The organism is Paenibacillus sp. YSY-4.3 (genome assembly GCF_054767475.1).
Genome location: NZ_BAABMC010000001.1, coordinates 862,430 through 920,100, shown reverse-complemented (window position 1 = coordinate 920,100; position 57,671 = coordinate 862,430). Strand labels below are relative to the sequence as shown.

Below are 57,671 nucleotides of genomic sequence, written 5' to 3'. Positions count from 1 at the left end.
CTCCCTTGTAATTTAAAGAGGCATGCCCCCTTAAAATTTTGTCTCCCGCAATCATGATCTTATAATCGTTAACATCCCACATTTCGCCCGTTCCGTGAAGCAAATACAGGCTCGCATTCGAGTTAGCCGTAACGGCAGGCTTATCTTCATTCATAAACAAGTACAACCATAAGCAGTTCGAAACGACAATAATACCAACTAAAAGCCATACGGTTCTTTTCATCTTCTCTCTCCACATTTCATTGTAAAGCGGGAAACGCCTTCTACCTTCACTGTAAATCAAAACCCAAATCATTTCCAGAAGTTGCTGAAAAAAACCTCCAGATATCACTTTTCGTGATACTGGAGGCTTTAATACGGCGTGTTTTGTTGTTATGCAATCTAACCGAGGCGCGCAGGAATCCTCTTGCGATATTTCATCACCGTCCTGTCTCGTTATAATGCATCTGCGGAGCTGCGTTTTGCAGTGAAAGGGGGCGCATATCCTTCCACACCGCTTCGATATAGTCGAGGCAAGTCTCGCGCGTGCTTTCGCCAAGGGCCACCTTCCAGCCCCCGGGTACCTGAATGAACGCCGGCCAAAGCGAATGCTGCCCCTCATCGTTCACGAGCACTTGATATACGCCATCCGTTTGTTCAAATGGATTTGCCATCTTCTTACCCCTCTCTGTTCCTATTTGCTTTCCGGCCTTACCCGTTCTGCAGCTTCGTTAGCAACACCTGGCCGATCTCCGCCAGCGGCCCCGGCTGGCATAAGTCCTTATGCCGGCAAGCGATGTCATGCCTTTCAATTAACCCCCCGATATATGGAGCCCACATTTCCGGTTCAATCGGGTCAAACCACTCCGGAATGATCGTCGAGTGGAAGAACAACAGGTCCCCCTCGTATTTTTCGGGAACGAAGGCACTTAACAGGCGCACCGAGTTTTCGTACGTATTTTTCAAATTCAAAATAATTTCCTCGTCCAAGCTGGCCAGGGCGCTGCCGTCGCTGCGCAAAATCTCGATCGCCCGGGCAATATCCAGCGGGCCATCACCGATGGAGTCGGGATCATAGCCCCCTAATGCAAGCAGTGCAATCAACGCCTCGTCTTCGCTGGCTTCGCCGCGGAGCGGCAAATAATGGCTCGGGAAAGCATCGAGCATCGCCAGGAACGCCACTTCCTCTCCCTCGTGCTGCAGCTGTACCGCCATTGCCTGTGCAACGTTTCCTCCGAATGACCAGCCTAACAGACGATACGGGCCGTGCGGCTGAACCTTACGGATCTGGGCGATATAATCGGCCGTCATTTCCTCCAGCGTTCCAGGGTACTGATCGGCTTCAGCAATACCACGTGCCTGTAAGCCATATATCGGATAATTCATGCCGAGATGCTTCATAAGACCCGCATAACACCAGCTCAACCCGCCAGCGGGATGCACGCAGAACAGCGGGATTTCCTTGCCCTCGGTGCGGAGCGGGAGCAGCACCTGAAGCGCGCTTTGTCCCTCATCCGAGTATAGTTTCTCCCCAAGGCCCGCTACGGTTGGAGCCTCGAACAGCAGACCGATGCCAAGCTCCCGGCCCATCGTTTCGCGAATTCGGCTCATGAGGCGCACGGCCAGCAGCGAATGTCCGCCAAGCTCGAAGAACCCGTCGTCGATGCTGACGCGAGGCAGGCCAAGCACCTCGGCGAATAGATCGCAGAGTACTTCTTCCTGCGGGGTTCTCGGCCCTCTGCCTTCCGGCGTCAATGTATACTCCGGCGCGGGCAGCGCCTTGCGATCCAGCTTGCCATTCGGCGTAAGCGGCAGCGAATCCAAATGAATGATCGCCGACGGGACCATATACTCCGGCAGGATAGAAGCTGCGTAACGGCGCAGCTCAGCCAGCATGAGATCCGCTTCAGGACCGGGAACGATATAGGCTGCAAGCCGCTTATCCCCCGGCTGATCCTCCCGGGCGATGACCGCTGCTTGCTCCACGCCGGGATAACTTACGAGCACCGCTTCGATTTCCCCCAATTCGATGCGAAAGCCGCGAATTTTCACCTGCTGGTCGCCGCGGCCCAAATAATCGAGCGAGCCGTCTGTCAACTGCTTGGCCAGGTCCCCGGTTCGATACATACGTGTCCCCGGCGCGCCATACGGATCGGCGACGAAACGCTCCGCCGTCAGAGCCGGCCGTCCCCAATAGCCCTGAGCCAGTCCCGCGCCAGCTACGTACATCTCTCCGATGACGCCCGGAGGTACAGGCTGAAGGGACGAATCCAGCACATATACCCGCAAATCCGGGATCGGACGGCCGATCAGGCTGCTTCCCCCCTGGAACGCACTCTCTTTGTCCAGTTCAAGATAGCTGACATGGACGGTCGTCTCCGTGATGCCGTACATGTTGATCAGCTTGGGCGCATCGTTCGGATGGCGCTCGTACCAATCCTTCAGGCGGCCAAGCTCCAGCGCCTCTCCTCCGAAGATCACGTAACGCAGTGCGAGCTGCTGCCCCAGTTCCGCATTCTCCCGATCCGCCTGCATAAAAGCATAGAAGGCCGACGGCGTCTGATTGAGTACCGTCACCTGCTCCTCCACCAGCAATTGCAGAAATTCCGCGGGAGAACGGCTGATTTCGTGAGGCACGACGACCAGACGGCCGCCGAAGAGCAGCGCTCCCCACAATTCCCATACGGAGAAATCAAAGGCATAGGAATGGAATAATGTCCAGACATCTTCCGGACCAAAATGATACCAGGAGTCAGTAGCCGCGAATAACCGGATGACATTACGATGTGGAATCACTACGCCTTTTGGCTTGCCCGTCGAACCCGAGGTATAAATCATGTAAGCCGGGTTTAACGGGGTTACGATGCCGCTTCGTTCATTCTCGTTCGGGTTATGCTCGGAACTGTCCCGAAGCCGCTGCTCCGTGGCCGGATCGCCAAGTACGATCTTCGGTGTACGCAGCGTATGCGGCATTTGGCCGGCTGCCTGTGCGTTCGTGATCATGTATACCGGCTTCGCATCCTCAACCATCCATTCCAGCCGGTCAGCCGGGTAGTCGGGATCGAGGGGAAGATAAGCCGCGCCGGCTTTCAGGACGGCCAGCAAGCCGACGACCAGCTCCAAGGAGCGCGGCAGAGCGAGCGCCACCGTTTGGCCGGCCTCTACCCCGCCCGCCATCAGCACGTGGGCCAGGCGGTTAGCCTCGGCGTTCAGCCTGGCATAGCTTAACTTATCGCCCTCGCATACCGCCGCAACGGCGTCCGGGAACTTGGCCGCCTGCGCTTCGAACAGCGCGGACAGACTGGCACTGGCTTCAGGCGGAGCCTGCATGGTGCTGCAGGGATGCGCAGGTGCTGCTCCCTGGTTGGCTGCAAGACTAGTTTCGCTGACCGTTTCGCTAGGCCATGCCGTTTCCATCAGAAAAGCTTGGCGCTCTACCGGGGTCAGAATATCCGCCCTTGCAATAGGCTGCATAGGATTCTTTGCCAGCGCTTCGAGCACCCGTACATATCTGTAGGCAAAAGCCTCTATCGTATGGGGCTCGTATAAATCCTTGCTATATTCCAGCAAACAGCTTAGTCCGCCCGGGCTGCCATCTGCGCCACGCCGTTCATTCAGCTCCACGGTCAGATCGAACTTCGCCGTGCCGGAGCTAATCATCTTCAGGGACGTGACCGCATCCGGGAACTGAAGCGGGGCTTCCAGTTCATTTTGCAGCACGAGCATAATTTGGAACAACGGATGCCGGGCTCGCGAGCGTGCCGGATTCAGCACCTCCACCAGCCGTTCGAATGGCAAATCCTGATGCTCATAAGCGGCGAGATCCGCTTCCCGCACCCGGGCAATCAGCTCGGCGAAGCTCGGATTCCCCGACGTATCGGCCCGCAGCACAAGCGTGTTGATGAACATCCCCACCAGACCGCCGAGTGCATCATCATTTCGCCCGGCTATCGGGCTGCCAATCGGGATATCGTCCCCCGCGCCCAGCCGGGTAAGCAGCGCAGCCAGCGCGGCGTGCAGCACCATGAATAAGCTGGCCTTATTTTCTTTTGCCACCTGCAGCAGCCGGGCATGCAGCTCCTCGTCAAGCGCGAAGGGAATGACTCCTCCCTCATAGCTGGAAACGGCCGGTCGTGGACGATCGGTCGGCAGCTCCAACTGATCCGGCAGCTGATCAAGCGTATCCTTCCAGAACTCCAGCTGGCGAGCATAGAGGCTGTCGGAGTCGCCTTCAACGCCGAGTAACTGCTCCTGCCATATTACGTAATCGGCGTACTGCACGGGCAGCGGCGACCATGACGGCTGCTCACCCCGACACCGGGCCGAATAAGCTGCAGATAAGTCGCGGCCTAACGGCAGCAGCGACCAGCCGTCTCCGGCAATATGATGCAGCAGCAGAAGCAGCGCATGCTCCTCTCGCCCAATAACGAACAGCTGCGCACGGAAAGGCGTCTCCGCACATAGATCAAAGCTGTATGCAACGCCGTCTGTAATATTCGCCTCCAGCTCTTTGTCGCTCGCTTTTGTGACGATAAGTCTCGGTCGTGCTTGATCTGCATCCAGAATCCGCTGCTGCGGCACGCCCATCACGTCGGGAAAGACCGTCCGCAGCGACTCATGCCGTTCTGCCACATCGCCAAGCGCAAGCTCCAAGGCCTCTACGTCCAGCGGTCCGGAAATTCGGGCTACCCACGGCATGTTATACGTCGGATTCGGCCCCTCCATTCGGTACAAAAACCACAAGCGCCGCTGGGCAAAAGATAGGGGAACCTGCTCCGGACGCTCCGCTGGGCGAACGGGCGGCCTCGTCTGCACCGCCTGATCCAGATGCTGGATCAGGCCGGCCACGGTCGGCGTTTCAAATAAATGGCGGATGCCTATTTCTGCGCCGAACACGTCGCGAATTCGGGCGGTTAGCCGGCCGGCAAGCAGCGAATGCCCTCCCATTTCAAAGAAATCATCATCAATACCGACGCGTGCCTGCCCTAGTACCTCTGCGAACAATTGGCACAGCAGTTCCTCCTGCGGCGACCGCGGCGCACGTCCATTCGCCTGAACCAGGCCAGCCGGCGCCGGCAGAGCCTTATGATCAATTTTCCGGTTCGGCGTCAGCGGCATTTCGCTAAGCTCCACGAATGCCGAAGGAATCATGTACTCCGGCAAATGCTCTGCGGCATAACGGCGCAGCTCGGTGGGATCAATGGTAAAGGAGGCTGCTGGCACCATGTAAGCGACCAACCGCTTCTCCCCAGGCCAATCCTCCCGGGCCATCACCGTCACTTGCTCAATGGCGGGATGCCGGGAGAATACGGAAGTGATTTCGCCAAGCTCAATGCGAAATCCCCGGATTTTGATCTGATGGTCGGCCCGGCCGATATAATCCAGCGAACCTTCCGTTTGCCAGCGCACAAGGTCTCCAGTCCGGTACATCCGTGATCCAGGGGTCCCGTACGGATTCGCCACGAAGCGCTCCGCTGTCATCCCCGGACGGCCCAAATAACCGCGGGCCAGTCCGGCACCGGCGATATACAGCTCGCCTGCAACGCCCGGGGGAACAGGCTGCAGCGCATCGTCCAGCACATAAAGCTGCGTATTCCGCACCGATCTGCCGATCGCAGGCTTAGCCTCTTCCTCCCCCAGCCTTATGGCGGTGGAATAAATCGTCGTTTCCGTTGGGCCATACTGGTTGTTAACTTGGCAGCCCAACGCTTGGAGGCCAAGTTTGAGCCCTGCCGGAAGTGCCTCGCCCCCTGAAATAACCGATAAACCTGCAAACGGTTCGGGCTTGCTGGACACCAGCTCCTGGAATAAAGTCGGCGTGGCCTGCAGCAGCGTAATATTCTGATCCCGAATCCGCTTGGCTAGCGCGGAAGCATCCAGAATCGTCTCCTTCAAGGCAATATCCATGCAAGCCCCTGTAGTCAATGGCAAGTAGACTTCCAAAACGGATATGTCGAACGAGATCGTCGTTACGGACAGCATGCGGTCCCGTTCGCTCAACGGGAAGCGCTCCCGCATATCCGTGATCAGGTTGACCAAGCTTCCAAAGGTCACCATAACCCCTTTCGGCAGGCCGGTAGAACCTGATGTATAAAGAATATACGCTGGATGAAGCGGCGATAACGAATCTGTACGCTCGGCATCCTCCGGATTCTGAGCGGAATATTTCCGCAATTCGGCCTTGGTATCTGATGTATCAAGTACTAAACGGGGCGCATCACTGTAACCGGACAGGCACGCTTCGCTCGCCTGGTCGGTCAGGAGACAGCTTGGCCGGGCATTGCCGAGCATATAGGCGATACGATCCTCTGGATAATCCGGATCAAGCGGTAAGTAAGCGGCCCCGGTTTTATGCACTGCCAGAATTGCTACCGTAATCAAGGGGGAACGGGATAAAGCTAGGGCCACGACCTGTTCGGGCCCTACCCCCTGTTCAATCAGGAAATGAGCGAGCTGATTCGCCTGCGCGTTCAATGCGGCATAGCTGAACATAGACTCCTCGCAAGCGACCGCGATCGCATCGGGCCTGGCGGCAGCTTGCTGCTCGAACAGTTCAGCCGGACTCGAGCTTGCGCAGGAAGTTCCTTGTGCTGCTTGGTTCCAGCCTTCAAGTACCTGCCAGCGTTCACCGACGGGCAACCATTCGATATCCATCACCAGGCGTTCCGGGTCTGCCGCCGCAAATTGTTCCAACAGGCGGATAAAACGCCGATGGTGCTTCTCCAGCTCCTCCGGAGCATAAATATCCGGATTCCCGTCAAAATCGATCTGCAGCCTGCCGTCCCCGGATCTTGGGCGCACATGAACGAGTAAGTCATCGACGGGTCCTGCCGACAAATTACGAACGATTCCACGTGCGCCGTCGAAACTCAGAGCTTCGCCAAACGGCATAATGTTCAGGATCGGGCCGAACAGCCGCTGCTGCTCGCCCAGCAGCTTGAGCTCGCGCCGTAAATCCTGCTGCCGGAATTTCTGGTGCCGTCTGGCGGCCCGCAGTTCTTGCGATACCTGTGCCACCACCTCCTGCGGGCTCATATCTTTGCGAATCGTCAGGCGCAGCGGGACCAGATTCATGACCATTCCCGGCACCCGCAATGATGCTGAGCCCAGACGGCACATCATCGGCATGCCGAGAATGACGTCCTCCGCTCCCGTAGCCCGGTGCATGTACACGGCCATCACTGCAACTATCATTTCCGGCCAGCTGGCCCCTGTCGATTCAGCAACTGCCCGGAGCGCATTCATACTGCCCGGGGTAAGCTCGCCGGATTGGCGCAGGAAACGGCTCGCCGTTCGCTGCACCCTGTCGCCAAGGCCCACGATATCGGGTTGATCGGCAAAGCGCGATACCCAGAACTTGCGGTCCTGCTCCTCCTGTCTGGAGGCGCGATACTCGGCTTCTTCCTGCAGCACCTCCTGCCAGGAACCGAAGCTGCGCCCAATCGTCTCGTCGCGGGACAGGGCCGTATAGACTTGGGCCACCCTCCGGGTGAGCAGCGAGAAGCCAAAGCCATCGACAGCGATATGATGGATCTTCTGATACCAGAGGAAGCAGTCCGGAGCGATTTGCAGAATGACCTGACGGAATAACGGACCTTGGCTCAAATTCGTCGGCACGTCCAGGTCCCGCTTCATCCATTCTTCTGCGGCTTCCAGCGAATGATCTTCCTCACTGAGATCGATATAGAGTAAGCTCCAGTTTTCTTCCTCGGCGTCCGCGAGCCGCTGCCAAGGTCCGTCCTCATCCTCCCCGAAGCGTAGATGCAGCGTCTCCGCCTCCGCGACCGCTCGCCGCAAAGCCTGTTCAAAAAGCTCCAGCCGCAGCGAGCCGCGAATTTCGATATATTCGCCCGTATTATAAATAGGATTATCGGGGTCAAGCTGCTGGGCGAACCATATTCCAGATTGCGCCCCTGTCAAAGGATAATGAACCTCCGTTTGCGCCGGCATGCTTACACCCCTTTCCTCACCGAAAAATAGTCCACATTAGGAATAGAAGGAGTCACTCGAACAGACAGGAGCTGCCACCAATCCTCCAGCGTTGGCCGCTCGGCCAGCTCTGTGAAGGCAATCTCTCCTCCTTCGCGGCTAAAGCGTTCGGCCAGACTCATGATGCGAATGGAATCCAATCCCCACAGCTCGATCAAATCGTCCTGCCCGCCGATTTCTTCGGCTGCTTCATGCAGTAAATCAGCAACCTGCTGCCGCAGCTGCTCATATGACGATGGATTTGCAGATTGGGACAGGGAAGATGCGATTGCTTCACTTGCAGGAGCCGCTTGCTCATTCGTGGGCGGGAGGTTCCGCTCGGTCCCTACGTGCCCGACCGTCGTACCGACCGGCTGACCTGCAGACGTTGCCGCGTTCAACTCGTCCAGCAGCCGCTGCGTCGTCAATGTGACCGCGCACCGCTCCGCAGCGTAGGTCAGGGCGAGCTTGTGCTTCTCGAGCGAGAAGTCCGCAACCGCATCGGCGACAAAGAACGGCTGGATATCCTGCATGAACGCTTCGCAGGAGGTGAGCAGACAGCCGATATGAGCATAAATGCCGCAGACGATCAACTGATCACGTTGCTGTTCCCTCATTGATTGCAGCAGATCCGTTTTTTGAAACGCGCTGTACCGCCATTTGGTCATAAGGATATCTTGTTTGCCCGGGGCGACTTCGGCAGCGATTTGCGCCTCAAGCGGATCAGGAGCGATCCCTGGCCCCCAGAAATCCTGAAGCAGGCCGCGTTCGTCCGGACGCTGTCCCCCAAGCTGCGCCGAATAGACGACGGGAATGCCCAGTTTCGCGCATTCGGTGCGCAGCCGGGCAATATTGGAAAAGAGCTCGACAACGGGAGATTCGGCGGTATTAAAAGCCTTCAGGAAATAATTTTGCATATCATGAATAAGCAGTACCGCCCGCTGCGAATCAGGCTGCCATGCGACCTTGTTTGCGGGAAGCTCCGCCTCTGCAGGCATGGAATAAGGTAAAATGGCTGGAATACCCATGTAGATCATCCTTTCGACTTGATTTATGAAATGACCGAAACGACGCTAAATTCAATTGAACGTTCACCTTGAAGGTGAGCCGTTCAACGGTGCTGCTTCTCTGCTATTAGCTCGCGCAGCGCTTTTTTGCTGACTTTGCCGACCTTGGTCTTCGGAAAAGAATCGATGAACTCGATGCGGTCGGGAATTTTGAAGGCAGCGAGACCGCGCTCGCGCAAAAAGGCCTTGAGCTGCACGCCCGACAAAGGCGTGTCTGCAGCAGGATCCGGAATGACGAAAGCGCAGGTGCGTTCGCCCAAATACTCGTCCGGCATGGCCACCACGGCGGCGTCATGAACCTCCGGATGGGCGAGGAGTTGGTTCTCGACCTCTTCGGCCGCCACCTTCTCGCCTCCCCGGTTGATTTGATCCTTGTCTCGTCCCTCTACAGTGAGGTAACCGGCTGAATCGATCCGGACGAGATCGCCCGTACGATAGAAGCCGTCGCTCGTGAAGGCTTTCGCATTATGCTCCTCTGCTTTGTAATAGCCGCGAATCGTATACGGGCCGCGGGTAAGGAGATGGCCGGCTTCGCCAAGCAGCACCTCGTTATCCTCATCATCGACGATGCGGATTTCGTCCAAAGGCGACATTGGCCGGCCTTGGGTATGCACGATGACCTCGTCCGGGTCGTCCAGCCTCGTATAATTGACGAGCCCTTCGGCCATGCCGAATACCTGCTGCAGCTGGCAGCCGAGGATCGGCTTCACGCGAGCAGCCGCCTCGGCGCTGAACTTCGCGCCGCCAACCTGGAGCACCTGCAAATGAGGGAATTCGGGACGCAGCCTCACCGCCGCATCAAGCCATACCAGAGCAAGCGGCGGCACCAGCGCGGTAATCGTAACCCGCTCACGGATCAGCAATGGGAAGGCCTCATCCGGGCTGGCCCCGTCCGCGAGTACGACGCGGCCCCCAGCGTATAACGTGCCCAGCACGCCTGGCGAGCTGAGCGGATAGTTGTGCGCTGCCGGAAGCACGGCCAGATAGACGCTATGTTCATTCAGCCCGCAAATTTCCGCACTTAAGCGCAACGAACAGATATAATCGTCATGCGTGCGAGGAATCAGCTTCGGCAGTCCCGTCGTTCCGCCGGATAATTGAAGGAAAGCGACATCTTCCGGGCTTGGCTTGGGCAGGCTGCCTACCGGTTTCCCGTTTTCCCCGAGCTTCTGCGTAGTAGATTCCGCTTCACTCCCTGCTTCCGGCTCCCGGTATAGCTCCTGCAGCGCCACGAACTCCTGCGGTTCACCGACGACCAGAATATGTTGCAGCGAAGGAACCTCCCGGATGACCTCTCTCGCCAGTTCGCGGAAGTCAAATCCTGCATCCTTATCGGCAATAACATAAGCTTTCGCTTCGGAAAACTCGGATATATATGAAATCTCGTGCCTTCGATGCAGCGGCAAGGCGAATACAGGCAGTGCCCCAATTCTAAATAATGCGAAAATCACTTCAAAAAATTCCGCTATGTTCGGCAGCTGAACAACGACCCGATCCTGCGGTTCAATTCCGATGCTTAACATCCCTTCCGCGAGACGGTCCGTCCGGGCGTCCAACTCAGCATAGCTGATGCGGCGTTCGCCACTGACGATGGCAATCCGTTCGCCGTAAGCCTGTGCGCGATCCCGCAGCATCTCGCCAAACGTTTCTCCGCTCCAACAGCCCTCCTTGCGGTAACGTTCAGCAAATTCATGAGGCCACGTCGGACACCCTGCAAGCATCAGTATCCCTCCTTTGTCCTGGCCCCGGCGGCAAACTGTGGATCATGCAGCCCCATGGCCAGAAGCAAGGTGCGGAACTTCGCCGCCGTTTCGGCCAGTTCGGCTTCGGCGCTTGAGTCCGCCACGATTCCTGCGCCGGCATAGAGGCGCAGACTTCTGTCCTCCGCCTCGGCGCAGCGGATCGTGACGACCCATTCGCCATCCCCCTTCGCATCGCACCAGCCGACCATGCCGGTGAAGAAGCCTCGCTCAAATGGCTCTATTTCGCGAATCGTTTCCCGAGCCAGCTCAGTAGGTGTTCCGCATATGGCTGGGGTCGGATGCAGAGACAACGCAAGATCAAGCACGGTAGCCTCAGGGCCGGCAAGCTCGCCGTAAATGTCCGTCGACAGATGCCACATCGTCTCGGTTTGCACGAGCGACGGTCCTTCGGGGACGTCCAAGCTCTTGCAATAAGGGCGGAGCGCAGCTGCAACCGCTTCGACGACGAGCCGATGCTCGAACCGGTCCTTCGCCGATGTAAGCAGCGCGGCTGCTCTACGCTCATCCTCGGCCGGATCATCGCTTCGCGGTGCGGAGCCTGCCAGCGGGTTCGCCCGGATGCTCAGCCCCGTCTTGGTGATGAGCAGCTCTGGGCTGGCCCCGATCAGCGTCCGCACCCCGGCTCGCCCAGAGTCCGGCTTAGCGCTGCCAGCCGCCTTCCCTGACCAATCGCTATCCTCGCTGCCCAGATTGACCGCAAATGTATAGCCTTGCGGATTGTGGCGGGCCAGGTTGCGGAGCAGCTGGGATATGTCGACCGGTTCAGCGTAAGTCAACTGCAGCGTCCTCGAAAGCACGACCTTTTGCAGCGTGTCCCGGTTCAGGCGATCCAGTACCTCATTGACGGTCTTCTTGTAATGCTCAGGATCTGGGTGCATGCTGACTTCGTATTCAGGATCGGATGCGGTTTTCCCGCCCGTTCTGCTCCTCCCGCTTGCGGCATTGTCCCTATGGTCCCCGTATCGATCCTCGCCGTTAAAACTTATAGGTCCCGCCCATTGCATGGACAAAGGCACGACGAGCTCGGCCGGCTGCGCCAAATCGAACGGAATAGCGCCAACGACGATCGGCTCGCCACCAGAGCGGCCGGCTGCGACAAGCAATTCTTGGACTCGCTCCGACAGCGCCTTCGGAGAATCGCCCCCCGCCTCCGCCCAATATCTCGCCCATTCCCCTTTGGCAAGCAGGGTACGTCTTGGTGAGGATAAAAAGAAACACACTCCCGACTCGTATTCGTCGAGCAGTTGTGCCGCCGTGTTTGCATATACAGCTCCATGGTTTGCCATTTCCTTCAACATCCCCTTTCAGTGGTTAGACCCCCAATGTCGCCCCTCCGTCAATACACAAATCAAACATCGTAATATGCCGCGCCCGATCGGACGACAGGAACAGAACTGCAGCGGCTATATCCGCCGGATCGGCGATCCTCCCCAGCGGTATGCCGAGGCGGAACGATTCCGGCGAACCGGCGATGATCGCTTGCGCCCCATCCTGCCCGTTCCACAGCATCCTCTGCATCGCCGTGTCGGTGGATCCCGGCGATACGATATTACATCGAATATGATTAGCAGCCTGCTCCAGGCCCAGGCATTTCGTAAACATGGCCGCGGCTGCCTTCGAGGCGCAATAGGCCGCCATTTGCGTGCGAGGCACCGAGGCGGCATTCGAGCCAACAGTTACAACTGAACCGGATTTTCGGGGAGCCATGCGCTTCACGACAGAACGGGATACATGGAGCACCCCGTTTGCATTCACCGCAAATATCGCAGCCCAATCCTCGTCACGAAGCGCTTCGATGCTGCCCATTCTCAGCAAGCCAGCTACGTTTATAAGAATTTCAATGGGGCCAATCTCCTGTTCGATCCGCTCCACGGCCGTCTCCACAGCCCGGTTGTCTGTAACGTCGGCCCCGAAAGCCGCGGCCTGCAAGCCTTGGGTATGCAGCTCGGCCGCAAGACCCTCAACGGCTGCCCGGTTCAAATCCAGGGCGGCCACAATCGCCCCCGCCTCCGCCAGTGCTCTGACGACGGCTTCGCCGATCCCTTGGGCGGCTCCGGTCACCAAAGCGACCTTTCCTTTGATCCCCATATATTCCACCTTATCAGCCCACCTTTGCGTTTTGGCTTCTTGATCTCATACCCTGTCTATCCTTAGCCAGCTCTAATTTGTGGTCCCGCTCCTTCATGTTTATATCTGCTTGCTTCTCTCCTGCTCTCAAGGATGAAACGCAAATTGCAATGCCCGGCTGATTAAGGCCGGAAGCACCGTCACATGCCCCTCCCCTTCAAACTCCTTAAAGCTGGCCGTTATCCCTGAGCTTGCGAACATCGACAGACGTTCAGCCAGCCTCCGGGCGTTTTTGCTGTTCTGGGAAATATGGTTTTGCTCCAGCTCCCCTGCGCCGAGCAGGACTTTCGCATTCAAAGCTTCCTGCTGCAGGCGATTGACGAACATTTCCTCAGCTTCGCCTATGAGCAATTTGTTCCAATGGAACGAGGGGCTGCCGGCGATGTAGCAAGCAAAGGCCTCCGGTCTCGTAAACAGCGTATACAATGTAAACAGCCCCCCGAGCGAATGGCCAAATAACGACTGTTTGCCTTGGTCGATATCGTACTTTGCTCCAATTTCCGGTTTCAGCTCTTCCTCGATAAATTGCAAAAAAGCTGCAGCTCCTCCCTGCTTCGGCAGGGGAGATCCGTCGGGCCGATACCGATAATCTTGGCTTGTTGCCGGCGTGTAGTCGTAGTAACGCTCCGATGGGAACAAATCCTCCGTGTCATATCCGATCCCCACGATCACCGTGGGAAATACCCCCGTATTATGGGGACAGCTGCCTTGCAGGCGCGCGGTTTCGGCCATCGTCCCGAATACAGAATTCGCATCCAGCACGTAAAATACCGGATATCCTGAAGGCGGAGGCGGCTCGGAAGGCGTGCTCACCATAATTCGATACTTGCGGCCTTCCACGCGCGAATGTATAAGCCATTCTGCTGCACGGTGAATGACCATTTGTGTGCCGTCAGCCATTTCCTATATCCACCTTTGTTCTGTTATTCAGCCATCAGCTTGACTGTATCGCCGATGATCTTCTCATAGGCGATCAGGCCGCTTCCCAGCCAATACTCATCGCTTACTTCATGTACGTGTCCTTGTTTCACGGCAGGGATGCTCTTCCAAATGCTGCTGTCCGTCATCTCCTTCATCCGCTCCGTGCCTTGTCCGTAAGCATTGATGACGAAAATATAGTCTGCATCCAGTTCCGGCAATATCTCCAACGATAAATTCAGGCTGTTCTCGTTCTCCGTCAGCTTGGTCATTTCGATGCCCAATTGCTGATTCACGACGTATCCGCACAAGTAATTACCGCCCATTAAGCTCACGCCCTTGGCAGCGAAACGGATAATCGCTAGTTTTTTGCCGGCCGCATTCTTCTCAATGGCGGCTTTGGCCTCGTCGACCTTCTGGTGATAAGACTCCAGCGCCTGCTTGACCTCCTCAGTCCTTCCTAGGAGCTCTCCCATTGTCTCAAGGGACTTTTCGACATCGCCCGCTGCGTTGCTGAACACATAGGTTGGCGCGATTTTGGAGTAATTCTCATACACTCCGTCGCCGGCATAGTTGGCCGTATGCAGGATGATCAGGTCCGGATTATAAGAGAGCAGCACCTCTGAAGACGGTGCCCCGCCTGAAAAATCAAGCTTCGGCACATCCTGCAGCTCCTCCTGCAAATAGCCATGGCCCAGATTTCCATTCGACCACTGCGCTACCGGCTTTATCCCTAGCTTAAGCAGCGAATCTTCCAAATAAGGCGCAAATACACGCTGCGGTTGTCCGGATATTTGGATTTCGTGGCCGAGATCGTCCTTGAACGTTTGCTCGCTCTGCGGTGCTTCCTGAGCATTCCCTTCGGTTGCGGAAACTTCGACCGCTCCCTGATTCGCCGCCGGCTGCCCGGACGCATTTTTGGCGGAATCCGTCCCGCAGGCGGCAAGCATACTTCCTGCCAGCGCGAGGCATAGCAGTATTAAATAATGTGGTTTAATTCTCTTTCCTATCCCGGTGGTCAATTTCAACATGCTTTCCCCTCTCAACTTGATAATGATTATCATTGAGAATGATTATAGATCATGTTCCCTAGGTAGCACCATGGACGGTATCCTGTAAACGATATGGACATTTTCCTGTAAACATGAGCAGCGCCTCATCCAGCATGCGGCTTATAGAAAGCGCGGAGTATTCGAACCAGGGGTCGGACGGAATCGAATGCACTTGGCCGTTCTTTACGGCCTGCAATTGCCGCCACTGCCTGGAATGCTGCAGAGATAGCCAGTGGGAACGGGATGCCGATTCCGCACATACGACGGCCAGTATCCGGCTTGGATTGATGGCTGCCAGCTCCTCAAGCTTAAGCTGACGATTATCTGACAAAGAAGCGGGACAAGCCGGTTTTATTTTCAAGTCCTCAACCAGCACATCTAGTATTCCGCGATTCCAATACGTGTGGATGCGATCTCCATAAATCCGCAGTACCAGGATGTTGTCATTGCCTAACGTTTTTCCGATCTCTTTTCTCGCTGCCTGGACTTTTAACTCATACTGTCCGATCCACCGCTCGGCCTTCTCTTCCCTCTCCAAAAAACGGGCAAGCAAACGCAGCTGCTCTCGCCATCCGCAGCTCACCGCAGGCACGAAGTAGGTCTCCGCAATACTGCTTAGCTTGACCTGCTCGCTTCTCGCGAGCCGATCGGTTCCGATAATCGCATCAGGCCGAAGTCCAGCCAGCTTCTCCATATTGGCTGCAAATGCTAACTGGTTGTAAGGCTCCAAGAGCTGCAAATGGGACGTAATCTTCATCCGGTAATCGTTATAATAATAAGCCGTCCACTTCGGATCCAGCGGAGCAGCCACCGGAATTATATCCAGGGCCAGCAGCAGTCCGGCAATCTCGGGAGAGCAGGCCGCGATGCGCAGCTTCGCTCTCTTGATGTAGTCCGAGGGGGATATGCCCACCTCTTTTTTAAATTTGCGGCTAAAGTAAAATTCATCGCTGTAACCTACCATTTGAGCAATGTCCCGCAGCCTCAGCTGCTCCCCCGAGGAGAGCAAATAGCGCTTGGCCTGATTGATGCGCAGTTCGGATAAATATTTCATAGCGCTCTTTCCGAAGCTCTTTTTGAATAAATCAACGAAATACTTCGGGCTGATATTCGCCATCTCGGCCAATTGGGCAATGGTTAGCGGTTCGTGAAAATGCTCTTCCATGTATTGCTTGATCTCTAATAGCTCTTTCTTTGTACTAGGTTCATCCCCCAGCGAATCTACTGTATATGAATGTGAATGATCTGAAATCATAAAAATTCCTCCTTAAAATAAAAGGAACCACCCTCTAACTGAAAATGATTCTCAATATCATATATTCTATTTTAACCAATCTCTGCCAACGGAGGCAATAGAAATCAGCCATACCTTGCGAAATTGAGTAAATGTGTTGTTTGGAAAAAAAATATCCACTCACCTCAAGGTAAATGGATAAAGATATTAACCAATATGTTTGGGTATTACTGGACAAGCACAGCCGGTGATCCGATCAAAAATCGTTTGCGGAAAACTGCTTCCACCATACTCCTGCGCATTCGGGCAAGCTTGACCAGCGATTGTTCTTTATCCGCTCGGCCAACTCCTCGCCAAAGAAAAATTCAGTATGTTCAATAGTCTCTTCCACGGACGCGAAAGTATAGTCTGCCCTGATCCATCGATGCTGGAACCCGTATTTTTGCTCAAGCAGGGAGTAGTAGGAAGTAAGGAATCCTGGCGGGTCGGGCGTTTCCGTTCCGGTACCCATCGTCTCGAATATGATGATTGTCCCGTTAGGTTTGAGAATGCGCTTCAGTTCTGTAAAAATTTTCTCCAGATTCATCTCCCAATCCTGATGATTTGAGCTCGCAAGGTAACAAATGCTCCATCCAGACACCACGAGGTCTATGGACGAGTCGGGGATAGGCAGCGATCTATGATCCGCCTCTACTATAATCCAGTTGCGGACAAAATTCTGTTCTGTCAATTTTCGATCTAGAATATCCAGCATGGGCTGTGATGCGTCGGTGCATATGAGCGTTTTGGCTTCTGAAGCGAGAAATGAGGCCAGCCTTCCGGAGCCCGCTCCTAAATCAAGCACGTCCAAATTCCGGTAAGGTCTTATTTGCCGGACGATTTCAGATAGATCAGGCTGCCTGCTGATCATCGCGTCATAAGCCCCGGCTTGAGATAAATAAACTTGATCATGATTTGACATAGCTCTCTTTTCACTTCCTATTACATCGTATTTTAAACAACAAAAACCCCAGCCGTAGACGCTCTTATCTAAGGCTGAGGGGTATGCTTGGCTTGAGCATCTTCTATTATATATCAAAGCTTCTGCTCCGCAAGAAGCCGATTATTCTCGCGGGATATGCTGAGCAATAAGCCCACGGCAGCCATATTCGTAAGCAGCGCAGACCCGCCATAGCTGATAAAAGGCAGCGGTACGCCCGTAACCGGCAATATACCGACTACCGCCCCGACATTGAGCGCAAATTGAATAAAGATCATGATTACAATGCCTATGCCAGCAATCAATCTGAATAAATCCTGGCTCTTCAAGGCGATGAGGAATCCCCGAGAGAGCAGCCAAAAGAACAGAACGATAAACAGAAAAGAGCCGACAAAGCCGAACTCTTCGCCGATAATGGCAAAAATAAAATCGGTATGCGCCTCGGGCAAATACTGTAGCTTTTGAACGCTTCCTCCTAGCCCAGTGCCTGTCAATCCGCCATGGCCTAAGGCCATAAGCGATTGCAAAATCTGATATCCCGTATTGGTAGGATCGGCAAGCGGGTTTAAAAACGAAGTAAGCCGCTGAATGCGATAACTTTTGCTCATGGCCACATACGCCAAAAACGGCAAAGCGCTTAAACCAAGCAGCATAATATGGCGCAAATTAGCTCCACCTACGATCATGCAAGCCAGCGTAATGATGCAAATAATGGACATCGTACCGAAGTCAGGCTGGAGCATGATCAGAACGATAACTATGCCGGCTACGACGAGGATCGGCAAAAGCCCTTTTTTGAAGTCTCTGATTCGCTCGCCCTTATTGCTAATGAGTGCCGCTAAATATAGGATCAAAGAGAGCTTCGTCCACTCGGACGGCTGGAGATTGAAGCTGCCGAGCACAATCCACCGTTTGGCTCCATTGATCGAAGCCCCGATAATCAGCACCAGAATCAGTAGAATCAGTGTAAAAAGCAGCAGGATCGGCGCGATTTTTTTCCAGCGTATAAAAGGAATTCCCATCAAGAACAGCATAAGGAACAGACCGATCGCTGCAAATAAGCCTTGCCTGTATATGTAAAACATAGCCTCCTGATGCTTATAAACAGCCAAAGTGGAACTGGCGCTAAAGACCATAATGAGCCCGAAGCCCACGAGCAAAATCGTTAGAATAAGCAGAATAAAATCCGGTCTGCCTCTTGGTTTGATGTTACTCAAAGCGATATCCCCTCGTCCTTATTGATCATGCTGTTCAGCCGCTGCCGAACTGGAGGATAAGAGCTCCTCGACATATTTCTGCAGACGGTTTTGGTCTACGGTTATGACGGACGCGCCTTTGATCTTCTCTTCCCGCAGCATGTCCAGCGGCGGCAGCTGACTGGAGTGGATGGAGTCCTGATTGATCTTATAGCATAATCCGGCCAGCTTCAGCATCGTCCTAGAATCCATATTCGTCTGCACATAAGGAGCGATTTGATTTAAAATCTGCGGCAGATTCACGAGGGTCGTGACATTTTGCATTTTCTTGGCGACGGCCTTCAAGAACTCACGCTGGCGCTCTGTCCGTGTATAGTCTGAAAGAGCATCTTTACGGAACCTCACATATTGCAGCGCCTTGTTCCCGTCAAGATGCTGCATCCCTTCCTTCAAATCAATCTGATAATGCGATTTATCCGCCGTATCGGTATACTTCATATCTTTTTCAACATAGAAGTCTACCCCTCCGATAGCATCGACCAACTGAATGAAGCTTTCAAACTCCACAAAAACGTAATATTGAATCGGGATGCCAAGTAAATCTCCCACAGTTTTGCTAGCCAGCTCCGGACCCTCTTTCCCGCCAAAAGCAAGCGCGGTGTTGATGCGATTGTTCCCGTGTCCGGGAATTTCGACATAGGTGTCCCGCAAAATCGAGAATAAATGGACCGTCTTTGAGGCAGGATCAATCGAAGCGACCATGATCGTATCCGAGCGTCCAGGGTCCTCATCCAATCTCCCATCTCCGCCGAGAAGCAAAATGTTTAACCGCTCTTTCCCTTCCCACTCCGGAAGGACAAATTCGTCGGGTTGCTGTTCTCCTCCGCCTGTTTGTTCATTCTTCTTCTGAATTTGTTGTCCAAAATGAATAAAAGAATACCCGTAATAACCTACGCCTAGCAGTAATAGAATCGCTAGAGGGAAGCCCAGCTTCCATCCCCATCTTCTTCTCCGAGACTTGCCTGTGTCACTCATCCCTATAAATCCTCCAAACTTGAAAATACCGGTAATGCACCATCATTTTATCCTGAAGGAGGCCAGAAAGGGTTATGAATAAGTTAACACTGACTCTAGACGGCTAAGACGGGCATGCGTTAATGCAAAATTCCTGACGGACAGGAGGTTCGCTAGTGTGAAAACTAATCCGGCTTCAGCCAACCACCCTTATTTTCCTATATTATATAATCTTCAACTAAAAATATAAATTTTAGTTGAAATCGCTAACAATTTGCCCGTATAATGGAAATGAAAGGGATGATAGCGTTATCATTTATTAAATCGAAACCGGTTCAGTAGTTTTGCACGCAAGCGCAGCGTGTAAGCAATCCTGCAAGACTAACTTCTATAAAGGAGCGAAAAATCATGTTGAAACGCGGGAAATTATTGTATCTTTTTTTGCTGCTTACTCTTCTGATTTCTTTCGTGCCCACCGGGAATACTAGCGCTGCACCCAACTGGAACCTCGTATGGAGCGACGAGTTTGACGGCAATTCCCTGAACTCGGCCAACTGGACAGCCGAAATCGGTACCGGCAGCGGAGGCTGGGGCAACAACGAACTGCAGTACTATACGAACCGCCCGCAGAACCTTCAAGTGACGGGAGGCAATCTTGTCATTACTGCCCAGAAGGAATCCTACGGCGGCATGAATTACACTTCTGCCCGGATCAAAACCCAAGGACTGAAGAACTTTACCTACGGTAAAGTAGAAGCTAGAATCAAGCTTCCTTCCGGACAAGGGCTGTGGCCGGCATTCTGGATGCTGGGCTCCAACATTACAACGGTCGGTTGGCCGAGATCCGGTGAAATCGATATCATGGAACGGGTCAACAACAACTCTTTCGTGAACGGCACCGTACATTGGGATGCGAATGGCCATGCGGAGTATGGGCGCACGTCGGGAAATCTTGACTTCTCCCAATTCCATACGTACAGCATTGAATGGGATCCGAACTACATTCGCTGGTTTGTAGACGGCGTCCAATTTAACGAGTTCTATATTGCGAACGGCACCGGCAATACGGAGGAATTCCAGAAGCCATTCTTCATCCTGCTGAATATGGCCGTCGGCGGCAACTGGCCGGGAAGCCCTAATGCTTCGACGCCTTTCCCGTCGCAAATGCTGGTCGATTATGTACGCGTATATCAAGCTGCGAGTTCGCCAAACATCGTGAATGGCGGTGTTTACACGCTGACCTCCAAAGCGAGCGGCAAAGTGCTGGATGTCCTGGACGTCTCCACCGCGGATGGCGCCAAAATGCAGCAATGGACCAATTACAGCGCCAGCAACCAGCGCTTTAAAGTTGAAAGCACAGGAGACGGGTATTATAAGCTGACAGCCATGCACAGCGGCAAAGTGCTGGACGTGCCAAGCTCCAGCACGGCGAGCGGCGTGCAACTGCAGCAGTGGACCGACAATGGAACCAATGCCCAGCGGTGGATGTTAGTCGATGCGGGCGGAGGCTACTATAAGCTGGTGTCAAAGGCTAGCGGCCTGGTCATGGATGTGGCCAGTTCCTCGACAGCAGACGGTGCCGCAGTCCAGCAATGGACCGATAACGGTACGGATGCCCAGAAATGGCTGTTTACGAAAGTGAATTAATAGGCAACTGAGCTGCTGCTGTATACAAGAGAAACCCTTTAATCATCTGACCAAAGGGTTTCTCTTTCTGCTATTCAATTCATCTCCGGGTGTCTCTATGAAATAGCAATGGTCTTGTTACCTGCTGTCTACTCCTGGTGCATCGTAACTTAACCTTATCATATCCCTGCACTGTATTCCGTTCTCAAATATCGCCTCATCATAATGCCGGATAAAGAAATCGCGATCCACCCCCGTAATTCTGAATCCGCATTTCTGATATAACCCCAGTTGGCTCAGACTCGAGTTTCCAGTGCCAATTTCAATCGTCATTGCTTGCTGCTCTATGGCCTCTCCAATCGCACGCAAGACTAATTGCTTGCCAATGCCTTGGCCCTGATAGTCTTCGCGTACGGCAATATTCATGATCTCGATCGTCTCTGGACGCGTCCTTAGCAATACGAATACACCGATGGTTTCAAGTCCATTCGTGGCGATGTAGCATTGACCTCTCGACAAATATTCCTTCACATTCCGTTCAGAGGGATCGGCAAGCATTAATAATTCGAACGGGGCATCCTCCGTATTTTTGAGCAGTTGAACTGTAAGCTCCACAATAAAGTTCTCCTCTTATGTATTCTAATATTCATGATAGTATTCGAGATCCGGTTGTTCAACTCCTCTCTTCGTTCAAAAGCCATATTCGCCGCCGATTGTTTCGGAAAATAACTACGCCAACAAGGGCGCCCCGCGGTTTCTAACCGTCAAGGCACCCTCGATATCCCCGATTCAGGACATATTATTCCTTATGCTCAGTATGTTCCTTCCCAAATGCCGCCTTGGCATCTTCAACCATTTCTTTGGCAAACTCTTCTCTTTCCTTGTCTGGAACAGGCATCTTATTCAACGGAGTCCGCTGCACTTCATATTTGCTGAGGCCATGTGTCTCCTTGCTCATTTCGTATGCACCCCCTTCAGTTCTTATATAGTCCAACTATAGGATGCAGATAAACAAGCCATTTTATGCATCGCTGTAAGCAAGCCTATTTTCCAGGAAGTCTGATTTTTAAGGAAAGATAACTGTTTTGTGAACCTTTATTGCCGGATAAAAATGCTATTATCTTTATTGTAATTAGCAAATATTTCAAAATTATTTCATGAAAGGGGGGAAATTATTATTGACAAGAAATAACTGTTGTTATTTCAGTTTATTTGTAATCGCTTGCAATCGAACGAGCCTTACTATACTAAATTAGAAAGAGGGTATGGCATTTATGCAAAGCAACGTTTATAAACATCCATTCCTTATTTTTTTAATTACGGTTATGCTTTTCAGCACCATACTCCCCTTCGGGTCAAATGCTCACGCAGTTGAACCGAAATCCCTAAACTCCTCACTTGAGACAGTCACAAGCGCTGTCTATGACGCTCCTGCCCCCTTACTGGATAACGATGAGCTCCGCTTTGACTTCGGCCCTGGCGAAATTGCAAGCGGTTACAAACGAGTCACAGCCGCTACTCCCTACTCTCAGGAGCTGGGTTACGGATTCACTGATCCATCCAAGGTCTCTGAACAGGACCGCGGAATAGCCAACCCGCTGAAATCCGATTTCGTCATTCCGAGAGATACATCATTTATTGTGGATCTCCCGAATGGCGATTATACGGTCTCGCTAATCGCTGGCGATGAGAGCGGGCCGACAGATATCGCCATTGCAGTAGAGACGATTCAAAAGGTGCAGCAAACAGCCAAACCGGCTGGGCAATATTTGGAAATGGATTTCGATATCGCTTTGATTGACGGACAATTGAATCTGGATTTTACGGGTACGGCACCAAATATCAATACCCTCGTTATCCGTAAACAGCTGGATCGTGTGCCAGGCAATCAACCGGTCGTTTATCTCGCCAGCGATTCAACGGTTCAAACGTACGACCCTTATTGGCAGCCGCAGGCAGGCTGGGGCCAGATGTTCGGCCGCTACTTTACGGACGATGTCCGCATCGATAATCGCGCCATCGGCGGCCGCAGCTCAAGGTCATTTGTATATGAAGGCAGACTGGACGAAATTCTGCGGGCGATTAAGCCCGGTGATTATTTGCTTGTCCAATTCGGCCATAACGACGCAACGATTAGCAGACCTGAGCGTTATACCTCGCCCGAGGATTTCAAAATCTATCTGAAATCCTATGTTCTTGGTGCAAAGCAGCGCGGGGCTATCCCTATTCTTATTACCCCTGTTGGCCGCAGGGATTTCAACGCAGCTACAGGCAAGTTCAATGTCAGCTTCCCCGAATACGTGAAATCGATGAAGGAAGTTGCGAATGAGTTTGATGTGGAGCTCGTCGACTTAAGTGCGTTAAGCGTTGCATACTACGACTCCATTGGGCCGGAAGCAGCCCGTTCCGCATTTCTGCACGTAGATCCGGGCGTCTATCAAGCGTTCCCTAATGGGTCTGCAGACGACACTCACTTCCAGGAATACGGCGCAATCCAAATCGCCAAACTCGTTGCCGGCGGAATACAGCAGCTCGGATTAATGCCGCTCTCGGGTTATGTGAAGGAGATCGAGCAGCCTGACCATGTGCCAGCCAAGCCGCAAGGTCTGACAGCAGGCAGCATTAGCAATGCTGGTGCAGTCCTGAAATGGAGTGCCGCCGAATCAGCAGAAATCTACAAAGTTTACCGTAAACTGGCCACGGAGCCGGAGTCAGCCTACAAGATGATCGGGACCTCAACGATTCCCTCCATTACGATCAGCGGCATGACAGAGGGCACAGCCTATACCGTTCGCATTACTGCCGTTAATGGCCGGGGAGAATCCGAGCCTTCGGATGAAATTCGCATTGGAACGAAATCTGCCCAATACAAATACGATTTCGGTCCAGTTGGCGCCCCAGTGGCCGAAGGCTATACGGAGGTAAATCGCCAAACACTGTATACGCCCGAGCGCGGTTACGGGCTAACCAGGGGCGCGGGCATGGACGATCGGGATCGCGGAAATGCAACGGACGCACTGCGCCGGGATTTCGTCATCTATTTTGGCGGAAGCTATGAATTCAAGGTCGATTTGCCGAACGGTTCTTACTCCGTCAAGACTTATACGGGAGATTGGATCGGCTCGACGCGAACCGATGTCAATATCGAAGGAAAAGATTACGGCACAGTCTCCTCCGGCAAAGAAAATATCGCCGAGAAAGTCTTCAACCAGATTGCGGTGACCGATGGGCAAATGAACCTGGTCTTCAGCGGGCAGACAGCGCATCTCAACGGTCTGGAGATCACACCTATTCTGCTTGCGCCGGATTCGCTCCAGTTGGATGTACTGCAACTGGCGAGCGATCCTGTCACCGCAAAGCTATCCTGGCAGGCAAGCGCAACGGATGCTGCCAAATATCAGGTTTACCGCCAAACCGAAGGGGCTGCCCATCCGGAGCTGATCGGGGAAACGACCGACACCTCATTCACCGACACAACGGCGGATGTAGGCCTGACCTATGTATACAGCGTAACCTCGATGGATCATGGCGGATTTGAATCCATTCCATCGAACGGGGTAACTGTAGCCATGGTCGATTCCAGCCAGCCGCTGGCTCCTGTGCCGACAGCGCTGAGCGTTCAGGCCATCCATAAGAATGATGTTACCATCGCCTGGGATGCCGTTGATGAGGCTCGGTTCTATCATGTCTATCGTGCGGCTAAAGCGGATGGCGAGTACACGCTTATAGGAAAAACTAAAACGGCCTCTTATACGGATGCGACCGTACTTACGACAATTCCTTATTACTATAAAGTCGCATCGGTCAATGCTGGAGGCATCTCCGAGATGTCGGATATGCTGAAGACGGAGGCGGTAACGACGCTGTACCGTGAGATGGAGTATTTGGATCGCGCTCCTGTTGCAGTAAAGACGAAGGACGGCAACTACATCGGCTGGAGAATGCTCGGGCTGGATCCGGACAATATCACTTTCAACATATATCGTGACGGAATCAAAGTGAATAAAGAACCGATCTCGGACAGCACGAATTTCGTGGATACAAAGGGAAATGAGCAATCCAAATATAAAATAACGACGGTCATCGGCGGCAAGGAAAAAGACGCCAGCAGCGAGTTCGGCGTATGGCAGCAGCAGTATCTTTCAATCCCGCTGCAAAAACCGGCTGATGCTTATACTAAAGACGGCCAACCCTACACGTATACTGCCAATGATGCCAGCGTCGGTGATCTGGACGGTGATGGCGTCTATGAAATCGTACTGATGTGGTCGCCTTCCAATGCCAAGGATAATTCGCAGAGCGGATATACCGGAATCGTCTATTTGGATGCTTATAAGTTAGACGGAACGCGGCTATGGCGCATTAATCTTGGCCATAACATCCGGGCCGGAGCGCATTATTCCCCGTTCCTAGTTTATGACCTGGACGGAGACGGCAAAGCCGAGGTCGTGCTAAAGACGGCTGACGGAACGGTCGATGGCCAAGGCAAGATTATTGGCGATGCCTCTAAGGATCATAGGAACAGCTCAGGCTACGTTCTGCTTGGCGACGAGTTCCTCACCGTATTTGACGGCAAGACCGGAGCTGAATTGTCTACCGTCCCATATGACCCACCGCGCGGAGATGTGGGGGCATGGGGCGACACGTACGGCAACCGGGTCGACCGCTTCCTGGCCGCTGTGGCCTATTTGGACGGAGAGCATCCTAGCGTTATTTTCAGCCGGGGTTACTATACTCGTACCGTTCTGGTCGCATACAACTTCAAGGACGGCAAATTAACGAAGCAGTGGCGTTTTGATACGAATGATGAAGGCAATGGAAGTTATGTCGGCCAAGGCAACCACAACCTGTCGGTCGGCGACGTGGACAACGACGGCAAGGATGAAATCATCTTTGGCGCAATTACGATTGATGATGATGGCAAGATTTTGTACAGCACGGAGCTTGGACATGGCGATGCCCTGCATTTCGGGGATCTCGACCCGACTCGTCCTGGACTTGAGGTATTCGGGGTTCATGAGAGCACGGGTGCCAAATACGGACTGGAGATGCATGATGCGGCCACCGGCGAAATCCTATGGGGCGTATTTACGGGCAAGGATACCGGTAGAGGCATGACCGCCGATATCGATCCAAATTATCCGGGCGAAGAAGCATGGGCGTCGACAATTACGAACGAGGAGCATATTCCGATTACAGGGCTTTATAGTGCAAGAGGCGAGTTAATCAGCGAGAAGATCCCGTCCTCCGCCAACTTCGCCATCTGGTGGGATGGAGACCTTCTTCGTGAGCTGCTCGACCATAGATGGAATAATGTTACTAAAACGGGTACAGGCACGATCGATAAATGGGATTACAAGAACAAGACGACGATCAACCTGCTGACGGCTGAAGGCACCTTATCGAACAACTACACGAAAGGAAATCCTTCTCTGCAGGCCGATCTGTTCGGCGACTGGCGAGAAGAGGTCATCTGGCGATCCGAGGATAGCACCGAGCTTCGCGTCTACACCACGGTAGACCCGACGGAGTACAAGCTTCGCACATTGATGCATGATCCGGTATATCGCCTTGCGGTCGCCTGGCAGAACGTTGCCTACAACCAGCCGCCGCATCCGGGCTTCTTCCTAGGAGAAGGCATGGAGCAGCCTAAAGCCCCACTGATCACTTACGTAGGGGCACCTAACGAACCGGAGGAGCCGATTAAAGCTGCTGGAGCACCTGGCAAGCCGGTATTAACCGATAATAACGGATACGATACCGGCCTGCTGGACGGCGACTATACGATCACTATGAACATGTGGTGGGGAAATAACGGCAGTGAGTATAAGCTTTACGAGAACGGGCAACTGATCGATACGCAGAAGCTGACGGACGATTCTCCTTCCGCCCAAACGGCGGCGACGGAAATTACGGGTAGGCCAAACGGAACCTATACCTACACCTGTGAACTTACCAATAAATTCGGTACGGCCACCTGTGAAGCAAGAACCGTTACCGTTAAGCATGCAGCACCAGCCAAGCCGGTACTTTCCGATGACAATTGGGACGGCGACGGCAGCTACCAACTGACGATGAATTTATGGTGGGGCACGAATGCAACCGTTTATCGCCTTTACGAGAATGGCATTCTTATCGATACCCAGGCTCTGGCAGCTTCTACTCCGCATGCACAGTCGGCGGTGACCAAGATCGAAGGCAAAGCCGCCGGAGAGTATGAGTACCAGGTAGAACTGGAAAACAACAGCGGTATTACGAAAAGCGATATTTTAAAGGTTACAGTCAAATAAAGCCGCAAGAAATGGGGCTGTTCCGAATGAAATCGATTCGGACAGCCCCATTTTTATAGGGATGGTATTACGAAAAAGCTAAATATTATACAGGTCGACAGGAGATCATATTCGTACTAAATCGTAATTCTAAATTACACAATTGGCAGGTGCTTTATGCTTCAATCCTATTTGTTCCCGATTAAGTACGCTTTTCTCGCCTTTCCTTTTGCCGCGTTCTTATTTACGCTGCCATTTCTCATTGTGCAATATCGCAAGCATGGCTATATCAATAAATACAGGGGAATCATTAAATATTTATTTCTGCTGTATTTAATGAATGCTTTTTTTCTCGTTATACTGCCACTTCCCGTTGCAAGGAATAATATTCCTATGGCCTCGGGAGGACTTCAACTGATTCCGCTAAATTTCATCCGCGACATTCTGAAGGAAACGTCCATCGTCATAAGCAATCCGGCGACCTACTTGCACTTGCTTAAGGAGCGGGCTGTTCTACAGGTTCTGTTCAATATTTTGCTGACCGTTCCCTTCGGATGGGTACTACGATATTATTATCGTCTCGGATGGTTTCGCTGCGTTACGCTCACTTTCCTGCTCTCTCTGTTCTTCGAGCTGACCCAGTTAACAGGCTTATACGGGATCTACAAACACCCTTATCGTGTATTTGACGTTGATGATTTATTAATGAATACGTTAGGAGGCATCATTGGAGTACTCTGCGCCGACTGGACTACGAGCCTACTGCCAAAGGTCGACCGCCTAGACGCAGATGTAGATCCTGCTGCCAAGCGCGTTACTTTTATCAGGCGAGGGGTAGCCTATCTCATCGACTTCTGGCTGTGGTCATTCCTGCAGAACATGTTGGATCATACTTTCCACTTGACGCTTTCATTTGTGCTCTCGTCAGGAATCTATTTTATGCTGATCCCTTATTTGACAGGCGGATTTACGTTCGGCAAATGGATGGTGCGAATCCGGTTAATCCGAACGGGACCGAACCCAAAAATTTCTTTGTCTTCACTTGTTGTTCGTTATGGCATTCTCTATTGGTTGATCTTTGGATTGAACCAAATTTCCTCCAATTTAGACGAGTATTCCTCTTCGGTTATCACCGTATTGATTGTCCTTGTTGTATTTGCGCTTGGTGTAGCTTTCTTTATCCACGTCGTCATTTCGGCCATCCGCAGGGAGTCACAGCTTTTTTATGAGAAAATCAGTCATACAAAACATGTCGTAGCCTGGGAACCCAAAGAAGAGCAAGCTTCTCAAAACAGCTAAAGGGTACGAATCCGCTCGTCGGACTGGCCCCTTGCCTAGATTAACTGGATGACCTTGCATATGAAATAGGATGCCGGCAGAAGCAAAGTTTGCGCAGCCAGCGTACCTAGGAAACGCGACGTCATAAGCAGCATATATATTTTCCCCAACTGCTCTTTATACTTTTCCTGGTTAAGGGCCCGGTCCGTTATCAAACCTACTTGGGGATCTATAAATATGGTTAACAGGATCGTCGCGATTCCATTTATCAAACCTGATGATTGTGATGCCGTCGTACTTAATTCAGGAACCAAGTGGGCCGCATATAAGGATGAGAGTACGCCAACGGTGTAAATTGCCGTTACGATAATGTTTAAGAGAATAAACCTTTTGGAAATGCCCAAATATCTAAACTCCCGCAAACGAAACGTCGGCTTTGTAATATAGCGCTTCGTATTCCGGAGCTGGGCTATCGTTACACTGGAAATCAGCCGCGGCAGCGAACCCGCGACCTCCAGCTTCGAGATCACTCTCCCCCAAATGTTCACAAACGTAGGAAAAAGAACAATGGCCAGGAATGTCCCGACCGAAGCCGCGATCAGGATGATTCTAAGATATTGAAGCACGTTAAACGAAGGATCCGTCCTAGCAAAATCAATAAACTTCGCGGTTAGCGGAGCTTGGATCAAGTTCGCCGTTCGCGAGACCAGTACCATAATCCCCGTTAAGGACAGTGCAACGGCTATTTTGTTTATTTTCACTCCGGCATACCTTAAAGAATAAGACAGCGTTTCTGCGGTATGAATAATCATGGTCAAAACAAAGCTGGTTATTAAGTAATTAATCATCATTTAGTCTCCCCGCATCCCCCTCTATGGTCCAAGTTATAAATAGATCACGTTCTCAAACTTTGCTCCGAATCCATCCTTTCCGATATGCGGCTAAGAAAGATCTTTTATTGTGAGGATAGCCACCCCTCAGCTTGGTTACTCTATAATGTGCACAAAAAAGCCCCGACCATCTCTTTAGGCTGGGGCATTGTTGTTTAGGCTGCTTCCATGATTATACAGTGATTTACCAAACCATGGTAGTCCTTATATGGATTGACGTTGTTTATTTTCAATGCGCGTTAACAATAGTTCATGAACTTTAGATTCAACTTCTTTTACCTTTTTTTGCGGCTGCGGATTAAACCACTGAATTTTCCCCTCATGAAAAATCCCTTGATAACTATTTCCTTTAAACTTCACCGTAAATTGTTTACGTTCATGGATTTGGTTTTTAAACATAGATTTTATATTAATTTCGTATAGCATTTGAATTCCTCCCTAATCTATTTTGTTTCTTCTGAAGATACTTATATCTTAATCTCTGAAAATGAGTACAATCGTAATAATAAACTGAGAACTTGATGAGAAAGTCTGAATAGAAACTAATCTTCCCAAGTAATCGACATCACTTCTCCTGAGATCGCATTAATTTGGACTGTTGCATCCTTGGCATGCTCTCGTTCAACTTCAACAAGGAAATAAGTTAAACCATCTGACTGTTCAAGATCAATATCATCTACCTTGCCATTTACTTTTTGTAAAGCAATTCGAGCTGCATCTTCCTTCGTGAGGATCTGATCTTTAATTTCCGCTTCTGTCTTTTCCTTTGGATTTGGCAAATTATTTTGATTTGTTCTTGTTAGGTTATCAACCCCTCCAGTCGTTCGATTCACTTCTACTACATAGGTTCCTGTATCCAATTCAATCGTAATTTCATATTTATTATCACGCTGGATTACGTTAACTATATTTCCGCTATATCTTTCCTTAATCAGCTTACTAGCTTCATCCGCCGATACAGGACTGGCAAACGAAATCAATTTCCCCAGCTGGAAGCTCGCTAGAACAACAAGGAGCAACACTGCTGCAGTTACACTGATTTTTTTCCATTTACTAATTTTCATCATTGTCACCTCACCCCAAACAATACATGATTGGTTTTCATTATTTATTTCCCATGCGATTTGATAGCAGTTCATGAACCTTAGACTCAACTTCTTCCAGCTTTTTTTGAGGTTGTGGGTGAAACCACTGAATTTTCCCATCATGAAAAATCCCTTGATAGCTATCTCCTTTAAACTTCAACGAAAATTGCTTACGTTCATGGACTTGGTTTTTAAACAATGCTTTTAATTTTATATCGTATAGCATTTGAAATTCCTCCAAATTTATATTTTTTTGTTTCCTTTGAAGATATTTATATCTTAACCTTCGAAAATGAGCACAATCATAATAACAAACTAAGAATTTGATGAGAAAGCTCTGAGTGTTACCTCATTTCAAGCCATATCTGAGCTATTGTGCCTTGGCCTTCAACACTGTTTAATCGAATATCAGCACCTATAGCAGTTGCAATTTCTTTCGCAAGCGGCAGACCAAGGCCATATCCGCCTGTCCTTCTTGTTCTCGCCTTATCCACCCGATATAAGCGATCAAACACTTTATCTATCTCAGCAGATGGGATACCGATCCCCTGATCGATAATCTCAATGAAAGCCTTTTGATGTTCTGTCCTTACAATTACATGGACAGGAGCTTCACTATATTTATGTGCATTATCCATTAGTATATATAATAATTGTTTTAATTTTTGCGGATCTGTTTTTACGGTCACAGCAGATTCTATATCCAAATTTATTTCCCGTTTATAGCCTTCGCGGAACGATCGCACAGAAGCTTCCACAAGTTCTGGCAAGGAAATGAGTTGGATTTCAACATTCCATTTCTCATCCAGCCTTGCATGTATTAGCAGTTGCTGCGTCATGTCAATCATCCGTTTCGCTTCGGAATGGATGGCTTCCACGGATTCTTCGAATAACTTCGGGTCCTTGTGCCCTCTGCGTTTTAATAGGCTTGCATACGCCTCAATGACTGTCAGGGGTGTTTTCAACTCATGGGAAGCATCTGCAACAAACCGTTCTTGCTTTTCATAATTGGCCTCAAGCAGATCCATCATATCGTTAAAGGTATTCCCTAGTTGATAGAGTTCGTCCTTTGATTGTTTGGGAAGAGAAATTCGTTTGAACTGACCGCTTTTCTGAATTTCCCGCATTGTAAGAATCATGGAGGAAATGGGCCGTATAATAAAATTGCTCAACAGCCGAGTTGATAAAAGGACGGGAATTGTAGCAGCCAAAGTTACCAAGATAAATACGACCTGAAGCGTTTTTAGTATCGTTGCGGTTGACTGCAAATTTTCTGTTATTTGTAATTCCGTTACTTCACCGGTAGCCCATATCGTAGGAATTGAAATGAAGGCATAGGGAACTCCTTTATATTTGATTATTTTCCGTAGTTCTCCGCGGTGATATTTAATCGGAAGATCAAGAAGATCTTGCTCGTCAGAAGCTGTGACTGCAGCAATCGATGTACCATCTGACTTAACGATCCGAAGCATGCCATTAATCGGCACATAAGCGCGCAGCAATGCTTGAGGAGGAACCGATGATCCCGCTTGAATCCCCTTGCTCGTTTTTACCGCTTCCTCCTTAGCCCGATCTAATTCATGGTTATACATCATGCGGCTAAATGAGAAATAGATTGCACCATTTATCAGAATTAGTAGGCACACAAATATAACGGTAGTATACAGATTAATTTTACTTCTAAGCTTCATCGTGAATCCCTCATTACATAGCCTACGCCCCGAACGGTATGAATTAACGCCAGATCATAGGGCTTGTCGATTTTATTACGCAAATAGCGGACGTAAACATCAACAATATTCGTATCTCCATAGTAATCATATCCCCAGACTCCATTTAGGAGCTGCTCCCTGCTAAGCACTTGGCGGCAGTTCTTCATCAAAAAAACGAGCAGATCAAATTCACGAGGAGTCAGTTCAATTGAATCCTCCCCCCTTATTACTTCTCTCGTCACTGCGCTCAATTTTAAATCGGCAACCTGAAGCCATTCTTGGTCTAAATCAACACTCTCTTGTTTATGATGCAATCTTAATGTTGCTCGTATTCGTGCTAATACTTCCTCAATTTGAAACGGTTTCGTGATATAATCGTTTGCGCCTAAATCTAAGCCGGATACTTTGTCTTCAACCGAATCCTTTGCTGTCAGTAAAATAACCGGAGTATTCTGATCCCCGGACCGGATACGGCGAAGTACCTCAATTCCGCTGACTCCAGGGAGCATGACATCCAACAATACTAGATCCCAAGCATGTTCGCGAAACATTAACAATCCCTCAGTACCATCATGTGCTTTCCCAATTTGGTATCCTTCATACGCTAGCTCTAACTCCAATAATCGGGCAATTTTCTCTTCATCTTCGACAATCAGAATATGATTCTTTTCCACCTGTATCCCTCATTTAATTCTTGTACACCATTTCTCTTGTTATTCCCTCATTCGGTTTTTTTATCAATGTTAAAGTTTTTTTGCACACTTATACCAACCAAATGCCCCATCACTTTTCTATGCAACTTTTCGTTATGTGATAAGCGGGTGGCGAGTGTTTCCAAGTGGGTTTCTAACGGTTGCCACAGCCGTTAATCAGTCGAAAATGAACACTTCGATGTTCTAACGATTGTAATCCACGTTATTTGCGCCGAATTCATCGCAACATACTAAAAAATGTTAGAATAGCCGCATATACAACCGTTAGATTCTCAAAAAGTGGAAAATCCGCGGATTAACGGCAATGGTAACCGTTAGAACTAAAGGGGGCTTGCTTGTCCACTTTGTTATTTTACGCGCGATCTAGCCCTCGGTACTCGTTCTGGCTACCAATTTGATCTCCAATAACGTAACAATACGGACGCTTCTATTTGGTGAAAATATGAACTTTTAGCGGCGGTTAGGAGCGATTAAACGCTGTAGGGACAATGAGCATAGTGTAGAATGAAGTCAGAGGTTTCGTCCCGCAATGGTATGCAAAAAAACACCACAACCTGATGGTTGCAGTGCTTCTTTGTTATTAGAGCCAAGGAGGATCGAACCCGGAAAGCCTGCATCAGGTCTAGCTTATCAAATCCTTATTGCTCCACCTCATACAAAGTCCTATCCAGCGCTTGAATAAAGGGCGAACACTCCCCTGTCGTATAAAGCAGAAGCCGATGCATGGCCCGCGTACATGCTGTATAAAAGAGCTTGCGTTCGCTTTCCCGGCAGTACACCTGGGAAGAGGCATCGTAAATTAGCACGGCATCGAACTCGACGCCTTTAGCGAGATAAGCGGGAATGATCATGATTCCCTTCTCGAAGGATGACGTCTTCTTTGTAATAAGGCGCAGTGCCTGACATCCCTGGGCCGCTAGTGATTCATAAGCATCCCTGCTCTCACTCGCGGTCTTCGTAATGACAGCGATGGAGCCTAAGCCTTCGGCCTGAAGCGCCGCAAGGTCTGCTGCCATTCGCACCGCCCGCTTCTCCTCGCCGTTCGGCAAAAGTGGCTTGGTGAATTCCACAATCTCACGGGTTGAACGATAACTGCGAACAAGGAGGATCCGGCTCGTTTCGGCCTCGCCATAGAGCTGAATCAGTGGTGAATCAGCCTGATGCAGATCAGTTGCGTGAGCGAAGATGGCCTGACCGAAATCACCGAGCACCGTCATGTGGGCACGAGGAAACAGCTTTTTGAGAAATGCAAATTGAAACATGGAATAATCCTGACCCTCATCCACGAACACATGCCGCACTTCCGTGTTTGTTCGAGTACCCTCAATAAGTTCTTTTAAATACAAGTATGGGGTTGTATCCTCATAGAACAGTTCGAGCCGATCCAGCTTCTCCTTGGTTTGCTTGCAAATTTCCGGCCAGAGCTCAGGTACTTCTGTTTCATTCGTCATCTCCCGATACGTGGCATCATCGCTGAAAAGCTGGCCGTACAGTCCAAGCACATCCACAAACATCAAGCGCTTCACACTCCGTCTTAGCGGTTTGAAGTGTGCCTTTACGATCATACGGCGCAAATATTCCTCCTCCTGCTGGGCAAAATCAAACGTGTCGTCCTCTTGCTGGTTCTTCTTGAGCAGGCTGTACACTTCTTCATATTGCTCCGCAAAATGAAAGACACTCTCCTCTTTATGCAGGGCATTATAAGCTTCGGCGTACTGTTCGTTGTCGAGATAATTGAGTTCCTCCTGTACCCAGAGCTCATCCCGCTCCTTGCGCTCAAGCAATGCCAGCTCCTGCAGCAGCCATTCTTGCAAAAGAACGATGCGATTTACTAAGCGAATAGAAGGGTCGTAGCTATAGAACTTCGCTTTCATTTGCTCTGCTGTGATCAAATCGCGATCCCGAAAACGAATGCTGTTAAATAACATTCCTTCCCGCCCGAGCCACAGCGTATAGCTTTGCAGAGCACGGAGGAAAACTTCAGACGCTTTATATTGAATCGCACTTAGCCGGGCCTTATACGTTTGCGTTGATTCTTCCGTCAACACATATTCAATCTGATCAAAAGGGTCCTCTATATGCAGCGTGGATCCAAGCCAATATTCAAGATACTCCTGGAACGTCGTTTGCTGCATATTCTCCTCGCCGAGCTCCGGAAGGACGGTAGACACATAGCTGTTGAACATCGGATTAGGCGAGAAAAGTACAATTTGGTCGGCTTTAAGTCGCTCGCGGTGTTTGTACAGCAAGTATGCTACCCTCTGTAGCGCCGCAGAAGTCTTCCCGCTGCCGGCCGCTCCCTGCACAATTAGCATTTGGCTCTTGTCATCGCGGATGATCGCATTCTGCTCCTTTTGAATCGTTGCCACGATGCTCTTCATCTGTGCATTCGCACCTTTGCCCAGCACCTGCTGCAGCAATTCGTCGCCGATCGTTAAACTCGAGTCAAACAAATTCTGGAGCTTCCCATCGCGGGTCTGATACTGCCGCTTTTGCGTCATTACCCCTGTAATGCGTCCGCCCGGCGTTTCATAGGAAGCCATTCCTGGAGGATAATCATAATACAAACTCGCAATTGGTGTACGCCAGTCATATATTAGAAAGCTCATTCCGTCTTCATCCATGAAGGACGATAAGCCGATATAAACTTCCTCACTGAAGTTCTGGCCATCTTCTTGAAAATCGATGCGTCCGAAATAAGGTGATGGCAGCAGACGGTTCATACTCTTCCATTGCTGTATTAGCCGTTGGTGGCTGCGCTCCCGTTCAGACACCGAAACTTGCTGTCTAATCGTGAAGAAGGTTTCTTCGAAATCTTCGTGCGTGCTTGTGTTGACCGTAACTTCCTCCCAGAACCGTTTGCGGATATCCGTTGCCTGCTCACCCAGTTGAGCGACCTCCGGCTCTAATTCGGTAATTCTCGCCCGCAGCTTTTGCGTAACGATATCCAGCCGTTCCTGTTCCTGCTGCCAATCCTTCGCGTTCATCATTCCTGTGAACACACTCCTTTTCCAGTTTAGAATGGGGATACAAAAGGACATTTGACAAACCAGTGATTATCGTGATAAGATTAAAGTGTAAGTAAGATGAGATAACTTTGTCTAATTTAATGGAATTTACACAAATAGCGCTCCTATCATAACACAGGCGCTTATTTTAATGCAAATAAAAAATGTTAAAGCCGGTACACATCCTGTGCCGGCTTTTTTTGTTTACGCTACACATAATACAAATAAATATCCTCCCTATCACAACACTTCCAAAAATCTTAATCCACGGCACGATTGCAGCATAAAAGTTTAAAGCATAACTAAAATAGATTCGGGAGAAGCTATCCCTGATGAATAAAACGGAATGGAGGAATGATGGCTTATGAATATACAAGCCTTGGCATCTCATGAGGCAATGGAGATTCACGAAATGCTTAATTTCAAAACACTCTGCTTGGCCAAGTCTAAGCTGATGCAAGGCCTTGTTTTTGACCAAGAGCTTAAAGACTTAATGCAAAAAGACGTTGAACAATCCACGCAAGCCATTGCTGATCTGCAAACGATCTATGCAAAGGCCCCATTCCAAGCGCCCATCCCTAAAAACCGCCCCACTCCTATATTAAATTAAAGGAGAACTCCTATGAATCAAGATTATTTAGATCCGATCAACGCACTAAATATGCCGGAAATGGCGGATACGACCTTTGCTGTGGACTTCCTAATGCGCATTAAGGAAGGAGTAAAGATTACCGCGACAGCCCTTACAGAAACGGTATCCCCGGATGCAAGAGCATTGCTGCGCAACCAACTGAGGCAAGGTATCGCTATGCATCAAGAAATTACCGATCTTATGGTACGCAAAAAGTGGTTTCATCCTTATGAGTTAAACGAACAATACCAATTGGATATGCTTTCGGCGAATACTACGGTCATGATTGGACAAATGGATTTATTTCCTGAAGATACGCGGAGAATCGGAATGTTTGATCGGACGCCAGATCAGCACATGGAGGGAGATCATGCATGAAAGCCGTAACTTACCAGGGTATTAAAAATATTGCCGTCAAAGATGTGCCGGATCCCAAAATCGAGAAATCAGACGATATGATCATAAAAATGACCAGTACTGCCATTTGCGGATCTGATCTTCACCTTATTCACGGAATGATCCCCAACCTGAAGGAAAATTACATCATCGGGCATGAGCCTATGGGGATCGTGGAAGAGGTCGGTCCTGGTGTTACTAAGTTAAAGAAAGGCGACCGGGTCATCATTCCATTCAATATCGCCTGCGGTGAATGTTTTTACTGTCAAAACCAGCTGGAAAGCCAATGTGACAATTCCAATGAAAACGGGGAAATTGGGGCTTACTTCGGCTACTCCGATTCGGCTGGCGGCTACCCTGGCGGACAAGCTGAATACTTACGCGTTCCCTACGCTAACTTCACACACTTCAAGATTCCTGAGAATTGTGAAGAACCTGATGAGAAGCTTTGTTTGATTGCCGATGCGATGACAACGGCATACTGGAGTGTTGATAACGCTGGAGTGAAAAACGGGGACACGGTCGTCGTGCTTGGCTGTGGACCGATCGGACTTCTCTCTCAGAAGTTTGCCTGGCTGAAAGGAGCGAAGCGGGTAATCGCTGTCGATTACGTCGATTACCGCCTACAGCATGCGAAACGGACGAACAACGTGGAAATTATCAATTTTGAACATGAGCAAAATGTTGGCGGTCATCTCAAGGAAATCACCCAAGGCGGAGCCGACGTCGTGATTGATGCGGCCGGGATGGATGGAAAAATGAACGATCTTGAATTTCTAGCAAGCGGCTTGAAGCTGCAGGGCGGAACGATGAGCCCCGTGGTTATCGCCTCTCAAGCGGTCCGCAAAGGCGGAACGATCCAAATTACAGGCGTGTACGGCGGACGTTATAATGGGTTCCCTCTTGGAGACATCATGCAGCGCAACATCAACATTCGTTCCGGACAAGCCCCGGTTATTCACTACATGCCATATATGTATGAGCTGATTACATCTGGCAAGGTGAATCCAGGCGATATCGTAACTCATGTGATCCCGCTAAGTGAAGCAAAGCGCGGATACGAGATATTTGACACGAAGACAGACCATTGCATCAAAGTGATATTGAAGCCGTGAGCTCTTTTTGTAACAGGAGGAAATCAAATGAATGGATCATATGCTTTACACGAAACGCTGGAAGTGCATGAAATGACAGCCTTTAAAACGGTCTGCATGACTAAAACCAAGTTGATGCAAGCTCTTGTGTCGGATCCTGAGCTGAAACAAATATTGGAACATGACGTTCTAATATCCACGCGGCAGCTCGAGGAATTGAACGGACTGCTGTCAAAATCTCAGCAAGGAGGATAAAAAATGCATCCAATCATAGAATATATTACAGGAATGAATAAACTAACGGATGAAGTTGTTGCCATGGACTTGCTTATCAACGCTAAAAGTGGGGTTAAAAACTATGCAATGGCCGTTACAGAATGTGTAACCCCTGAAATCAAAACAGTGTTGATGAAACAATTGGAGGAAGCCATCGACACTCATGAAACGATCCTCACTTACATGATGGATCGCGGTCTGTACCATCCCTACAACATAAATGAGCAAATTCAGTTGGATTTGCGGAATATACAAACCGCTCTGAATATTCCAACTTAAGCCTCCTATCCACCGTTTCGTCTATTTTCCCATCAAAACCATGTTGTAATATCTACTATTTTCCCGGTAAATCTGAAGGCAGCATAGCTTGCTGCCTATTCATAAATTCCTTAGAATTGTATCCACTGCATTCCCGCTCGTGAACTCCTGATAGAGTTAGTGACCGATATTTGATCCATACTTTTTTCATTGATATGTAGTTCTATTCGACAGTGAATCCGGCACTCCTTATAAAAAGCATTTTATCCTTGGACCATAGCTCCTCAAGCTCCCTGGAGTACTCATAAACGGCATTCGGATGCCTTTGTTCCAAATCTTCTAGAATATTCAGCATCAGATTTCTTTTCCGATCCCCTTCAACCGCATTCTGCTCGCTATGCCCGACGGTGTCCAGTTCATGCGTCCTGCTAATTCTCAGCTTCGGTAAAATAGGGTTTTTCGAATGGATCATTACGCTAAACGTTTTTGCCACCTCGGTTGGCGCGGCAGCTACTCCCGGCCCAATCAGGCCTTGTTCATGTTTGGTGACTGAATTGTATGCCCATACCACATCAGCTATTTTAAGAATATTCAAGCCAAACGTAGTGATTTTTATAATCCAATTCTCTGTGATAATTAATTCTTTATATGTCTTAGTTCCAGGATGGGATAGCTCGCTGGATATGTAATATGAGACATCATTAAACTGTCCGTAGATTACAGCCGCTTTATGTATTGGGTGATGCTGTACCTTAAAAATTCTGATGAGAAGCTTGCCCGTAAGCACCAATGCTAGTCCTGAAAGCATAAGTCCTGCTAATAGCAATACAACAGACCCCAAATCAAGCAATAAATAAAACCAATCGCCATTTTTCAAATATTCAAGCATTTGTACTACTGCCCTTAATCCTCCAAGCGAAATCATAGCAATTAAGAGTGCAATCATTAAAACGATGGAAATTAACAGGTTGCGGTTAGTCCGTTTGATATGCGAAGCTAAAAAATCCTGATTCATTACATTCCCTCACTTTTGATTAACATCCTTGATCTTTGATTCTGCTTATTGTATCTGCAATGTTTTCTACGATCCCAAAACGGCCTTTAAAAATATTAAAATTGTAGAAGCGATATAAATCGCCGGCTAATAAATCCCCATTATCGAAGGTCGTGTTTGTTTTCTCTGGGATAATCATTTGAAACCCGTGCTCAAAAGCTGCCTTAAGAGTTGTATCTATACAATACTCTGTTTGCATCCCTGTAATTATTAATTGCTTGATCCCCTTGCTATCTAAATATTCTTTTAAATTTGTTCCCTTAAAAGCCGAATTGAAATTTTTGTTGATCACCGTTTCATTTGCGAGCGGACTTATTCCACTGTAAATTTGCCAAGCTTCCGTACTAGGCTCCAATTCCTCGCCGACGGGATCATCATGCTGGACATAAATGACCTCTACGTTATTTTCACGGCATACTGAAATTAATCTTTGTATATTGCTGATAACGGTCTCAATTTCAAAAGGTTTAGCTTGCACTAATGCATTTTGGACGTCTATTACTAAGAGTGCTGCATTTTTCATATTCAACGACTCCTCTGTAAGGTTAGATATTCTTTTGAAAAACAACTTCGTCTTCTTTGGCGTAATGCGACTTGATGTAGGTCTGTATTGCAGCCTCGTTGCGCAGTCCTGTAAGAACTTTGATTGTTCCTACGCCTCGCCGCTTCAACTCTTCTTCGATCTTGTGAATGAGTTCAGCGGCTAACCCTTGTCTTCTTGCTCCTTCTCGGATATATAATTCAGTTATTTCTCCTGCAGGTTGACGATAGCAAAATGATTGATAGGATTGACCACAAGCAAATCCAACAGGTTCACCATTGAGGATCGCGATCGCTACAACTTCGCTTGAATTAGCCAAACATTGCTCGATATCGGCGAGGAATGCTTCAACGCCATTAAATTCACAATTAAGTTGAGCGAGAGCCTGGGCATCATCAGCAACTGCCAAGCGAACATACTTGTTTTGCTTCATGAAGCACCTGCCTTCAATATTTTTGGGGATTAATGAATAAATGGAAACAGCAACCCGTCCTTCATCGTTTGAAAATTAGCAGTCAAGCCCGGCTCGCTTAGGATCAAAATAAAACTCTGATGCGCTAGATTAATGATGGCGTGGTTATTTCCATCGTCTAGGAAAACCAATTCTGCCCCTAGATTAGTACAAAACCAATTTGCTGAACGCGTAGGATTCGGAAACAGGAAGATAGATCGTTCCCACTCTTATTAATTTGGATGTCACTAGAATTCCTCCCTACATCGTTATAAAGCACGATTACAGCTATAAATTTATATATGCTGCCATTGCTTTTCATATAAATTGGCACTCCAACCCTCTCCGTCGATTCTGCGAATATATTGAAATCCATAATCTCTGTAGTATTGATTAAGCCTTGGATTTTCCGCCATGCAGTCGAGCCTGATCCATGACTTGCCTTTAAGTCTGATCTGTTGTTCAGCGCTTTCCAGTAGATATTTTCCAATATCTAATCCCCGATATTCCCTATGAACTGCAAATCTATGTATGTACCCGGATTCCGCATTATCAAGCTCCTGCCAAATGAACGGGTCTGACCATGTCAAAATATAAGTACCGACCATTTCATTGTTCCGTATTAAAATATTCCGGCCTCCATTGGTAGATTCCTTTGGAATTGAGCCATCTAGCCGAACTTTGCCATAAGTCCAAAATAATTGGCGCCTCTTCGTGCAGCGCAGGTCTAACAAGCAGCTGTGTCCTCAGATCATCTCCCAGCACAAGCATTCCCCCTTGTCGATTCCATTCCGGCCAGATACTCCTTTACTTCCTTAGTTGTTCTAAAAATAATGACCTGCGTTTGTTCTTTTACTTGATCAAGCGCTTCTAATATTTTGCCCCTGTTTCTCGTCCTGAAGTTCCAAATCCACCGCAAAAATTCTAAATCGATCTTCTCTTTGCAGCCTGCTGCCATATCCTCTCTCGTTCGCCCGTGATTAATGATCCTGCGTTTAATCGCCCGATAGATGCACAATAAACGCGGAAAATCGAAATAAAATACGACATCTGCATCCATAAGCCGTTTATTTAAGGTTCTAGAGTAATTTCCATCCATAATGTAAGAATCATGGTTCAATAATTCATCGATCGTCTGATCCCATTCTTCTTCGGTTGCTGCGATCCAACCAGCCTTCCAATAATACGAGTCAAGATGAATGACCGAAAGTCCGGTGAGATGTCCTAAACGTGTTGAGAAGGTAGATTTCCCGGAGCCTGCACAACCCAACACAAGCACTTTCCGCATCAAGAATGCCTCCCCCACTTAAAAATAAAAAAGCCCAGCCCTGGATAGATAGCCCATATCTTAAGCTGGAGTGATGGTTGTCAGAGCTTGCTTCCACAATTATACATCTTCATATCGATTGGCGTAAATTAAATGATGGTTACCGACGCCTTGCTTCTCCACTCAGGATCATAAGTAGCAATTCTCCATTGGTCCTCCATGTTGTACACTCCTTTAAATTACGCTAGGGCTGCCCAAATCAAATTTGTGCACTAAATGCATGTATCCCTATGGCAAAACACCCCAGTCCTAGATCGCTCTTGTCTTAGACTGGGGTGTGGGGGGATATGAGCTATTTTTTATGGTTATTGCTGTTTAGTTCTATTCATGAGCAGCCAACGCTGCGGCCAGCCCTTTCACATCCAGTCCGTCCACGGCAAAAGCGCGGCGTACCAGCTCAGGAGGCACGAATTCATCGTACTTGCCCAAGTACGGCGCTTCGGCGTCATCTAGCAAAGCTTCCGCATCCGTGACAGCGAAGAGTTCAGATTGTATGCCTGCGAACAGTTCTTCAGCGGTCGCTCTTCCCGAAACGACCATATAATACGGCTCCATCGGGACAACTTGACGCAATCCCATCGGCTCGGCAAGATTATGCTTCAGAAGGCGCTCCAAGGTACGGAATTGCTTGCTCCCAGCCCACGGCAAAATAAACAGCGAATCGCCGCCCGCCGGAATAACTGGACTGCGCAGCAGCCCGCTTTCCCTTGCCAATCTGCGGGCTCGTTCCAGACGATTTGCCGCACCGGGGGCAAGGTATGGGTACAGCGTCTGTTCCTGCAGGACCTGACGCATCTTGTGCAGCACTCGCGTATGGACATCGCCACCAGCACCAAGCCAAAGCGTATCCACCTTGCCCTTGGAGGATTTGACGTAGACAGCTTTGTGCTTACTGTCCACTTCCTCCACCTTCCACAGCTTGCCGGCAAGCGTGAAACAGTAGCCCGGCGGCGGCACGGTCGTGATGCTTCCGATCTCCTCCGAGCCGTTATATACCGCATGCTCCTCATCATCCTTGAACACCGCATAGAAGCGGAAGTTGTTTACGATCTTCTCGCCGCCAAGCCCGATGATCAGGTTACCCTCCTCCGTCTGCTGGACATGGTCCGTCTGCAGCAAGTATCGCAGCAGCCGCTTGAACTCCTCCGGCTCTACGCCGCGAAAAGCCGGCAGGGTCAGCACGGCCCGCGCCAGCTCGGCGGGCTCTGCCTCGCCGATGCTTTTAAGCGTGCTCATCGTCTGATGATAGAGCACGCCGACTGGCTTGCGCCGCAAATCCAACGGCTCCACCCAACGCTCGCGGATGTACAGCTCGATGACGGCGATCGCCCGCAGCAGCGTCCACGGCATTCGCGCAGGCAATTGAGCCTCTTCATCCTCTTCCTCCGCGCAGAGGAACATCATCTCCGACGCCTGGTCGCCCCGGCGGCCGGAACGCCCTAGCCGCTGCACAAAGCTGGAGCAGCTGTACGGTGCGCCGAGCTGTATAACCCGCTCCAGCTCGCCAAGATCGATGCCGAGCTCCAGCGTCACCGTCGCTGCCGCCACCGCCGGCCCCGGGCCGGATCGGAGAGCCGCTTCGGTCTCTTCGCGCAGCATTGCCGAAATGCTGCCGTGGTGCACGTGGAATACGTCGCGCTCCTCCCGCTTCGCGGCGATACGCCGCAGCTCCAGCGTAGTCAGTTCGGCGTCGGAGCGGCTGTTGGTGAAGACGAGTGCTTTTTTCCGATGCGTGTGATCATAAATAAAATTGTAATAGTTCTGCTTCGCCAGCTCCAAATGCTCGGCCTCTCGCTCGTCCCGGGCGTCCGGGAACGAGAAGTGCTCCACCGACAGCTTCAGCTTCCGCCCGCCCTGTGGAGATACGACCTCGACCGGCTGCGAGGTTCCGGCTCCAAGCCAGCGGGCCGCGGCCTCGTAATCACTCAGCGTGGCGGACAGGCCGATTCGCCTTGGCGAACAGGAAGCCATGCGCTCTAACCTAGTCAGTTGGCTCAGTACCTGAATGCCCCGGTCCGCCCCCATGAATGCATGAACCTCATCAATCATGATGTACCGCAAATCATGGAACAAGGCCGGTATCGCATTCGGCCGGTTCATGAGCAGCCCCTCCAGCGACTCGGGCGTAATTTGCAGGACGCCGGAAGGACGCTGCATCAGCTTGGTTTTCTCTGCCTGGGAGACGTCACCGTGCCAATGCCATACCGGAACCTCCCCCTCCCGAAGCAGCTCCGTAATGCGATCGAATTGATCGTTGATCAGCGCCTTGAGTGGTCCGATATAGAGAATACCGACGGACCCTGAGGGCTGCTGATACAGCTCCGTCAATGCTGGAAAAAAAGCCGCCTCCGTCTTGCCCGACGCCGTGCCAGAGGCGATCAGCAGATGATGGGGCGTATCGAGCAGCACGCGGCAGGCCTCGACTTGGGCCTCTCGCAAGCTGTCCCATTGCTTCCGGTAAATGTATTCCTGAATAAACGGCGCCAATCGGGAAAAAGGACTAGATCCGCTCATAACTCAAATTCCGCCAGAAAATCATCCAGTTCGTCCTTCGTTCCGCTTTTGCGATGATCCGCGCTCGCTGCATACTCCCGTTCCCGCTCGTCCAGCAGCTCCTTGAACGTAAGCTCTTCATGCTGGTGCAGCATATGCAGCACATCCATGAAATCCCGGATCACTTCACGGGTCGTCAACAATTCTTCGGCACCAAGCCGGTTCACTGCCGCCTGCATAAAAGTTATTAGCTGTTCATCCACGAGCTGAGTCTCATAGCCGAAATGCATGGCATGGATATCCCGCAGCTTCTGCAGCAGCACGAGGATTTCCTCGTGGGACAGCATGTCGAGCTTCAGAATCGGCGAGGTATACGTCCGGCGCGAGCTGCTGCTGTAGCGGCCATCCATCAGCCGGGAACGCAAGGCGTCATAGCTGAACAGCCCTCTCCGCTCGTCCTCGACGAACTGCGGCGTCCCGCCCAGATAGATGCCGAGATATTCGGCTTTACCCTGCATCGTGTCGTTGAACATTGTGAGCAGCTTCTCGTAGTTGCTCTGACGGGAAATGCTGTTGGTAATTTTGTACAAATTGACGCCTTCATCAATAAACAGCAGCAGCCCTTTATACCCGATGCGTACCGCAAACTCCGCCCATAATTTCATGTAGTCATACCAATTGTTATCGTCAATGATGACGCCAACTCCGAGCTCTTTGCGCGCCTCCGTCCGGGTCGGGTATTCCCCACGCAGCCAGCGCAACGCCGCCGCTTTCCGGTCGTCATCCCCCAGCTTGGCCCCGTTCCAATAGGCGGCCAGTACTTTGGCGAAATCAAAGCCGTGCACCAGATTCTGCATCTCATTGCATACCGCAAAAATACGAAGCTCTACCGCTTCATGCAGCGCCGGATCGCCGGGGCGCAAGCCGGCTGCCTGCATTTGCTCCTGCTGAAGCGAAGCGATCCATTTTTGCAGCATCGGCTCTAAAGCGCCCCCGTCGGGTCTCGTTCGAGTGGACATGTTCATCATAAGCTCACGGTAGGTAGCAAGCCCTTGTCCCTTAGTTCCGACAAGCCGCCGCTCCGGCGACAAATCTCCGTCCGCCACTACAAACTCCCGGTCCATCGCATAGTTGCGGATCATTTGCAGCAGAAAGCTTTTGCCGCTTCCATACCGTCCGGTAATCAAGCGAAAAGCCGCTCCTCCCTCTGCGATATTGTCCATATCCTGCAGAATCGAAGCAACCTCGGCTCTTCGCCCGACGGCGATATGCTCCAGCCCGACCCGCGGAACTACCCCTGCCGTCAGGGAGTTCACCAGCGCCGTGGTCAGACGTTTTGGTATTTGTATCTGTTTCATTGGTGTCACCTCATTCTTGAACATGTTGGACTATGTTAGCTAAGCAGACTCCGCAGCTCTTCCTTGTACTCTAGGGTGATCTCATCGCCATCGACGAGCAAGTCGCCAATCCACTCCATCGCGATTTCGTTGATTTCGTCCAGCAGCAGCTCAGGCATGGAGCCGGCCTGCTCCGCGATACCGAACCGCACCGTGGCGTCCTGTCCGTCAAGCAAAGCGGACAGCATTTTGAGATGCGCGGCGGACAACCTGGCGAATACTTCGCGCCACTCCTCCGGCAGCTCCGTTCCAATCTCCTCTGTCGCAGCTTCGTTACGTCTTCCGCTCCTAGCGCTAATTGCCGAATCCAGGCGCTTGCCATCATCACTCATGTCTGCTTCAGAGGCAAGCTCAGCCTGATGGCTGGATGCTGTGGAATCTCCCTGCTTCTGCTCCACTTCCCCAAGCTCCATCCAACCGTGCTCGAAATCGATTTCCGCCTGCTGCAGCTTCGCTGCTTTCTCAGGGCTTGACACCTTGCTCACCTTGACCGGCTGAGCCGGCCGTGACGTTTCTTTCCTGCTCTCATCTGTTACAGGTGTCTGCTCCTCAATCATCAGCATATCCCGCACCTCGTCCGATTCCCTCTGCAGCCTGTGCAGCTTCGATACGTTGATCTTCACCTGAGGCAGACTGGCTCTGGCCTCCTCGGTCTTACGGCGCTCGAACTCTTGCTGCAGAAACCGTGCAACCAGCTGTTCCACCCCAGACTCCACAGTAATTCCCCGCAATTTACCTCTAAATCCCGATAACTCACGAAGCTTGTTCTCCGTGAACCTGACAAGCTGGGTCAAATACGAGCGCAGTGGAAGGTGTGCGCTGATCGGCAGCACACTTACCGTAACGTCGCGCCCATACAGCTCGTGATCATATACAGCGGTACGGAACAAGGGCCTGCTGACCTTTTTCTCACGGGGCATAAATCGCTCCAGCAGCCTTACGCCCTCGATTTTAGACAAATAACCATCGACCAGTGTCACCACTTTCGGGGCATAAGCCTGCAAATCCTTGCGCCCTTGTCCAGTATAAAAACGGCTCTTCTCCACGTCGTAATCGATCAGCGTCCGCAGCATGTCCCAGGACAGTGCAAGCGGCTCAGCGGTAAACCTGCGCTTCCATTCCAGCTCTTTCAACTCCGCGGATAAATTCCTGGTTAGCTTCTGCCGTGAATCGGGAGGCGGAACATCCAGCCCGAACAGCAGCTCGTAATCATACAGCCATTCGCGTACGTATGCGTCCAGCTTCGGATAACGCTCCCGGTAAGCCAGCCATACCTGCTGCATCCGCTTATGCCCCTCGGCTGGTTCTTTCGTGCCAATGCCGTGAATCAGCTCGTACAGGTACACAAAAAGATAAGACAAATCCGTATCTGGATACCGCCCAGAGCGAACCTCTCCCCGCCAATACAAATACCAGCGCAGCTGCGCCGGCTGCATTTGCTCGTAAGTGGGCCAGTAAGCATGAAAAGGGACAAACTCCGCCGTTGCTCCACCCTTCCATTCGAGCTCGCGCGCCTGCTCCACAAACTGCCGCTCCCGGGAGACATAGCGGAAATTTTGCTGCCAGTCCACTTCCCGCTCACCGCGTTCTGGAATTACCACAAAGGACTCTGCTTGCTTCCGTTCCTGCTGCTCAAGCTCGATCTCGGCAAAGATAAGCTGCTGCTCCCTAGTTCTTCTCAGGTTGTTAACCATCTGATCGCCGTGCCTGACCGTTCTATCGTTCATCGTCCATAGACCTCCATCACGACACCATTATACCATCAAAGCGAAAGCTTGTTCGCATTTTTTTAGACGACTTAAGAGCTATATTTTCTTATTGCGGGCTTCCTGCTCCATCTCCTCTAGTAGTTCCTCTTCAATTTCTTCATTACTCATATTGAAATCGTCTTGCTCCACCATTCCTAACTTTTCCTTACCTAAAAGAAAGAGCGAGTGTTGTGTTGAATGTTGTCCACGAACCTCGCTCTAACGCTATATGGTTGGCTTACGCATGATTAACGTACTTTTCTTTTTCTATGGCATCACATATGAGTCTAATTTCTTCTCTTTGTCGACTACAATCTCAACCGTTTTTGTTCTTTTCTCGCTGGATGCATACCAATTTTTAATTTTTTCAAATTCAGATGATTCTAAATCAGGCAATTCTATCAGGAACCGATTGTTATCAATCCATTGGTAATTCACTATAGGCCAGGTTGGTGTATACATATACTCTTTAGCTAACTTATTTGATTCAAAAGGAATTACCTTCATTTTCAGCAAATCAACAGTAATTAATATATGACGGACAATTTTTCCACCTTCATTATAACCATACTTTATTAATACTTCTTTTTCTTCCGGTGAAATTTTGTAATCTTGAAAAATGCCTTTAGCTAAAACAACACTTGCGATCTTTGAATCGGTTTTCTTCACCAAAATAGTTGAACATTGCTTATTTCCGCAATTGTACTTTAACAAAATAAAATGACCGTCAGTTGGAATATGAAGTACTTCTAATTGTGTTCGTTCAATTTCTGCCTTGACGTCTACTTGAGATTCTAAGTAATCTCTGTATATTGGAATATCTTTAATCACTAAATCCAAATGGTTACCATTCACATCTTTTATAGTCAGCATATCAGGTATAGCTTCCTCCGATGATTCCGCCTCAACAGAACTAGTTATTGCAGTTTTCGCTGGAACTGGTAAACCGTTTATGATGATAACTAATGCTGTTGTGCCCAATACAAGAATCAGTAAGAGCATTAATAATTTTTTCACTGTAATTATTTTCTCCTTAATTTTTGCATAAGGTTGTCCACGAGATTACTTTCCTGGGAACGTTCCGATCTCGTTAATCTCCTCTACAGCCGACTTCGTATTTCGCGTCGGATTCAATTTATTAATCATTTCTTCGCTAATCTGAAATCCATCAAAGACTCGTCTCACTACATCGATATCTAAAACTTCCAAATCATAATAATACTGTGCCCACTCCACATAATCATACGGAGTTTCATATATCATCCCTAACAGAAAATCCGATCCGTCATTCAGACCTTGTGGTTCCGAAACACCACATTTCCATACCCTATCTCCCTGTTCCCTCCATAAACAGAAGGTAACATCCTCCTTGCAAAGCGATTCGTCATCAAGACAGTTTAACAATGAGGCTGGAACTCCTTCATAAATACCTGGCCACACCTCACCGTCATCATTGACGTAGGGACTTATGACCGATTCATGATCAAACCCTTTTATAAGGGTACCTTCAGGAGCAAATACAATATAGAGGTCATCCCCTGCGCCATTACTGATACTCGCTAGTGTGACCTCCCCTTTCCAGCGTGGATAAAACCGGTATCTGCGCAGCCATTCCTCCGGGCAAATGATTATATCCAGGGCGCTTAAAGCATACAGACGCCGCTTCAATAAATCAGGTTCTCTACAAGACTTGGGCCAAATATTCATTACGTGCCCCCTATGGCATATGTTTTGTTCTTTGTCTTAGCCTCACCGCTTATTTAGGAAATTTAAGTCATTTTACGATAATAAAAAGGGCTATTGCCGTCAGGAAAAAAGGGAAACCCAATAGGAAAAACGTAGAAGAAGACTTGTTTCTAAACTCTTTATCTTCCGCCATTTCCGTTTCTATCTCTCGATTTGCTCGCATTCGAGTCCCGCTAATAAAAGTCCCATTAAGAATGCCCGCTAACAGCAGCATAATAACTCCTATTCCGCCCGTAATGTTGATGGCCTCTTTCCATTCCCAAACTAAGCCTACGGATAAGGATAATACGACACTCAGAATTATTCCGATCATCAGCTTCTTAATCGTAACTCCTCCTATCTGCGATATACATCCAAATATCTAGGGATGAAAGGTTCGACACTATCGAGTTCACTTGTCATATTTTTTTAGTGAAAATCAATTCGAGCGGAGCATTTTCTTGCATTAAACATCCAGCATCCTTATACCCAAGCTTTCTATAAAAGTGCTGAGCCTCTTCATCGGATTGTGTCGAGGTCATTACAACGGTAAAGCCTTTTTTTCTCATTAGATCTTCCCAGTAGAGGACGACTTTCTTTCCGTACCCTTGGCCCCTATACACCTCATCAATCCATAACATGTTCATAAACGGCGTGTTATCCCAGAAATACCCAAATCTCATCCAGCCTATTTCTTGATTCGACTCCCATAATATGAAGATTTCATGTTGTTTTATTTTATTCTCTACCAATGCCTCAACAATATGTCTGTCTCTATCAATGATATATTTATAATTTGCATCTGTAGCAACCTTTATTTCCATAGATTTAGATTTCTCCCCCAAGTTCACTCCTCCTTGTTCTGAGCTGCACTTATTCTGACAAAAAAGCCCCAGCCAAAGATAGCTCCTATCTTAAGCTGGGGCGTTCGTTGTCTGAGCTTCTTCATTCATTATATATGAAAAAAAATAAATAAGGAAAAGAATAAGCAATTGCTTATCCTTTTCCTTATTTATGCGGGCTTATGAATGTTGTTTAGTTATTAACAATGATTGCTTACTGTCGACCAAGTTGCTACTGTAGTCGTTACAGTCCATGTAATTGTGATAGGAAATGCTTCTTGCTCTTCTCCGATAGAGAGTTGTTGCAACGCTAACACATCATTCATTGTTTTCACCTCCTTTCATGCATAGCATGTTGTCTCATTTAACTAACGGTATATTCATATATCTTGTCTTCGCTACAAATTGATTGATATTGATAATTGGCAGCCAATATAATGGGTTGGACTCTAAAATTCCTTGCAACCCTAAAACGATCCCTGCGCTTCCAGAATATAAATCATCGGATAAACGATAACAGAAGTTTCCTGGGAATAAATAATAGTTTTCTTTGGAAATAAGGAATAAATTTAATCGATCAACGGCTCGCTTTTTGTGAGTTTCAATCATTTCATAAGTATCATCCAGCAGAGGTGGTATCAGTAGAAAGCCGCCCGCCCCATCAAATAATCCCCCTGTGAATGTACATCTTATATGATTCAGATTAACTATTAATTTTAACTCGTCCTGATAATGCTTCTGACCACTCACATGATTCAGATACCAAATCGCTACTCCAATTCCTATAGATCCACCTGATAAATAAGGAATCAACAATTTTCGATCATTCATAATTTGCAGAACATGCAAATCCTCGTCAATGTGGGTATTTTTTAAATCAAGCTCTACTAACTCTTGTGCCACCACATAAAAAGTTGTATTCCTCGTAATCGCATACATTGCTGTAAAAAACAACGATACACCTGACCATCCATCGATAAGCCCAACAGGATCAGTAGCCCAATCGGAAACGGTTAAACTTCTATTATCTCTTAAAAAATCGTTAATATGACTTGCAATCGATTCAGCTTGCTTTAAATAATGATCATTGTTTTCTTCAAAATATAAACTGATTAAAGCAAGTCCTATTCCAGCCAAGCCTGACCTTAATGAAATATCATCATAATTGTCAGTTAAATGGTTAAATAATTTTAAAGCCTCGTCTTTATAACCTAATTCATACAGCGTTGCAGCAATACCAGCTTTTCCAGTAAATAATCCTTGTTCCTGTAATTCTGATTGTTCAGAATGAATGTTATGAATGAAATGTTGTTCAATCCAATGGATCACTTGTTTCTCAACATTTCCTGTTCTAAACAAAGCTAGTGCCGCACCAGTGCCTCCAGTAAGTACATTCGTCTTTCCACCATCAATTTCATATTGTCTTATATCACCATGAATCAAACCTTGATCTGGCACTAGATTTGCCAACATCCCTGTTCGCAGACCTTCTATCAACGAGTTTATTTCATCTGACAACTTTTTTTGAGCATAATTTATGGGTTTATATTGTTTTTCTTTTGTCGCCAATAAATGGGCGTCACATCTGTTTTCGATTTCTCGGACAAATAAGTAGAACTCACTGCCAAATTCTTGTTTAATCCACTCATTGTGATAAGCGTTTATATTATCCTCAATATTGCTTACCGGACCTATAGGCAACACGCAATATCTTAGTATTTTTTTAACTGCATACCAGTCTCGTTCCTTGCGGTTGATATTTTGATGATCTGAAAATCCCATCGTATGAATTGCCGCCTTATCTTCACGATCTTTATCATCGGCAGACTCAAAATCAATGAGTATCACATCCAAATCCTTCGTGATCATAATATTGGATGGCTGTAAATCTCCCATGCCAACATTTTTACTATGCATCTCGGTAACAATATCTAATAAACGGAGGATTATTTGTTTCACTTCATTTATATACTGTTCTTTATCTTTGTTGCGATGAAAGGGGTAGTTCGCAGCTAACCACGTTTTCATATCAATCCCTTCAACATATTCTTCTACTAGAAATACATGCTTCCAGGATTTAAAATAATCAACAACCTTCACTATACCTTTCACATCCACAAGCTTTGATAATGCTTCGTATTCCTTTTGCAGCCTGTCGATCGCATCTTTATTTTGTCCGTCTAGCCCTACCTTTGGCCTTGCTTCTTTAATAACTACTCTTCGTTTATCTTCATTTCTTTCAGCGACATAAATCCCGCCGCCATTTGTAAATCGAAGCGCATTTTGGAATTTATATTGTTTAAACTTAGAATTATCTTCATTACCATCAGAAAAATTATTGTTCAGCTCTAAATATTGATCAAAATCTTTAACAAATTCAGGCGCCTGATAATAAGGGGTGCGATTATCCGGAATCAGCTGTCCTGTAGGATCCTTAATGCAAAACTCGCCCTTTTCGTTAGAAATTTTCACAAATCCCCCATATCTATAGTATATATTGCTATTTTTCCAGCATTTATCACTTAGAATATAAGGCCCATTTTCTTGATCTTTAACCTTGTCATATAAAATATGAAGTAATTCATAAAATTCGTCATCGGTTGGAGGGTATATCGTTATGAATTTCCCGGAGCTTATTCTATTCCCATTTTTGGAGTTAATACTATGTAAGTATGTTGCATCAAGAAGATGCTTAAAGGTAATTTTACGTTCGATTAAAACTTGGCTTATGTCCGCTAAAATTTCCTGTGCATTTTCCATAGTTGCACTGACATGAATCTTCCAGCCCTGATCCTTAATTTTCTTATTTGCAAAACTATAAATTTTCCAAGGAGAATTTTCCTCTGTTCTAATAAAACAATCTTTAGACAAATGGTTTACCGTGTATGCAGCTATGTTGTTGCCAGCTTGCAGCTTCTCAAAATATTTTGAATGATTATTTACGTACTTAAAATAAAGATGGTTTTTGTCCATTATGGCTACTCCTCCCTCATTGTAATTGTGCGCTAAATTGTAATTCACAAAATTGCTGATACAATTTATGAGTTCTTTGTAGTTCATAGTGAGTTCCTTGGCCTGTTACCTTACCATCTTCCACAAAAATAATATATTCAGAGTCCATAATCGTAGATAATCTATGAGCTATTACAATCGCGGTTCTGCCCTCAATAATTTTTTTCATCGCAGATTGCACTTTTTCCTCAGACTGGCTGTCCAAATTGGATGTGGCTTCATCTAACAAAATGATTTTAGGATCTTTAAGGAACATTCTTGCTATAGCGATTCTTTGTCTTTGTCCGCCGGATAAATGGAGTCCTCGCTCTCCAATATGCGTGTCCAATCCATTAGGCAACTGACCTATGAATTCCCATGCATACGCCATTTCGCAAGCTTCAATAATTTTCTCTTCATCTTGCGGTTCTAATCCAAAGATTAGATTCTCCCTTATAGTCCCGGTAATTAGACTGTGCTCCTGAGATACATAACCTATTTGAGAACGCCAGGAATGCAAAGAATAATTTTCTATACTTTCACCATCGATATAAATACTCCCGCTGGTTGGTTTGTAAAATCGCTCTAATAAGGAAACGAGCGTTGTTTTTCCGCTGCCGCTTGGGCCAACTAATGCGTAAGTATTACCGCCTCTGATATTCAAAGTAATGTCCTCTAAAGAAAATGATAAATTTTCCTGAGTGTTATACTTAAAGCTCAAATTGCTAATTTCAATGTCTTTATAGCTTAGATCTAAACTCTTGCCCTCATTTATATTTTCTTCTTCCTCGGATAACAGCTGTAAAATTCGTTCTGTTGCACCCTTAGTTTTTTGCAACTGAGAGAAGAAAAAGCCAAAGTTAGAAATAGGATTGATAATATAAAAAATCAAGGTTAAAAATGCGATAAAAGTTCCTACCGTTAAACGACCATTCGCTAGCTGCACGCCACCATAGCCAATAATGATCATAATAATAATTAACATGATCATATTCAGGAATGGATTTACCGTAGCTGACCATTTGGCTTGCTTCAAACCTAGCTGCATTAAATCGTTAATATTTTTTAATCCTTTATCTATTTGATAGTTTTCAGCTGTAAAAGACTTAACCAACTTATTTTCGGAAATCATTTCAATCGCACTAACATTCAATCTTCCTGTTGATTTTTGCGTTTTTTTAGAAAGATCGGATAACGCCCTACCTAAAGGAATAAAAAATAACAGGAATATTGGAATTGCAGCTACAATAATTAAGGATAATTCCCAGCTATAATAAAACAGCCAAAATCCACAAAATAATATGGTTAATACAGCATTGATAAATGTAGAAAATGAATAAGTGACCAAGTTGTATATCACAGTAGTGTCACTAACTAATCTACTAGCTATATCGCCTGACTGATTTTTATCAAAGAACGCTGTTGGTAATTTCACGATTTTTGTCCAAGTCATTCCCCTTAGATTAGCTACAACCGATAAACCAACCTTGCTTAATAAATAACTTGAAAGAACACCTGTAATCGTCACACAGACAAAAATGGCTACTAAACCAATTAAAATGCCTCGATTCAAACTACCTGAGAGGGAGTAGGAATCGATGATAATTTTTAAGACATTAGGGATAAATGTTGAAAGTATGGCGCTAGCAGAGCTTATGATACAAGCCACAATAAAGAGTCCTACATGAGGTTTCGATTTACGAATTAGCTCGAAAAAATTCCCCCACGAATATTGGCTTCTTTCTTCTTTAGCCATATCTTCACCTTTTCTATTTTTATTGGTTACAATAAAACCTGCAACTCTTGCAAATATCAATTATCTGCATTGATATTTAGGGCTGAGAAGATAGATCTGCTTCGTGTTATGGGCTTGTTGTAAAATTAATTCTTATTATCTAATAGAGGAGGTAAGAAATGCTTGTTTCCATGGAGATTGTATAGCTAGATTTGAAACTGGAATTGGTCGAAATAAATTATGACGAATGAATTTATGGGGTAAGTTATAGAGGTGAACCGCTTTTGAATTTATTACCAATTTTAACATACATAATTGTATATTTCAAGATTATAATACTAATAATAGAAAAATTCACCATAAGAGTCTCGTCATATACCCTAATGGATTAACTTATTTTCGATTAAATATGCAACTATTTGATTGGCAGCATCAACGATTGAAATTTTGTGAGATTCAATTATAATTTCTGGATTTATTGGTTCTTCATACGGTGCAGAAATTCCGGTAAATTCTATTATTTCTCCACTTCGAGCTTTTTTATATAATCCTTTTGGATCCCTTGTTTCACAAACCTCTATAGGACATTTTACGTAGATCTCTATAAACTCCTGCGATTCAAGAATAGACCGAGCAAAATCACGTTCAGACAAGTATGGCGAAATAAATGCTGTTATGCATATTAGACCAGCATCTACAAATAACTTAGATACTTCAGCTATACGTCGAATGTTCTCTTTTCTATCATTTGGAAGAAAACCCAGATCACGATTTAACCCAAGTCTAATATTATCCCCATCCAAAAGATAAGTTGACAGGTTTCTATTATAAAGTAAATACTCTACTTCATTCGCCAGACTTGTCTTCCCAGAACCTGATAGTCCCGTGAACCAAATCACAAAACTCTTATTTCCCTTTTTCTTCTGACGATCTCTTTTATTTATTTTTACAGTTTGTCGAAATACATTCTTAGCTGTATTTTTCATAAACTCCTCCGTAAGAAACTATATGACATGTAAATCTGGGGAATGGATAAATCTTATATTATAGTTTAACCCCGGAACCAACCCATCTTACTCCAAATGCCCCGGTTCTCTGCTGTTTAAAAATTTCCTCATAGTTAAATGTAGTTAACTTATTTCCATTAATGTAAATACTAATATCTCTGTTATTCTCTTCAACTTTTAGATTTCCTGAGATCGGCAACCCGGTATATACCAAATTGGTTAGTCTAATCCATGTGGCACCATCATTTTTCCAAATTGTTAGATAGGACTCCGAATGAGAACTAGGCTGAATTAATAATAATGTCATATTTGTATCTTCGTGATTTCCTCGATAATCCAGTACAGCAGAAATATGCCGTTCATTTAAGTTTTCTTCCCCCGAGAAGCAAAAGTCAAACGAGATATGGTTATCTTCGTGTAGCTTCTTCACAATAGATAACTGATCTATTTCAGTATATAAAAATCCATCATTTCCAAACTGAGGGGAACCAAAAATAATTTCATAGTTCTTCCAAAGGTTCTGCTTTTCGTGAGCCCTTTTGTATGCATCAATACGATTACGCGAAAATTCTTTCAGCATTCCTTCTCGTTCAAGAAGCTTTCCAAGACCAGCGAATGGCACTTTATGGTGGGCCAGGTCAGGTACGTCAAGAAGGCGAACTTCATTAACGGCTCCATACGGGCCTAAGCAAATATGATCAATTGTTTTCCAATTCCTACGATCAACGATCCATAATCCACTCATAGAACTACGTCTTAAATCCCTTCCTGTTTGCTGACTTTCACCAACTACAATGTAATCTCCATGAGCGGCTAAACCCCGTGTAAAAATAGGTGCACCGGAAACCCAAAGTGGCGTCTTCTTATCCAAATCGATTAAGCTTCCCTTATTCGAATCACAACTAATTTTTTGGCCTTGATCTGTAATCCATATATTATGAAGGCCAGTTGCTGGCCCTAAGTTATCAATTTCCAACAACTGCATGCCTGGATAAGAAAACACACCCAGCCAAGATCCTTTATTGAATCTGTGGGCAATAACATATAAGTTATCATCTTTAATGAACACAGAATTAAGATGGTCGCCGCTGTAAACATCTGGGGATAGCCGATCCCAACGTTCAGAACTTAAGCCGATTTCATGGAAGAAACCTGGTCTAGATAAATCAATTGTCGTTATTACATTACGCCCCGTATTGGTGCAAACAACTTTTCCATCCGACGTACATAAAATTTGATGCGGGGCGGATAAAAAAACAGAACTTCTTTTTTCACCTGCAGATATCCAGCCACGTTCGGATAATGCGTATGAGGTGATGTCCATCAAATTTGAATTTTCGATCCCACTATGAGATAACACAAGATGTTCATCATTCTCAAACCATGATATTCCATAGTACTCCTGTCGGTCACCTTCAATTGGAGTAGCATGGCCACTTTTAAGATCAACAAGAATAAGATAACAGGTTGTAGCTACTAACGCGTACTGCATTTTTTCCACCCCTCGAAATCACTAATTCAGCTGAATATTATCAATATTTAAATAACTATGATATTTGAACAAAAAGAATGCTTAACTTACGTATGTACTTATCAAATGACTACATTGAAAAACCCCGGCCTAGATAGCTTGTATCTTAGCCGGGGCTTGCTTGTAGGAATGTGTTTATTCTATTTTGCAAAGCTGAATATATGTCATCATTTCCGATATGCCATTCATTTGCTTTTCCAATTGCTCATTCAGCTTCTGAAGAGCCACTTTGAAGGAGCGTTCAATCGTAGCTAGATCATGTGCCTCTAAAGCTTCAAGCAGCTGTTTCATACTTT

General features: G+C 48.2%; 49 protein-coding genes (2 of these 49 running past the window's edge). 8 read left to right on the top strand and 41 right to left on the bottom strand.

What is annotated here, in order from left to right:
* The 13 genes from ACYUJT_RS04335 to ACYUJT_RS04275 form a co-directional block, all read right to left on the bottom strand.
* Nucleotides 1-223, bottom strand: partial view of a hypothetical protein gene (locus tag ACYUJT_RS04335; RefSeq protein WP_460319061.1) — the beginning only. 308 nt of this gene lie to the left of the window's left edge; 223 of the gene's 531 nt are visible here — the first part of the coding sequence; the start codon lies at nt 221-223; its stop codon lies off the left edge, out of view.
* 196 nt (nt 224-419) lie between these two features.
* Nucleotides 420-653, bottom strand: a complete 234-nt coding sequence (locus tag ACYUJT_RS04330; protein ID WP_460319059.1) for an MbtH family protein — start codon at nt 651-653, stop codon at nt 420-422.
* Nucleotides 654-690: 37 nt separating this feature from the next.
* On the bottom strand, nt 691-7,929 hold the full coding sequence (locus ACYUJT_RS04325) for an amino acid adenylation domain-containing protein (protein WP_460319058.1): 7,239 nt from the start codon (nt 7,927-7,929) through the stop codon (nt 691-693).
* Between the two features lie 2 nt (nt 7,930-7,931).
* Entirely contained in the window at nt 7,932-8,975 is a 1,044-nt protein-coding gene (locus tag ACYUJT_RS04320; RefSeq protein WP_460319057.1) for an isochorismatase family protein, read from the bottom strand.
* An 83-nt stretch (nt 8,976-9,058) separates the two neighbouring features.
* Nucleotides 9,059-10,735, bottom strand: a complete 1,677-nt coding sequence (locus tag ACYUJT_RS04315; RefSeq protein ID WP_460319056.1) for a (2,3-dihydroxybenzoyl)adenylate synthase — start codon at nt 10,733-10,735, stop codon at nt 9,059-9,061.
* Nucleotides 10,735-12,063: an isochorismate synthase DhbC gene (dhbC, locus tag ACYUJT_RS04310; protein ID WP_460319054.1), complete on the bottom strand. Its 1,329-nt coding sequence runs from the start codon at nt 12,061-12,063 to the stop codon at nt 10,735-10,737. Before dhbC ends, ACYUJT_RS04315 begins: the two co-directional genes overlap by 1 nt.
* Nucleotides 12,064-12,088: 25 nt before the next feature.
* Entirely contained in the window at nt 12,089-12,874 is a 786-nt protein-coding gene (locus tag ACYUJT_RS04305) for a 2,3-dihydro-2,3-dihydroxybenzoate dehydrogenase (protein WP_460319053.1), read from the bottom strand.
* A 117-nt stretch (nt 12,875-12,991) separates the two neighbouring features.
* Nucleotides 12,992-13,804 carry an alpha/beta hydrolase gene (locus ACYUJT_RS04300; protein ID WP_460319051.1) on the bottom strand — a complete coding sequence of 271 codons (813 nt, stop codon included), beginning with the start codon at nt 13,802-13,804 and terminating at the stop codon, nt 12,992-12,994.
* Between the two features lie 23 nt (nt 13,805-13,827).
* The gene (locus ACYUJT_RS04295; protein ID WP_460319049.1) at nt 13,828-14,853 is read right to left on the bottom strand and encodes an ABC transporter substrate-binding protein; all 1,026 of its coding nucleotides are present in this window, start codon (nt 14,851-14,853) and stop codon (nt 13,828-13,830) included.
* 58 nt (nt 14,854-14,911) lie between these two features.
* Nucleotides 14,912-16,129: an AraC family transcriptional regulator gene (locus tag ACYUJT_RS04290; protein ID WP_460319047.1), complete on the bottom strand. Its 1,218-nt coding sequence runs from the start codon at nt 16,127-16,129 to the stop codon at nt 14,912-14,914.
* Nucleotides 16,130-16,364: 235 nt separating this feature from the next.
* The gene (locus ACYUJT_RS04285; RefSeq protein ID WP_460319045.1) at nt 16,365-17,069 is read right to left on the bottom strand and encodes a class I SAM-dependent methyltransferase; all 705 of its coding nucleotides are present in this window, start codon (nt 17,067-17,069) and stop codon (nt 16,365-16,367) included.
* A 113-nt stretch (nt 17,070-17,182) separates the two neighbouring features.
* Nucleotides 17,183-18,304, bottom strand: coding sequence for a putative lipid II flippase FtsW (ftsW, locus tag ACYUJT_RS04280; RefSeq protein WP_460319043.1), 1,122 nt, complete (start codon nt 18,302-18,304; stop codon nt 17,183-17,185).
* A gap of 18 nt (nt 18,305-18,322) precedes the next feature.
* Nucleotides 18,323-19,318 (bottom strand): LCP family protein, encoded by a 996-nt coding sequence (locus ACYUJT_RS04275; protein WP_460319042.1) that lies wholly within the window; start codon nt 19,316-19,318, stop codon nt 18,323-18,325.
* Between the two features lie 387 nt (nt 19,319-19,705).
* On the opposite strand from ACYUJT_RS04275, the gene ACYUJT_RS04270 reads away from it, so the two are divergent.
* Complete coding sequence (locus ACYUJT_RS04270; protein ID WP_460319040.1) at nt 19,706-20,944, top strand: RICIN domain-containing protein; 1,239 nt, start codon at nt 19,706-19,708, stop codon at nt 20,942-20,944.
* Between the two features lie 117 nt (nt 20,945-21,061).
* Here ACYUJT_RS04270 and ACYUJT_RS04265 read toward each other — a convergent pair whose 3' ends face one another.
* Nucleotides 21,062-21,481, bottom strand: a complete 420-nt coding sequence (locus ACYUJT_RS04265; RefSeq protein WP_460319767.1) for a GNAT family N-acetyltransferase — start codon at nt 21,479-21,481, stop codon at nt 21,062-21,064.
* A 241-nt stretch (nt 21,482-21,722) separates the two neighbouring features.
* The gene (locus ACYUJT_RS04260) at nt 21,723-21,881 is read right to left on the bottom strand and encodes a hypothetical protein (protein ID WP_460319039.1); all 159 of its coding nucleotides are present in this window, start codon (nt 21,879-21,881) and stop codon (nt 21,723-21,725) included.
* A 307-nt stretch (nt 21,882-22,188) separates the two neighbouring features.
* Between ACYUJT_RS04260 and ACYUJT_RS04255 the strand changes: the two genes are divergently transcribed.
* Nucleotides 22,189-27,213, top strand: a complete 5,025-nt coding sequence (locus ACYUJT_RS04255; protein ID WP_460319038.1) for a rhamnogalacturonan lyase family protein — start codon at nt 22,189-22,191, stop codon at nt 27,211-27,213.
* Between the two features lie 156 nt (nt 27,214-27,369).
* Nucleotides 27,370-28,491, top strand: coding sequence for a VanZ family protein (locus ACYUJT_RS04250; RefSeq protein WP_460319037.1), 1,122 nt, complete (start codon nt 27,370-27,372; stop codon nt 28,489-28,491).
* A 35-nt stretch (nt 28,492-28,526) separates the two neighbouring features.
* On the opposite strand, the gene ACYUJT_RS04245 is transcribed toward ACYUJT_RS04250, so the two are convergent.
* From ACYUJT_RS04245 to helD, 7 genes are all read right to left on the bottom strand, one after another.
* The gene (locus ACYUJT_RS04245; RefSeq protein WP_460319034.1) at nt 28,527-29,318 is read right to left on the bottom strand and encodes a lipid II flippase Amj family protein; all 792 of its coding nucleotides are present in this window, start codon (nt 29,316-29,318) and stop codon (nt 28,527-28,529) included.
* A 246-nt stretch (nt 29,319-29,564) separates the two neighbouring features.
* The gene (locus ACYUJT_RS04240) at nt 29,565-29,786 is read right to left on the bottom strand and encodes a DUF5342 family protein (protein WP_460319033.1); all 222 of its coding nucleotides are present in this window, start codon (nt 29,784-29,786) and stop codon (nt 29,565-29,567) included.
* Between the two features lie 116 nt (nt 29,787-29,902).
* The gene (locus ACYUJT_RS04235; protein ID WP_460319032.1) at nt 29,903-30,499 is read right to left on the bottom strand and encodes a PepSY domain-containing protein; all 597 of its coding nucleotides are present in this window, start codon (nt 30,497-30,499) and stop codon (nt 29,903-29,905) included.
* Entirely contained in the window at nt 30,465-30,671 is a 207-nt protein-coding gene (locus tag ACYUJT_RS04230) for a DUF5342 family protein (protein ID WP_460319030.1), read from the bottom strand. The genes ACYUJT_RS04235 and ACYUJT_RS04230 overlap by 35 nt, the downstream gene beginning before the upstream one ends.
* A gap of 118 nt (nt 30,672-30,789) precedes the next feature.
* Nucleotides 30,790-32,136 carry a sensor histidine kinase gene (locus ACYUJT_RS04225; protein ID WP_460319029.1) on the bottom strand — a complete coding sequence of 449 codons (1,347 nt, stop codon included), beginning with the start codon at nt 32,134-32,136 and terminating at the stop codon, nt 30,790-30,792.
* Nucleotides 32,133-32,831 (bottom strand): response regulator transcription factor, encoded by a 699-nt coding sequence (locus tag ACYUJT_RS04220; RefSeq protein WP_460319028.1) that lies wholly within the window; start codon nt 32,829-32,831, stop codon nt 32,133-32,135. Before ACYUJT_RS04220 ends, ACYUJT_RS04225 begins: the two co-directional genes overlap by 4 nt.
* 677 nt (nt 32,832-33,508) lie before the next feature.
* Complete coding sequence (helD, locus tag ACYUJT_RS04215) at nt 33,509-35,857, bottom strand: RNA polymerase recycling motor HelD (RefSeq protein ID WP_460319766.1); 2,349 nt, start codon at nt 35,855-35,857, stop codon at nt 33,509-33,511.
* 385 nt (nt 35,858-36,242) lie between these two features.
* Here helD and ACYUJT_RS04210 point away from each other — a divergent pair, with 385 nt between their 5' ends.
* Genes ACYUJT_RS04210 through ACYUJT_RS04190 form a run of 5 tightly spaced genes read left to right on the top strand, consistent with a single transcriptional unit; the run spans nt 36,243 to nt 38,554 of the window.
* The gene (locus ACYUJT_RS04210) at nt 36,243-36,488 is read left to right on the top strand and encodes a spore gernimation protein GerQ (protein WP_460319027.1); all 246 of its coding nucleotides are present in this window, start codon (nt 36,243-36,245) and stop codon (nt 36,486-36,488) included.
* A 12-nt stretch (nt 36,489-36,500) separates the two neighbouring features.
* The gene (locus tag ACYUJT_RS04205) at nt 36,501-36,887 is read left to right on the top strand and encodes a spore coat protein (RefSeq protein ID WP_460319026.1); all 387 of its coding nucleotides are present in this window, start codon (nt 36,501-36,503) and stop codon (nt 36,885-36,887) included.
* On the top strand, nt 36,884-38,020 hold the full coding sequence (locus ACYUJT_RS04200) for a zinc-dependent alcohol dehydrogenase (protein ID WP_460319025.1): 1,137 nt from the start codon (nt 36,884-36,886) through the stop codon (nt 38,018-38,020). The genes ACYUJT_RS04205 and ACYUJT_RS04200 overlap by 4 nt, the downstream gene beginning before the upstream one ends.
* A gap of 27 nt (nt 38,021-38,047) precedes the next feature.
* Nucleotides 38,048-38,254: a hypothetical protein gene (locus tag ACYUJT_RS04195; RefSeq protein ID WP_460319023.1), complete on the top strand. Its 207-nt coding sequence runs from the start codon at nt 38,048-38,050 to the stop codon at nt 38,252-38,254.
* Between the two features lie 3 nt (nt 38,255-38,257).
* Nucleotides 38,258-38,554, top strand: a complete 297-nt coding sequence (locus ACYUJT_RS04190; protein WP_460319022.1) for a spore coat protein — start codon at nt 38,258-38,260, stop codon at nt 38,552-38,554.
* A gap of 202 nt (nt 38,555-38,756) precedes the next feature.
* Here the strand turns inward: ACYUJT_RS04190 and ACYUJT_RS04185 are convergent, their stop codons facing one another.
* The 19 genes from ACYUJT_RS04185 to ACYUJT_RS04095 form a co-directional block, all read right to left on the bottom strand.
* Nucleotides 38,757-39,548: a hypothetical protein gene (locus ACYUJT_RS04185; protein WP_460319020.1), complete on the bottom strand. Its 792-nt coding sequence runs from the start codon at nt 39,546-39,548 to the stop codon at nt 38,757-38,759.
* Nucleotides 39,549-39,567: 19 nt separating this feature from the next.
* Nucleotides 39,568-40,110 carry a cysteine hydrolase family protein gene (locus ACYUJT_RS04180; RefSeq protein ID WP_460319018.1) on the bottom strand — a complete coding sequence of 181 codons (543 nt, stop codon included), beginning with the start codon at nt 40,108-40,110 and terminating at the stop codon, nt 39,568-39,570.
* Between the two features lie 22 nt (nt 40,111-40,132).
* Nucleotides 40,133-40,561 (bottom strand): GNAT family N-acetyltransferase, encoded by a 429-nt coding sequence (locus ACYUJT_RS04175; protein ID WP_460319017.1) that lies wholly within the window; start codon nt 40,559-40,561, stop codon nt 40,133-40,135.
* A gap of 314 nt (nt 40,562-40,875) precedes the next feature.
* Nucleotides 40,876-41,187: a GNAT family N-acetyltransferase gene (locus ACYUJT_RS04170; protein ID WP_460319016.1), complete on the bottom strand. Its 312-nt coding sequence runs from the start codon at nt 41,185-41,187 to the stop codon at nt 40,876-40,878.
* Between the two features lies 1 nt (nt 41,188).
* Nucleotides 41,189-41,344: a hypothetical protein gene (locus tag ACYUJT_RS04165; RefSeq protein WP_460319014.1), complete on the bottom strand. Its 156-nt coding sequence runs from the start codon at nt 41,342-41,344 to the stop codon at nt 41,189-41,191.
* Nucleotides 41,331-41,867, bottom strand: a complete 537-nt coding sequence (locus tag ACYUJT_RS04160) for a DNA topology modulation protein (RefSeq protein ID WP_460319013.1) — start codon at nt 41,865-41,867, stop codon at nt 41,331-41,333. The genes ACYUJT_RS04165 and ACYUJT_RS04160 overlap by 14 nt, the downstream gene beginning before the upstream one ends.
* Nucleotides 41,868-42,227: 360 nt before the next feature.
* The gene (locus ACYUJT_RS04155; protein ID WP_460319012.1) at nt 42,228-44,420 is read right to left on the bottom strand and encodes a DEAD/DEAH box helicase; all 2,193 of its coding nucleotides are present in this window, start codon (nt 44,418-44,420) and stop codon (nt 42,228-42,230) included.
* On the bottom strand, nt 44,417-45,757 hold the full coding sequence (locus ACYUJT_RS04150; protein WP_460319010.1) for an ATP-binding protein: 1,341 nt from the start codon (nt 45,755-45,757) through the stop codon (nt 44,417-44,419). Before ACYUJT_RS04150 ends, ACYUJT_RS04155 begins: the two co-directional genes overlap by 4 nt.
* Nucleotides 45,758-45,792: 35 nt before the next feature.
* Nucleotides 45,793-47,523 (bottom strand): TerB N-terminal domain-containing protein, encoded by a 1,731-nt coding sequence (locus ACYUJT_RS04145; RefSeq protein WP_460319009.1) that lies wholly within the window; start codon nt 47,521-47,523, stop codon nt 45,793-45,795.
* Between the two features lie 288 nt (nt 47,524-47,811).
* Nucleotides 47,812-48,561, bottom strand: a complete 750-nt coding sequence (locus tag ACYUJT_RS04140) for a hypothetical protein (protein ID WP_460319007.1) — start codon at nt 48,559-48,561, stop codon at nt 47,812-47,814.
* A gap of 45 nt (nt 48,562-48,606) precedes the next feature.
* Nucleotides 48,607-49,251, bottom strand: a complete 645-nt coding sequence (locus tag ACYUJT_RS04135; RefSeq protein WP_460319005.1) for a hypothetical protein — start codon at nt 49,249-49,251, stop codon at nt 48,607-48,609.
* Nucleotides 49,252-49,318: 67 nt separating this feature from the next.
* Nucleotides 49,319-49,603 (bottom strand): DUF5316 family protein, encoded by a 285-nt coding sequence (locus ACYUJT_RS04130; RefSeq protein ID WP_460319003.1) that lies wholly within the window; start codon nt 49,601-49,603, stop codon nt 49,319-49,321.
* 85 nt (nt 49,604-49,688) lie between these two features.
* On the bottom strand, nt 49,689-50,093 hold the full coding sequence (locus ACYUJT_RS04125; protein ID WP_460319765.1) for a GNAT family N-acetyltransferase: 405 nt from the start codon (nt 50,091-50,093) through the stop codon (nt 49,689-49,691).
* Between the two features lie 218 nt (nt 50,094-50,311).
* Nucleotides 50,312-50,437 carry a class III lanthipeptide gene (locus ACYUJT_RS04120; RefSeq protein ID WP_460319002.1) on the bottom strand — a complete coding sequence of 42 codons (126 nt, stop codon included), beginning with the start codon at nt 50,435-50,437 and terminating at the stop codon, nt 50,312-50,314.
* A gap of 34 nt (nt 50,438-50,471) precedes the next feature.
* Complete coding sequence (lanKC, locus tag ACYUJT_RS04115; protein WP_460319001.1) at nt 50,472-53,084, bottom strand: class III lanthionine synthetase LanKC; 2,613 nt, start codon at nt 53,082-53,084, stop codon at nt 50,472-50,474.
* A gap of 16 nt (nt 53,085-53,100) precedes the next feature.
* Nucleotides 53,101-54,858 carry an ABC transporter ATP-binding protein gene (locus ACYUJT_RS04110; RefSeq protein ID WP_460319000.1) on the bottom strand — a complete coding sequence of 586 codons (1,758 nt, stop codon included), beginning with the start codon at nt 54,856-54,858 and terminating at the stop codon, nt 53,101-53,103.
* A 359-nt stretch (nt 54,859-55,217) separates the two neighbouring features.
* On the bottom strand, nt 55,218-55,823 hold the full coding sequence (cysC, locus tag ACYUJT_RS04105; protein ID WP_460318999.1) for an adenylyl-sulfate kinase: 606 nt from the start codon (nt 55,821-55,823) through the stop codon (nt 55,218-55,220).
* A 58-nt stretch (nt 55,824-55,881) separates the two neighbouring features.
* On the bottom strand, nt 55,882-57,336 hold the full coding sequence (locus ACYUJT_RS04100) for a hypothetical protein (RefSeq protein WP_460318998.1): 1,455 nt from the start codon (nt 57,334-57,336) through the stop codon (nt 55,882-55,884).
* Between the two features lie 174 nt (nt 57,337-57,510).
* Nucleotides 57,511-57,671 carry the 3' end of a MerR family DNA-binding transcriptional regulator gene (locus tag ACYUJT_RS04095; protein ID WP_460318996.1) on the bottom strand. It continues 547 nt past the right edge of the window, so only the last 161 of its 708 coding nucleotides appear in the window; its start codon lies off the right edge, out of view — the gene reads right to left on this strand; it ends in the stop codon at nt 57,511-57,513.

Coding starts and splice junctions, on each gene's coding strand:
- ACYUJT_RS04330 (WP_460319059.1), bottom strand. CDS start 653: ATGGCAAATCCATTTGAACAAACGGATGGCGTATATCAAGTGCTCGTG.
- ACYUJT_RS04325 (WP_460319058.1), bottom strand. CDS start 7,929: ATGCCGGCGCAAACGGAGGTTCATTATCCTTTGACAGGGGCGCAATCT.
- ACYUJT_RS04320 (WP_460319057.1), bottom strand. CDS start 8,975: ATGGGTATTCCAGCCATTTTACCTTATTCCATGCCTGCAGAGGCGGAG.
- ACYUJT_RS04315 (WP_460319056.1), bottom strand. CDS start 10,735: ATGCTTGCAGGGTGTCCGACGTGGCCTCATGAATTTGCTGAACGTTAC.
- dhbC (WP_460319054.1), bottom strand. CDS start 12,063: ATGGCAAACCATGGAGCTGTATATGCAAACACGGCGGCACAACTGCTC.
- ACYUJT_RS04300 (WP_460319051.1), bottom strand. CDS start 13,804: ATGGCTGACGGCACACAAATGGTCATTCACCGTGCAGCAGAATGGCTT.
- ACYUJT_RS04295 (WP_460319049.1), bottom strand. CDS start 14,853: ATGTTGAAATTGACCACCGGGATAGGAAAGAGAATTAAACCACATTAT.
- ACYUJT_RS04290 (WP_460319047.1), bottom strand. CDS start 16,129: ATGATTTCAGATCATTCACATTCATATACAGTAGATTCGCTGGGGGAT.
- ACYUJT_RS04285 (WP_460319045.1), bottom strand. CDS start 17,069: ATGTCAAATCATGATCAAGTTTATTTATCTCAAGCCGGGGCTTATGAC.
- ACYUJT_RS04275 (WP_460319042.1), bottom strand. CDS start 19,318: ATGAGTGACACAGGCAAGTCTCGGAGAAGAAGATGGGGATGGAAGCTG.
- ACYUJT_RS04270 (WP_460319040.1), top strand. CDS start 19,706: ATGTTGAAACGCGGGAAATTATTGTATCTTTTTTTGCTGCTTACTCTT.
- ACYUJT_RS04265 (WP_460319767.1), bottom strand. CDS start 21,481: ATGCTTGCCGATCCCTCTGAACGGAATGTGAAGGAATATTTGTCGAGA.
- ACYUJT_RS04260 (WP_460319039.1), bottom strand. CDS start 21,881: ATGAGCAAGGAGACACATGGCCTCAGCAAATATGAAGTGCAGCGGACT.
- ACYUJT_RS04255 (WP_460319038.1), top strand. CDS start 22,189: ATGGCATTTATGCAAAGCAACGTTTATAAACATCCATTCCTTATTTTT.
- ACYUJT_RS04250 (WP_460319037.1), top strand. CDS start 27,370: ATGCTTCAATCCTATTTGTTCCCGATTAAGTACGCTTTTCTCGCCTTT.
- ACYUJT_RS04245 (WP_460319034.1), bottom strand. CDS start 29,318: ATGATTAATTACTTAATAACCAGCTTTGTTTTGACCATGATTATTCAT.
- ACYUJT_RS04240 (WP_460319033.1), bottom strand. CDS start 29,786: ATGCTATACGAAATTAATATAAAATCTATGTTTAAAAACCAAATCCAT.
- ACYUJT_RS04235 (WP_460319032.1), bottom strand. CDS start 30,499: ATGAACTGCTATCAAATCGCATGGGAAATAAATAATGAAAACCAATCA.
- ACYUJT_RS04230 (WP_460319030.1), bottom strand. CDS start 30,671: ATGCTATACGATATAAAATTAAAAGCATTGTTTAAAAACCAAGTCCAT.
- ACYUJT_RS04225 (WP_460319029.1), bottom strand. CDS start 32,136: ATGAAGCTTAGAAGTAAAATTAATCTGTATACTACCGTTATATTTGTG.
- helD (WP_460319766.1), bottom strand. CDS start 35,857: ATGAACGCGAAGGATTGGCAGCAGGAACAGGAACGGCTGGATATCGTT.
- ACYUJT_RS04210 (WP_460319027.1), top strand. CDS start 36,243: ATGAATATACAAGCCTTGGCATCTCATGAGGCAATGGAGATTCACGAA.
- ACYUJT_RS04205 (WP_460319026.1), top strand. CDS start 36,501: ATGAATCAAGATTATTTAGATCCGATCAACGCACTAAATATGCCGGAA.
- ACYUJT_RS04200 (WP_460319025.1), top strand. CDS start 36,884: ATGAAAGCCGTAACTTACCAGGGTATTAAAAATATTGCCGTCAAAGAT.
- ACYUJT_RS04195 (WP_460319023.1), top strand. CDS start 38,048: ATGAATGGATCATATGCTTTACACGAAACGCTGGAAGTGCATGAAATG.
- ACYUJT_RS04190 (WP_460319022.1), top strand. CDS start 38,258: ATGCATCCAATCATAGAATATATTACAGGAATGAATAAACTAACGGAT.
- ACYUJT_RS04185 (WP_460319020.1), bottom strand. CDS start 39,548: ATGAATCAGGATTTTTTAGCTTCGCATATCAAACGGACTAACCGCAAC.
- ACYUJT_RS04180 (WP_460319018.1), bottom strand. CDS start 40,110: ATGAAAAATGCAGCACTCTTAGTAATAGACGTCCAAAATGCATTAGTG.
- ACYUJT_RS04175 (WP_460319017.1), bottom strand. CDS start 40,561: ATGAAGCAAAACAAGTATGTTCGCTTGGCAGTTGCTGATGATGCCCAG.
- ACYUJT_RS04170 (WP_460319016.1), bottom strand. CDS start 41,187: ATGGTCGGTACTTATATTTTGACATGGTCAGACCCGTTCATTTGGCAG.
- ACYUJT_RS04160 (WP_460319013.1), bottom strand. CDS start 41,867: ATGCGGAAAGTGCTTGTGTTGGGTTGTGCAGGCTCCGGGAAATCTACC.
- ACYUJT_RS04155 (WP_460319012.1), bottom strand. CDS start 44,420: ATGAGCGGATCTAGTCCTTTTTCCCGATTGGCGCCGTTTATTCAGGAA.
- ACYUJT_RS04150 (WP_460319010.1), bottom strand. CDS start 45,757: ATGAAACAGATACAAATACCAAAACGTCTGACCACGGCGCTGGTGAAC.
- ACYUJT_RS04145 (WP_460319009.1), bottom strand. CDS start 47,523: ATGAACGATAGAACGGTCAGGCACGGCGATCAGATGGTTAACAACCTG.
- ACYUJT_RS04135 (WP_460319005.1), bottom strand. CDS start 49,251: ATGAATATTTGGCCCAAGTCTTGTAGAGAACCTGATTTATTGAAGCGG.
- ACYUJT_RS04130 (WP_460319003.1), bottom strand. CDS start 49,603: ATGATCGGAATAATTCTGAGTGTCGTATTATCCTTATCCGTAGGCTTA.
- ACYUJT_RS04125 (WP_460319765.1), bottom strand. CDS start 50,093: ATGGAAATAAAGGTTGCTACAGATGCAAATTATAAATATATCATTGAT.
- ACYUJT_RS04120 (WP_460319002.1), bottom strand. CDS start 50,437: ATGAATGATGTGTTAGCGTTGCAACAACTCTCTATCGGAGAAGAGCAA.
- lanKC (WP_460319001.1), bottom strand. CDS start 53,084: ATGGACAAAAACCATCTTTATTTTAAGTACGTAAATAATCATTCAAAA.
- ACYUJT_RS04110 (WP_460319000.1), bottom strand. CDS start 54,858: ATGGCTAAAGAAGAAAGAAGCCAATATTCGTGGGGGAATTTTTTCGAG.
- cysC (WP_460318999.1), bottom strand. CDS start 55,823: ATGAAAAATACAGCTAAGAATGTATTTCGACAAACTGTAAAAATAAAT.
- ACYUJT_RS04100 (WP_460318998.1), bottom strand. CDS start 57,336: ATGCAGTACGCGTTAGTAGCTACAACCTGTTATCTTATTCTTGTTGAT.